At 46.1% G+C, this 57671-nt stretch carries 39 protein-coding genes; 23 read left to right on the plus strand and 16 right to left on the minus strand.

Annotated features, from left to right (window positions below; genetic code table 11):
- Nucleotides 1-198: 198 nt before the first annotated feature.
- From QUA47_RS06895 to QUA47_RS06905, 3 genes are all read right to left on the minus strand, one after another.
- Nucleotides 199-10197 carry a tetratricopeptide repeat protein gene (locus QUA47_RS06895; RefSeq protein WP_333430187.1) on the minus strand — a complete coding sequence of 3333 codons (9999 nt, stop codon included), beginning with the start codon at nt 10195-10197 and terminating at the stop codon, nt 199-201.
- On the minus strand, nt 10182-11177 hold the full coding sequence (locus tag QUA47_RS06900; RefSeq protein ID WP_333430188.1) for a homogentisate phytyltransferase: 996 nt from the start codon (nt 11175-11177) through the stop codon (nt 10182-10184). Before QUA47_RS06900 ends, QUA47_RS06895 begins: the two co-directional genes overlap by 16 nt.
- 103 nt (nt 11178-11280) lie before the next feature.
- The gene (locus tag QUA47_RS06905) at nt 11281-12234 is read right to left on the minus strand and encodes a methyltransferase domain-containing protein (RefSeq protein WP_333430189.1); all 954 of its coding nucleotides are present in this window, start codon (nt 12232-12234) and stop codon (nt 11281-11283) included.
- A gap of 252 nt (nt 12235-12486) precedes the next feature.
- Here QUA47_RS06905 and QUA47_RS06910 point away from each other — a divergent pair, with 252 nt between their 5' ends.
- Both QUA47_RS06910 and QUA47_RS06915 read left to right on the plus strand, forming a co-directional pair.
- The gene (locus QUA47_RS06910; protein WP_333430190.1) at nt 12487-13821 is read left to right on the plus strand and encodes a TrkH family potassium uptake protein; all 1335 of its coding nucleotides are present in this window, start codon (nt 12487-12489) and stop codon (nt 13819-13821) included.
- A 140-nt stretch (nt 13822-13961) separates the two neighbouring features.
- Nucleotides 13962-14657 carry a TrkA family potassium uptake protein gene (locus QUA47_RS06915; RefSeq protein WP_333217090.1) on the plus strand — a complete coding sequence of 232 codons (696 nt, stop codon included), beginning with the start codon at nt 13962-13964 and terminating at the stop codon, nt 14655-14657.
- Nucleotides 14658-14994: 337 nt separating this feature from the next.
- Here the strand turns inward: QUA47_RS06915 and QUA47_RS06920 are convergent, their stop codons facing one another.
- The gene (locus QUA47_RS06920) at nt 14995-15264 is read right to left on the minus strand and encodes a hypothetical protein (protein WP_190658305.1); all 270 of its coding nucleotides are present in this window, start codon (nt 15262-15264) and stop codon (nt 14995-14997) included.
- 405 nt (nt 15265-15669) lie between these two features.
- Between QUA47_RS06920 and QUA47_RS06925 the strand changes: the two genes are divergently transcribed.
- The 3 genes from QUA47_RS06925 (at nt 15670) to QUA47_RS06935 (ending at nt 17934) form a co-directional block, all read left to right on the plus strand.
- A complete protein-coding gene (locus QUA47_RS06925) occupies nt 15670-16269 on the plus strand; it encodes a sulfite oxidase-like oxidoreductase (protein WP_190658307.1) in 600 nt (199 codons plus the stop codon).
- A 626-nt stretch (nt 16270-16895) separates the two neighbouring features.
- Nucleotides 16896-17585, plus strand: a complete 690-nt coding sequence (locus tag QUA47_RS06930; RefSeq protein ID WP_333430191.1) for a PEP-CTERM sorting domain-containing protein — start codon at nt 16896-16898, stop codon at nt 17583-17585.
- A gap of 208 nt (nt 17586-17793) precedes the next feature.
- Nucleotides 17794-17934, plus strand: a complete 141-nt coding sequence (locus QUA47_RS06935; protein WP_190658311.1) for a hypothetical protein — start codon at nt 17794-17796, stop codon at nt 17932-17934.
- A gap of 278 nt (nt 17935-18212) precedes the next feature.
- On the opposite strand, the gene QUA47_RS06940 is transcribed toward QUA47_RS06935, so the two are convergent.
- The gene (locus tag QUA47_RS06940) at nt 18213-18740 is read right to left on the minus strand and encodes a mechanosensitive ion channel domain-containing protein (RefSeq protein ID WP_333430192.1); all 528 of its coding nucleotides are present in this window, start codon (nt 18738-18740) and stop codon (nt 18213-18215) included.
- A 393-nt stretch (nt 18741-19133) separates the two neighbouring features.
- Between QUA47_RS06940 and ahcY the strand changes: the two genes are divergently transcribed.
- From ahcY to QUA47_RS06955, 3 genes are all read left to right on the plus strand, one after another.
- Nucleotides 19134-20411 carry an adenosylhomocysteinase gene (ahcY, locus tag QUA47_RS06945; protein ID WP_006631791.1) on the plus strand — a complete coding sequence of 426 codons (1278 nt, stop codon included), beginning with the start codon at nt 19134-19136 and terminating at the stop codon, nt 20409-20411.
- Between the two features lie 174 nt (nt 20412-20585).
- The gene (locus QUA47_RS06950) at nt 20586-21203 is read left to right on the plus strand and encodes a DedA family protein (RefSeq protein WP_333430193.1); all 618 of its coding nucleotides are present in this window, start codon (nt 20586-20588) and stop codon (nt 21201-21203) included.
- A gap of 444 nt (nt 21204-21647) precedes the next feature.
- Nucleotides 21648-23072, plus strand: coding sequence for an NADP-dependent isocitrate dehydrogenase (locus QUA47_RS06955; protein WP_333430194.1), 1425 nt, complete (start codon nt 21648-21650; stop codon nt 23070-23072).
- 255 nt (nt 23073-23327) lie between these two features.
- Here the strand turns inward: QUA47_RS06955 and QUA47_RS06960 are convergent, their stop codons facing one another.
- Complete coding sequence (locus tag QUA47_RS06960; RefSeq protein WP_333430195.1) at nt 23328-23936, minus strand: glutathione S-transferase N-terminal domain-containing protein; 609 nt, start codon at nt 23934-23936, stop codon at nt 23328-23330.
- 137 nt (nt 23937-24073) lie between these two features.
- Between QUA47_RS06960 and QUA47_RS06965 the strand changes: the two genes are divergently transcribed.
- The gene (locus QUA47_RS06965; RefSeq protein ID WP_333430196.1) at nt 24074-24466 is read left to right on the plus strand and encodes a DUF2358 domain-containing protein; all 393 of its coding nucleotides are present in this window, start codon (nt 24074-24076) and stop codon (nt 24464-24466) included.
- A gap of 432 nt (nt 24467-24898) precedes the next feature.
- Nucleotides 24899-26071 carry a TRC40/GET3/ArsA family transport-energizing ATPase gene (locus tag QUA47_RS06970; protein WP_006631786.1) on the plus strand — a complete coding sequence of 391 codons (1173 nt, stop codon included), beginning with the start codon at nt 24899-24901 and terminating at the stop codon, nt 26069-26071.
- A 361-nt stretch (nt 26072-26432) separates the two neighbouring features.
- Here QUA47_RS06970 and QUA47_RS06975 read toward each other — a convergent pair whose 3' ends face one another.
- Nucleotides 26433-26867, minus strand: coding sequence for a hypothetical protein (locus QUA47_RS06975; RefSeq protein WP_333430197.1), 435 nt, complete (start codon nt 26865-26867; stop codon nt 26433-26435).
- Between the two features lie 116 nt (nt 26868-26983).
- Nucleotides 26984-27745: an iron-containing redox enzyme family protein gene (locus tag QUA47_RS06980; protein WP_333430198.1), complete on the minus strand. Its 762-nt coding sequence runs from the start codon at nt 27743-27745 to the stop codon at nt 26984-26986.
- A 133-nt stretch (nt 27746-27878) separates the two neighbouring features.
- Here QUA47_RS06980 and QUA47_RS06985 point away from each other — a divergent pair, with 133 nt between their 5' ends.
- Nucleotides 27879-28868, plus strand: a complete 990-nt coding sequence (locus tag QUA47_RS06985; RefSeq protein WP_333430199.1) for a LysR family transcriptional regulator — start codon at nt 27879-27881, stop codon at nt 28866-28868.
- A gap of 305 nt (nt 28869-29173) precedes the next feature.
- On the opposite strand, the gene QUA47_RS06990 is transcribed toward QUA47_RS06985, so the two are convergent.
- From QUA47_RS06990 to QUA47_RS07005, 4 genes are all read right to left on the minus strand, one after another.
- Nucleotides 29174-30205 (minus strand): hypothetical protein, encoded by a 1032-nt coding sequence (locus QUA47_RS06990; protein WP_333430200.1) that lies wholly within the window; start codon nt 30203-30205, stop codon nt 29174-29176.
- 126 nt (nt 30206-30331) lie between these two features.
- A complete protein-coding gene (locus tag QUA47_RS06995; protein WP_333430201.1) occupies nt 30332-32629 on the minus strand; it encodes a DNA phosphorothioation-associated putative methyltransferase in 2298 nt (765 codons plus the stop codon).
- Between the two features lie 206 nt (nt 32630-32835).
- Nucleotides 32836-36252 carry a response regulator gene (locus tag QUA47_RS07000; protein ID WP_333403642.1) on the minus strand — a complete coding sequence of 1139 codons (3417 nt, stop codon included), beginning with the start codon at nt 36250-36252 and terminating at the stop codon, nt 32836-32838.
- A 124-nt stretch (nt 36253-36376) separates the two neighbouring features.
- Nucleotides 36377-36808, minus strand: a complete 432-nt coding sequence (locus tag QUA47_RS07005; protein ID WP_190658331.1) for a response regulator — start codon at nt 36806-36808, stop codon at nt 36377-36379.
- A 257-nt stretch (nt 36809-37065) separates the two neighbouring features.
- Between QUA47_RS07005 and purC the strand changes: the two genes are divergently transcribed.
- Both purC and QUA47_RS07015 read left to right on the plus strand, forming a co-directional pair.
- Entirely contained in the window at nt 37066-37794 is a 729-nt protein-coding gene (purC, locus tag QUA47_RS07010) for a phosphoribosylaminoimidazolesuccinocarboxamide synthase (RefSeq protein ID WP_190658532.1), read from the plus strand.
- A gap of 185 nt (nt 37795-37979) precedes the next feature.
- A complete protein-coding gene (locus QUA47_RS07015) occupies nt 37980-40361 on the plus strand; it encodes a BamA/TamA family outer membrane protein (RefSeq protein WP_333430202.1) in 2382 nt (793 codons plus the stop codon).
- 77 nt (nt 40362-40438) lie between these two features.
- Here the strand turns inward: QUA47_RS07015 and QUA47_RS07020 are convergent, their stop codons facing one another.
- Nucleotides 40439-40582: a hypothetical protein gene (locus QUA47_RS07020; RefSeq protein ID WP_333430203.1), complete on the minus strand. Its 144-nt coding sequence runs from the start codon at nt 40580-40582 to the stop codon at nt 40439-40441.
- Between QUA47_RS07020 and lpxC the strand changes: the two genes are divergently transcribed.
- The 8 genes from lpxC (at nt 40574) to QUA47_RS07060 (ending at nt 47816) form a co-directional block, all read left to right on the plus strand.
- Nucleotides 40574-41428 (plus strand): UDP-3-O-acyl-N-acetylglucosamine deacetylase, encoded by an 855-nt coding sequence (gene lpxC / locus QUA47_RS07025; protein WP_333430204.1) that lies wholly within the window; start codon nt 40574-40576, stop codon nt 41426-41428. The genes QUA47_RS07020 and lpxC overlap by 9 nt on opposite strands.
- A 68-nt stretch (nt 41429-41496) precedes the next feature.
- Nucleotides 41497-42018: a 3-hydroxyacyl-ACP dehydratase FabZ gene (fabZ, locus tag QUA47_RS07030; protein WP_333430205.1), complete on the plus strand. Its 522-nt coding sequence runs from the start codon at nt 41497-41499 to the stop codon at nt 42016-42018.
- A 220-nt stretch (nt 42019-42238) separates the two neighbouring features.
- Nucleotides 42239-43033: an acyl-ACP--UDP-N-acetylglucosamine O-acyltransferase gene (gene lpxA, locus QUA47_RS07035; RefSeq protein WP_190658339.1), complete on the plus strand. Its 795-nt coding sequence runs from the start codon at nt 42239-42241 to the stop codon at nt 43031-43033.
- Between the two features lie 41 nt (nt 43034-43074).
- Entirely contained in the window at nt 43075-43677 is a 603-nt protein-coding gene (locus QUA47_RS07040; protein WP_333430206.1) for a Uma2 family endonuclease, read from the plus strand.
- A gap of 9 nt (nt 43678-43686) precedes the next feature.
- On the plus strand, nt 43687-44859 hold the full coding sequence (lpxB, locus tag QUA47_RS07045; protein ID WP_333430207.1) for a lipid-A-disaccharide synthase: 1173 nt from the start codon (nt 43687-43689) through the stop codon (nt 44857-44859).
- A gap of 136 nt (nt 44860-44995) precedes the next feature.
- A complete protein-coding gene (locus QUA47_RS07050) occupies nt 44996-46258 on the plus strand; it encodes a DNA cytosine methyltransferase (protein ID WP_333430208.1) in 1263 nt (420 codons plus the stop codon).
- A gap of 600 nt (nt 46259-46858) precedes the next feature.
- Nucleotides 46859-47203 (plus strand): BON domain-containing protein, encoded by a 345-nt coding sequence (locus QUA47_RS07055; RefSeq protein ID WP_190737264.1) that lies wholly within the window; start codon nt 46859-46861, stop codon nt 47201-47203.
- A 241-nt stretch (nt 47204-47444) separates the two neighbouring features.
- Nucleotides 47445-47816, plus strand: a complete 372-nt coding sequence (locus QUA47_RS07060) for a DUF4278 domain-containing protein (RefSeq protein ID WP_333281195.1) — start codon at nt 47445-47447, stop codon at nt 47814-47816.
- Between the two features lie 110 nt (nt 47817-47926).
- On the opposite strand, the gene QUA47_RS07065 is transcribed toward QUA47_RS07060, so the two are convergent.
- Nucleotides 47927-48229 (minus strand): hypothetical protein, encoded by a 303-nt coding sequence (locus QUA47_RS07065; RefSeq protein ID WP_333430209.1) that lies wholly within the window; start codon nt 48227-48229, stop codon nt 47927-47929.
- 16 nt (nt 48230-48245) lie between these two features.
- Here QUA47_RS07065 and QUA47_RS07070 point away from each other — a divergent pair, with 16 nt between their 5' ends.
- Complete coding sequence (locus tag QUA47_RS07070; protein WP_333430210.1) at nt 48246-52451, plus strand: NACHT C-terminal alpha/beta 1 domain-containing protein; 4206 nt, start codon at nt 48246-48248, stop codon at nt 52449-52451.
- 183 nt (nt 52452-52634) lie between these two features.
- Nucleotides 52635-52796 (plus strand): hypothetical protein, encoded by a 162-nt coding sequence (locus QUA47_RS07075; protein WP_333430211.1) that lies wholly within the window; start codon nt 52635-52637, stop codon nt 52794-52796.
- A gap of 12 nt (nt 52797-52808) precedes the next feature.
- On the opposite strand, the gene QUA47_RS07080 is transcribed toward QUA47_RS07075, so the two are convergent.
- Nucleotides 52809-53990 (minus strand): RtcB family protein, encoded by a 1182-nt coding sequence (locus QUA47_RS07080; protein WP_333430212.1) that lies wholly within the window; start codon nt 53988-53990, stop codon nt 52809-52811.
- 383 nt (nt 53991-54373) lie between these two features.
- The gene (locus QUA47_RS07085) at nt 54374-57595 is read right to left on the minus strand and encodes an efflux RND transporter permease subunit (RefSeq protein ID WP_333430213.1); all 3222 of its coding nucleotides are present in this window, start codon (nt 57593-57595) and stop codon (nt 54374-54376) included.
- Nucleotides 57596-57671: the final 76 nt, after the last annotated feature.

A 57671-nucleotide genomic window follows, 5' to 3' on the forward strand; every position in this document is an offset into this window, starting at 1 on the left:
CTTTGAGATGCACCTTACTTGCTCTCCATTTTTGGACACCATACCTAATTTACCACTATTTGAGCCTTAACTGAACCCTATTGAAGTTAATCTGGATTCTTTATTCTTTAGTTGGCCTGGGCGAAGCCAGCGCGCCAACGCTTAGGCTAACTAAACTTTGTGTAGTAGCGAATTCTATTAACCGGAAAAAGATGATTGTTAAAGCGAATTTGATATAACATCAAGAAAGCGCTTAACTTGTTTTTCCCAAGTCCAATCACGCATAAAGTTAGCCGCAGCTAAACCGCGACGTTTTGATTCTTCGCGATTAGTATAAACTTGTTCCAAAGCCTCGACAACTTCTGCAACCTCAGACTCTCCCCAACCTTCTACACCGGAAAAAGGATCAGTAGGTTTAACTCGTCCTTGACTCCATAAAGGATAGCAAATGTGGCTGTAAATCAAGTCTAAATGACCAGTATTTGCTGATAAAATAGTCGGAATTCCGCAGGCCATACTTTCCATCGCGACTAAATTAGTGCCACCTTCGCAGCGGTTGGTGAAAACAGCGCAGTCGGCTTCTCGCAAAATTTGTCCCGCGAGGTGATTGGGAATTAAGCCGATGTCGATAAAAGAGTCAACTGGCAAACCGTTAGCCACTAACCATTGGGAAATTCCTAAACTTCCGTCGCCGTTGATATTGGGAAGTCCGGCAACGTTCCCGGTTTGTTCGATTCCTAACATATACTGAGGCCAGAAGTTGTGCCATGTTGTTAATAACAAAGCCTCTGGATGTTTGGCGCGAAATCGTTTGAAAGCGGCAATTACAATATCTTGACCTTTGCGATATTCCAGTTTGCCGCCGGAGAAAATGACGAAGCGATCGCCAAATAGATTAGATTTAGGTGCAGGATGGAAAATTGTTGGGTCAATTCCTTGATGTACCATCGCCACATTAGTCAAGCCACAGCTTTTCAAAACATCCGCATTCCAGTTGGAACCTGCGACAATCGCGCTATATTTTTTGGCTGTTTCTAGTGCTTCTGCTGTGATCCGTGTGTCTTCAAAAAATATGACTCCTATTTGACAAGCGCTGGTAATTTGATTGTCAACTCCAGAGGATGCTAAATTATTCCCCAAAGCGTAAAGTACGGGAAAATTACAACTGATTTGTTTGTCGGAATTTGCTGCTACTAATTCCTGAAAAGTTTTGTGTTTTTCAATTACAGGTAATAACAGGGATTTATGCAGCGGATTCATCGCTTCTGAGGTGATGGATGGCGGTGCTAAAAGTGCAACTTCCCAGGCGGGACTTTGCAGCAGTTGTAGTGTTAAATTCACGCCGTAAATTCCCCAACCGCTAGTGATGCTGATCGGCCAACTGATGCCGATTCCTGTAATTTGTGGGGGAGTTTCTGGGGGTTGGATTTGAGGCGGAGCATAAGAATCTGCGTTAGCAGGCTGAGTCTGGGAACGAGTAGATTGTAGGGGCGGTGCCCCCGTGCCCGCCCTCTCTAGCAAGGCTGCTTTTATACGATCGCAAACTCCATCCCAATCACCTGCTTTTTGCTGCCTAAACAACCGCGCAGTGGGATACCAAGGGCTATCTTCGCGTTCCAGCATCCAGCGCCAATCGGGAACAAAAGACAGCAAAATCCACACGGGTTTGCCCAAAGCACCCGCCAAGTGCGCGACAGAAGTATCTACGCAAATTACTAAATCGAGTTGCGAAATAATTGCTGCGGTGTCGGCAAAATCGACGCAATGTTCGCTTAAATCTTCAATTTTGTGTTGCTTTAATAAAGTGCGTGAAGCGCAGCTATCCTGTAGGGAACCGCCCGCTGACAAATCTTTCTGAAGACTGTAAAAACTCACTCCCGGAACATCTACAAATTTCAGAAAATCGCTCAATTTACACGATCGCCGATGATTGTTGCGGTGCAGCGGGCCGCCCGCCCACACAATACCTACTTTTAGTTTATTGTTCGGCTCTAGGGAAAATTTAAAATTCTGTGGCGGAGCTAAATAAGGAATATTCGCCGGTATATTTTCCAAAGTCGTTCCCAGAATTCGCGGCAAACTTAGCAGCGGGGCTTGCACTTGAAAATCTATCAAATCGCTCGGCCTGACTCCTACTCGATCTACTCCTGCAATTCCTTCAAACAAACGCTTCAGCAAGACATGACAAGCCACAATAACTTTGCCGCCTTTTTGCTTAACTAAAGGAGCGTAGCGAATAAACTGTATCGTATCGCCAAAACCTTGTTCGGGGTGCAATAAAATTGTTTTTCCCTGCAAATCCGAGCCGTCCCAAAGTGGTTTCTCAAAAGAGCGCTGATCCAATTGTTGAGTTTGCCAGCGCGATTCGTACTCTGCAAAACCAGCATCAAAATTCCCAGTTAAAAGCAAAGCTAATGCTAGTCTCAAGCGCCAATTTGGCGAGTTGGGACGTAGTTGAATTGCTTTATTGTAGAAGTCGATCGCCTCTGCGACTTTTCCCTGTTCTTCGAGGGCCGAACCCAAGTATAAGTTTGTTTCGCTCAGGTTGGGATTGGTTTCTAGCGCTTGTTTGTAGTGCGAAATAGCCTCGCCTATTTGCCCGTTTTCCTGTTTGAGATAACCTAAATAACTGTGGGCTTCGGCGTGGCTGGGTGAGGCGGCAATTACTTGTTCGTAACGAGCGGCTGCCTCTGCTTTTTTACCTTGTTTTTCTAAGGCATTTGCTATGTGAAATTGTACCTGTGCGGGCGATAAAGAAAATCGAGGCGAAGCTTCGGTATCTCCGTTACCAGCCACAGCTTGAGAACGAGTAGAAATTAGGTTTTTTAAGGCTGTTTTTATGCGATCGAATACTTCCTCCCAATCGCCCGGTGTTTGCTGCCGAAACAGTCGCGCCGTCGGATACCAAGGGCTATCTTCGCGTTCCAACATCCACCGCCAATCCGGCATAAAACACAGCAAAATCCATACGGGTTTACCCAAAGCACCAGCTAAGTGCGCCACAGCAGTATCCACGCAAATTACTAAATCTAGTTGCGATATCACCGCCGCAGTATCGGCAAAATCGTTCAAATTGTCGCTCAAATCTATCACGGGAGTTTGAGTTAACAAACTACGATTGTCAGGCGACATTTCTTTTTGAAGACTGTAAAAACTTACACCGGAAATATCTAACAATTTCAGGAAATAGCTTAAATCGCTCGATCGCTGAAAATCCTTCAAATGTTCTGAACTTCCCGCCCACGCAATCCCAACTTTGAAATTGCGATCGGAAGTTAGGGAAAATTGCCAATTCGGAGGCGCCGCTAAATAAGGAACATTGGCCGGTATATTTTCTAAATTTGTTCCCAGAATATGAGGCAAACTCATCAGCGGTGCTTGTACTTGGAAATCCGGCAATTCATCCATCCGAACCGCCACTTGTGCGATGCCAGGAATCTGCTTAAATAAACGCTTCAGTTCTTGATAGCAAGAAATGATTATTTTACCACCTTTTTGCTGCACAATTGCCGCGTATCGTACAAATTGAATGGCATCGCCCAAACCTTGTTCGGAGCGGAGCAAAATAGTTTGTCCGTTCAAATCTGACCCATCCCAAACTGGTCGGTCAAAATTCAACCGTGGCAATTTTTTCGCCTGTTCTGTTTGCCAGCGCCACTCGTATTCTGCTAAACCGCGTGGCAAGTCCCCAGTCAACAGCAAGGCTAAGCTTAAATTGAAGTGAGCTTTTACACAATTAACATCAATTTTTATTGCTTTTTTATAACACAAAATTGCTCGATTTACGTCTCCTAATTGTTCAACGGCGCTGCCTAAGTTAGTAATAGCTTCTCGATAATTAGGGTTCAAAGATATGGCTCGTTCCAAGCTAGAAATTGCCTGTTCTATTTTTCCCGCCCCCAAGCATAACGTTCCCAGGTGATAGTGTCCTGTAGGATTGTTTGGTTCTACTCCTATTGCACGCTCGTAAAGCCGTTCAGCCTCGTCTAGCTGAGATTGTGTTTCCATCGCCACACCCAAATTTACCAGCGCGGGCACGTAATTGGAATTGACAGAAAGCGCTTGATGAAAACACGCCATCGCACTCTGCAACTCGCCCTGCTGCTGGAGGATCGCGCCGAGATTGTTGAGAGCTTTGACGTAAACCGGATTCAGGGCGATCGCCTTTTGAAAGCAAGATATAGCCGCCATTATATTGCCTTGATCTTGCAGCAAAATACCCAAGTTATTGTGGGATTGAGGGCAGTTTGGATCTATTTCGATCGCGCGCTGATAATAGGTGGCAGCTTCGGCTAAATCGCCTGTTTGGTGCAGCGTCACTGCCAAATTAGTCGTAGCCTCTATCGAATTCGGCTGCAAAACCAAAGCATTTTTAAAATAAGCGATCGCCTCGGCCAATCTTCCTTGCGACTTGAGAATATTTCCCTGATTGAACTGTTTTTGATATAATTCAATATTGGTTTGAGTTTCTCTTGGCGGTATAGCTGGTTTATGGTGGACAATTCTTTCTCTCAGCGCCAAAGCAGCTTCTTCTAAAACTCCTTCCCAATCTCCCGCTGTGGACTGGCGAAACAGTCGCGCCGTGGGATACCAAGGACTATCCTCGCGTTGCAACATCCACCGCCAATCCGGCACAAAACAGAGCAAAATCCACACTGGTTTGCCCAAAGCACCAGCCAAGTGTGCCACACAAGTATCTACAGAAATAACTAAATCCAGAGCGGAGATTGCCGCCGCAGTATCCGCCAAGTCGTGCAAATAAGAGCTTAAATCTGTTACTGGCATTTGCTCTAACAAAGCGCGATCGTCTGCTGTCATTTCCTTTTGCAAACTGTAAAAATCTGCTCCGGGCATATCTAACAGTTTGGTGAACAAATTCAGGGGTAACGATCGCACCTTATTGTGGGTATTTTTAGGATTTCCAGACCACACAATCCCCACTTTCAAATTAGGAGTTTGGCTGAGAGTAAATTCCCAACCGGGCGGCGGAGCTAAATAAGGAACTTTGGCCGGTATAGTTTCTAAAGTTGTTCCCAGAAGGTGTGGCAAACTCATTAGCTGCGCGTGAACCTGAAAATCCGGCGCATCCTCTGGATTAACTATTAACCCATCGATTCCCGAAACTTGTGCAAACAACCGCTCCAAGTGGGGTAAACACCAAACAATTACCCGGCCGCCTTTTTGCTTGACTAAATCTGCGTAGCGGATAAACTGAATTGCATCGCCTAAACCCTGTTCCGGGCAAAGCAAAATAGTTTTTCCCTGCAAATTTTTGCCATCCCAAAGCGGCTGAATAAAGTTGTGGGAGCGGAACTGTTTTTCTTTAACTAGGAGCCGCCATTCGTACTCGTAAAAACCGCGCTGAAAGTCTCCCGCCAGCAGCAACGCTAAACCTAAATTTAGGTGAGATTCAGGATGACCGACATTGAATTTAACTGCTTGGCTGTAGCAGGTGACAGCATCTGCAAATTGGCCGCGATCGTGCAAAGCACTTCCCAAATTGGTGAGGGGATTGATATAACCGGGTTTGAGTTCGATCGCCCGACGGTAACAATCGATCGCCTGTGCCATTTTTCCCGATTCCTCAAAAGCTTTGCCGAGATTGTTCAAAGCTTCAGGAAAGTCGGGTTTCAGGCTCAAAGCTTGCTCATAGCAGCCGATCGCATCTTCAATTTTGCCCTGTTTCTGCAGGACAATTCCTAGATTGCAGCGAGCCTGTGCACTGGCTGGCAATTGCTGAATCGCTTGCTGGCAAACGGCTAGAGCCTCATCTAACTTGTCTTGCTGTTGCAGTGAACTCCCCAAACCGATCAGAGTTTCTGCTAAATCCGGTTGCAGCGCAGTCGATCGCTCGTAGTATGCGATCGCGCGGTCAATTTGGCCCTGTCGGATCGAGGCGTATGCTAAGTTGTGCAAGGCGTCCACATAATTTGGCTCTATCGCGATCGCCCGTTCGTAATTGGCGATCGCCTGTTCGTAATTCGCGCCCGCTTCCTCCCCTTGTGCCTCCAAAGCAATTCCCAAATTCAAATAAGCCACCGCGCAATTAGGATTGACTTGAATCGCTTGCTCGTAGCAGCTTATAGCCTCCGCCACATCCCCTTGCTCTTCCCGCAACAGGCCCAAATTAATCAGCGCTTCCGCGCAATTCGGGTTCAAAGAAAGCGCCCGCTCGTATTCTGCGATCGCCTCTTCAGTCTCCCCTGCTTCTGCGAGCGCGCTGCCCAAATTGCTCGCAGTTTCCGCCAAATTCCCGTCGATTGCTAGCGCTTGTCTGTAGTGCGCGATCGCCTCTGGGAGCCTGCCCGCTTGCTGTTTGACAACGCCTAAATTGCTGTGCGCGGCCGCATAATTTGGATCGATCGCGATCGCTCGCTCATAACATTCGATCGCACCCCCAAAATCGGCTTGCTGCTGCAAATCTACGCCCAACCGAAACTCTGCATCCGCCGCATCCGACGGCACAAATGCAGCAGCAACCGCGCCTAGAGCTTCCGCAACCCGAGCGAAAACGCCCTCCCAGTCGCCCCGCTGATGCTGCCGGAACAGCCGCGCCGTCGGATACCAAGGACTATCTTCGCGTTCCAGCAGCCACCGCCAATCCGGCGAAAACGCCAGCAAAATCCACACCTGTTTGCCCAAAGCGCCCGCCAAATGGGCGACAGCGGTATCGACACTAATGACTAAATCCAGTTTGGCGATCGCAGCCGCAGTATCGGCCAAATCGCCAAAATACGGGCTCAAATCTACGATCGACGTTTGATTCAACAGCGCGCGATCTGCCTCGGAAACCTCTTTCTGCAAGCTGTAAAAACTTACCCCCGAAACCTCCAAAAGCGGCAGAAACTGGCTTAAACTGCACGAACGCTGCTTGTTTTTGCGGTGTTTTGGATTCCCCGCCCAGACAATGCCAACTTTCAAAGTGCGATCGGGTAGAAGCGTAAATTCAGCACCCGCAGGCGGAGATAAATAAGCAGTATTTGCTGGTATTGTTTCCAGCTTTGTACCGATAATATAGGGCAAACTCAACATCGGCGCTTGCACGTCAAATTCCGGCAGTGGCTCGCCTTTAACTATTAGTAAATCAATGCCGTCAACCGTTGCAAATAAACGGTGTAATTGCGGGTAACAGCCCACAATGATCCTACCGCCTTTATTTTTGACGATCGCAGCGTAGCGAATAAACTGAAGCGAATCGCCTAAACCTTGTTCGGCGTGCAGCAAAATAGTCTTTCCCACCAAATCAGAACCGTCCCACAGCGGTCGGTATTCTCTCGCCGAAACAGTATTATCCGGCCCCGTCAAAAAACAGGAATGACCAGTGTGAAATTCTTTAATTTGCCAGCGCCACTCGTATTCGGCGAGACCATTTTCCAAATCTCCCACCAACAGCAAAGCCAAGGATAAATTCAGGTGAGCGCTAGCGTGATTTGGACTTAAATGAATCGCTCGTCTGTAGCAGGATATCGCATCTTCTACCGCGCCTTTTTCCAGAAACGTCCTGCCTAAATTGTTGATAGCTTCCACAAAATCCGGCAGCAATTCTAGAGCTTTGTGATAATACTCCAGCGCATCTTCTAAATTGCCCTGTTCTTGCAACACTGTTGCCAGATTGTTGTAAGCTTCCCAGCTATGTGGATTAATTTCCAGCGCTCGCCGGTACAGCTCGATCGCCCTTACAAGTTCGCCTTTTTCTTGCCGCGCCACCGCTAAATTAATCAGGGCGGGTACGAAATCCGGTTGAGCTACAAGAGCTTGCTCGTAATGTGCGATCGCCTCTTCCACTTGACCTTGTTCCTCAAAAATCTTTGCCAGGTTGTAAGCTGTTTGAGGAATATTTGGATCGATGGCTAAAGCTTCTCGATAATGGGGGATAGCGGCTTCCAATTCACCATTTTCTTGCTTGAGAAAACCAAAATTAATCCGCGCTTGAACGCAATTTGGCTCAATAGATATAATCTGTTCGTAAAGGGCGAGCGCCTCTTCCTTCTCACCTGTTTCCATTAACTGTTCTGCTTGCCGCAATAAATCCTCTAAAACAGCTAAATCCTCGCCAGCCGTTCCGCTCGCAATCGATGTCTCAATTCCCTGCGATTGCTTAGCTGCGGAGCCTTCTGCTAACCCTTCGCTCGCCATCACAAATATTTGTTTACTCTCTTTAACCACGCTTGCACCTGTCATTTTGAGAGCCACAGAATCGAGGTCAGGCGTATTATTTGCAGTCATTGCGAGGGAAACGAAGTCAAGCTGAGCGTGGGCAGAATCCTCGGAATAACTAGCAGTATTGGCGATCGCAAATAAACTCAAAGCCGCCTGTACTTCCTCAAACAATTCTTGCCAACTTTCCGGCTGACTTTGGCGGAAAAGCCTCGCAGTTGGATACCAAGGATTATCTTCACGATCCAGCAGCCAACGCCAGTCAGGAGCAAAAGAAAGCAGCACCCAAACCGGTTTTCCTAAAGCACCGGCTAAGTGCGCCACAGCCGTATCGACACTAATGACTAAATCCAGTTGAGATATAGCCGAAGCGGTATCAGCAAAGTCGTTTAAATGCGGAGTTAAATCCGGCACTAAGTGTTGGTTCAACAAAGTGCGATCGCTCTCGTACAAGTTTTTTTGTAAACTATAAAAAGCAATTCCCGGAACATCCAAAAATCGAATAAAATCGCTCAAACTGCAAGAACGCTGGTTGTCTTTCCGGCGCTGCGGACTCCCCGCCCAAACAATCCCTACCTTCAATTTGGCATCAGAAGAAAGTGCAAATTTGCACTCAGCAGGCGGAGCTAAATAAGGAACATTTGCCGGTATTGTTTCAAGAGTTGTCCCCACAATTCGCGGCAAACTCATCAGAGGTGCGTGAACGTCAAATTCTGGCAAACCTTCCAGACTAACTGATAAATATTCAATACCAGGAACTGTCGCAAACAACCGCATCAGTTCTGGATAGCAAGCCACCATCACTTTAGCGCCTCGGCTCCGAAGAATTGGGGCGTAGCGAATAAACTGAATAGAATCGCCAAAGCCTTGCTCGACGTGGAGTAAAATAGTTTTCCCCTGCAAATCCGAACCATCCCAAACCGGCTGTTTAAATTGCCTCGGTTGTAGTTGCGGAGTACGCCACCGCCACTCGTATTCAGCAAAACCGCGCTGAAAATCTCCGAACAATAGCAAAGTTAAACTTAATTCCAGGTGGGCGGTGGCGTTGTCTGGCTGCAATTCCAAAGCTCGACTGTGACAAGAAAAAGCCTCTTGAAACTCTCCTAAATCGACCAAAGCGTGTCCGAGATTGTTAATTGCTTCCACGAAGTCTGGCTTTAATTTTAATGCTTGTCTGTAGTAGGATATTGCGGCTTTTACATTACCTTGTTCGTGGTAAAAGGCTCCTACATTGTTGTGAGCTTCGGGATTGTTGGGGTCAAGTTTTACCGCTTGCTGGTAGCAGTTGAAAGCTTCGGCTAATTTCCCCTGCTGTTGCAAAACTGTTGCCAAACCCATCAGAGAATATGTCAAGTTGGGATTGATTTTTAAAGCGTGGAGGTAACAAGCTATCGCCTCGTTTAATTGATTTTTTTGTTTAAATAAATGTCCTAAATTGTGCGCTGTTTCGTGCAGGTTTGGGTCGAGTTGCAGCGCTGTTTGGTAATATAAAATAGCCGCGTCTATTTCGCCTAATTGCTGTTTTGCCCACCCCAAATTATTGTAGGCGAGTGCGGAATTGGGCTGGATTTTGATTACTTCTTCGTAACTGGCGATCGCCCTTTGATATTCCCCTACATCCAGCAAAACATTAGCCTTATTTAAATGTGCTTCTACAAAATCGCGGTTTTGGGCGATCGCTTGTTCGTAAAAGTCGATCGCTTCGGCAATTTTTCCCTGCTGTCTCGCCGCGATTCCCAACAAACACAGCACGTTTGCTGATTCCGGCTGCACTTCTATTATTTGCCGGTACAAATTTTCAGCTTCTAACAAACGGCCCGCTTGGTGATGTTCCCAAGCTAATTTCAAAGAGTCTTCGGTACCCAGTTTACAGGCAGATTTCCGATTTTTTTTTTGAGAAGCCATAGTTGTGTTTGTTGTTTGGGAGTTCGCTAACTGGTAATTGCCAAATTGTTCTAACTTGTTAACTCTTCCTTCCTTCTTCCTTCTTCCCCCTTCCCCCTTCCTTCTTCCTTCTTCCTTCTTCCTTCTTCCTTCTCCCCCTTCTACCCCAACAAACAAGCTGCCGGAAAAATCAGATATTCTAAGAAAAACAACTTCCAGATAAACTGATAAAATGCAGCAATTTCTATTTTATCGTCCAAATCAACTTTCGCGCTCCAAAACCACATCAAACCCAAAGCCGCCAAATGAGAAACTGTCAGAAACACTAAATTAACATTAGACAATACGATCGCTCCCGCCAAAGTCGCGCCCAAATAACAAACCGTCAACACCCAGCGAGATAAATTAAAGACGGCAGGCTTGCCCAGCTCAATCGTAAACGTAGTAATATTGTATTGCTTGTCCCCTTCCATGTCGGGGATATCTTTAAAAATGGCGATCGCAAACGTAAACACCACAACAAAAACCGTCAGCACCCAAACTTCCGCAGGAATCCCAAAAGACATACTCTCCAAATTCCAGCCAGAAAAAGCGCTTTTCGCCATTCCCAAATCCAACACCCAATTAAAGTGCAAAAATAACCCTAAATTTACGATCGCGCCACGCACCGTAAAAATGCACAGCGCCGCCCAAAAAGGAAACCGTTTCAGCCGAATTGGTGGCAGAGAATAAGCAGTCCCGATCGCCAAACTAACGCCAACGGTAGCCAGCAAAAACGGGCCTTGCAAAACCGCAGTCAAAATTGCTATAATTCCCGTTGCAATTACAATTAATTCCCCGGTTTTCCGAGAAAAAACTCCCGAGGCGATCGGCAAATACGGCTTATTTATTTTATCAATTTCAACATCTTCTAACTGGTTCAATCCCACAATATAAATATTGCCGCAAATGCAAGCCAACCAGGCACAAGCTAGGGGCCCAAATACAGGATTCACAAACAGCCGCGCACTTTGGGCGATCGCGTACAACGCCAATAAACTCAAGCTAGTACCCACAATTGTGTGCGGCCGAGAAAACTCCCAAAATGCCCTCAGCCAGCTTTGCTGAGCCGAGCCATTTTTATCAATCCAAGACTTTCCAATCGAATCATTGCCCATAAATCTCACACCCGCACCACACAAATAATATTTTTTTTCTAAGGTGTGCAATGCACACCTTACTCATCAATTCAACACTCAAAACTTCTTTGATATATGCCTGCTATTTTACAGCACAAATCATCCCAAAACGAATCAACCCGCTCTGATATCCACGGCTCATCAATCCGAGAGCAAGTGCTGCTTGAATAGTCGTCCAACCGCTCGTTAGCAAACCCCAAATCGCGCTCGGAGTCAAAGCAGAATCGATCACCACATCCCAAAAAGGAGCAACAGCTTTTGACCAATCAGCGGTGCGAATACTTGTCAAAGGCAAACTGCGAACAATTTCCTCGTATTCCGGCAAAGAAATCACATAAGGCAAAGCATAAACCCGGTAAATTTCTGCCAATTCCTTTCTCTCTTCATCAGTTAATTCTCCCGCCGTTTCTCCCACCGGGCGGTGACACCAAGTTGCCAAAATCAAAGTTCCTCCCGGCTTGAGTACGCGGCAGCATTCCTGCAAAAACTTAATTTTGTCGGGCATATGTTCGCCACTTTCGAGCGACCAAACCAAGTCGAAGGACTCGTCCGGAAAAGGCATATTCAAAGCATCGGCCACCAAAAAGTTCACATTGCTTTCTAGCCCAGCAATTTTAGCGCGTTCGGTCGCTCTGTTGGCCTGTACCGGACTCAGAGTAATCCCGGTCGCTGTAACGCTAGGGCCCGTTTTATTTTGTTCGGGCGATCGGCTATAATCTTGATCCGCCCCGCCATCCAACTTTAAATTATTTTTAGGGAGAGAACTAAACTTTTCGGTCAAATACAGCGTGCTGCCGCCGATCCCGCAACCGACATCGAGAATGCGGTAAGGTTCACAGAGTGCCTTCTCTGACGGCACTCCAGCCCAAGCCAGCAGTTCTTCTATCAAATCTATCTGAGCCTGTCGGCGCTCTTTTTTCAAATTGCCATCCGGGCCGTAGTAACCGTGGTGCATATGTTCGCCCCACACCTGCTCCCACAAACCGCTAGAAGCGTCGTAAAGTTGCTGAATTTGCTGGTAAAGTGTTGATGTCATCGCCGGATCGCAAGTTATTAAAGGAATTCTACCGTTATTTTCCCGCTGTTGTCATAGAATTTGGTCATTTAGTTCGATCGGTCTCCGGCATTCGCCAGACAGAGATATCCTTATTTGAAGCCCGAGGATCGATTTGTGGGCTTCCTCTAAAACCTCAAATCTAAAATCGATTTGTGGGTTCCCTCTAAAACCTCAAATCTAAAATCGATTTGTGGTTCCCTCTCAAATCTAAAATCTAAAACCTAAAATCGAATGACTGTCTCGCGAACCATTGCTTTGGGCTTTTTCGCTGTCATCCTCATAGGTGCTCTATTACTGATGATGCCCTTTTCCACAATTGATGGAACTTGGAGCGATCCAATAACAGCACTGTTTACCTCTACTTCCTCTGTGTGCGTCACGGGCTTGTCGGTTGTGGATGTCGGAAAATATTACTCTTTTTGGGGGCAACTGTGCCTAGTTTTACTGGTGCAAATAGGAGGCTTGGGCTACATGACAGCCACGACTTTCTTGCTGCTGTTATTGGGCCGCCGCTTTGGCTTGAAAGACAAAGTTGCCCTGCAACAATCTCTCGACAAACCCGGGCTAGCCGGTGTAGTACAACTCATTCAGTCAATTCTAGCAACAACGCTTTTGTTTGAATTAACAGGAGTGTTTTTGCTGATGACGGTTTTCGTCCCCCAATACGGATTTAAAGAGGGTGTGTGGTCTGCTATATTTCACAGCGTTAATTCCTTTAACAACGCGGGTTTTAGCATCTATTCAGATAATTTGATCGGCTACATCACTTCGCCTATGGTTAACTTCACAGTCAGCGGTTTAATCATATTTGGGGGAATCGGCTATCAAGTAATTATGGAAATTTACCTGTGGCTGCGCGATCGCTTCAACAAAAGCCCTATCTGCACAGTTTTTTCCCTGAACTTCAAAGTTGTTACTACTACAACGGCTGTCCTTTTAATTTTAGGAACGCTAGCCTTTTTGGTGCTGGAATACGACAACCCAGACACTTTCGGCTCTCTAACTTTTCCTCAAAAACTGATGGCAGCTTGGTTTCAATCTGTTACTCCCCGCACGGCGGGGTTCAATACAATTAGCATTGGCCAAATGACCGAAGCCTCGCTATTTCTGACCATCGCGCTGATGTTTATCGGCGCCAGTCCTGGCAGCACCGGCGGCGGAATCAAAACCACAACTTTTAGGCTATTGTTTTGCTGTACCACAGCAGTTATCGAAGGCCAGGAAGATGTGGAGTGCTATCAGCGTCAAATCCCGCCACCAATGATTCTGAAAACCATTAGCGTAGTCTTCGGTTCCCTGTTGGTCGCGTTCACATCTGCAATTTTAATCGAGCTGACCAATCCCCAAGTAGAATTTATCGCAGCGCTGTATGAAGCAGTTTCAGCTTTTGGCACGGTCGGTCTTTCCACTGGGATTACACCCACGCTTTCACCGATCGGTAAGTTGATTTTGATTGCTACAATGTACATAGGTCGGGTTGGGGTGCTGCTGCTGGTGAGTGCTGCATTCGGCGACCCAAAACCCAGGTCTTTTAAGTATGCTGAGGAAAGTTTGTTAGTGGGATAAAAAAATCCTGCCTACTTGCTGATAATCTAAACAATGGGTGACAACCCAAATCAACTTTTACGACTTACCTAAAAACCAAAAGGAGGCGGCGCTGTCTCTGCTAAAATTTAAACAGCAAGACGCTCAGCGCTGGATATTCAGTGAACCTGTCATCTTTAAATTTTTTTCGGACTTTGCGCGCCGACAACAAGCAGTTTGCAGTTATTGGTTTGGGACGCTTCGGCAAAGCTGTGTGTTCGACTCTGCACGGCTTGGGTTACGAAGTCTTGGGAGTTGACACCGATGAAAAAAAAGTAACTCAAGCTTTGACCGAGCGCATTGCTGCTCACGTTGTGCAGTTAGATTCTACTGAGCCTAGCGCTCTTGCGGAAGCAGGTATATTTGAATTTGAAACAGTGATTGTGGCGATCGGCAATTACCTAGCAGAAAGCATTACCACCACCCTAAATCTTAAGGAAGGCGGGGTAAGTCACGTAATAGCCAAAGCTTCTTCGGAAACTCACTTAAAACTGTTGAAAAAAGTCGGTGCAGATCATGTAGTTTTTCCAGAACGAGAAATGGGCTGCTCTGTGGCCCGCCTTCTTACAAAACCCAGCATTTTAGAACGCTTTGACCTCGACCCAGATCACAGCATCGTTGAGTTGCTCGTTCCTGAAAAGTTTGACGGTAAAACCATCTCCGAATTGGAGCTCCGGCGCAAGTATGGTTTGAACTTGCTAGCAGTCGGGCGCGCCGAAAAGTTCGAGATTAATCCGGAGCCAAGCGAACGCTTGAGAAAGGGCGACGCGATGGTAGTAATTGGTTCTAATAAAGATATCAATCGCTTGCCAATTTAACAGCTTGCCATTTTACGCACATACAGCAACACTCCTGGACTCAGAAACCCGGTTTCTTGGGTTCCGAGTGTCTAAGTCCTCAGCAAGTGGTGCGGGATGTGTCAAAATTTCAGGCCCTCAGAAACCCGGTCGATCTTAGATCGACCGGGTTTCTCTGTCGATTTTTATGTTCTAATTTTTAACCGAAATATCTAAATTGAATTTCACCAATTCTAGGGTTGGTTCCGCCTTTGCGACCCCCTCTGAGAACCTAGCCAGACAAATCGCAAAAAATTTTAACAAAGTAGCAGCACTCGATCGCGCTCCCGCAAATCATAGGAGCGCTAGCCCTAAAAATTCAGCCGACTTTCAAGATTTTTTGCAAATAAGCTTTGCCGAAAACCACCACCGCCAAGACTAGAGCGAGTTCAACAGGCCAAGGACACGCCGCCACAAACCAAATTAACGAACACACTCCAATAATTGCAGCTATGGGAGCCGGAATTCCGTCTAGCGTTCTACTGTCGGTCCCGGCAGTCACCCACCCAGCAATCAAGCACAACGTCAACGGAATTAAGCAACTTGCGATCATGATTTTTACCCCATCAATTTTTTTTACATATGGCATCTGAGCATATTGTAACAATACATCAAAAATTGGGAAATGCACCATGAATTGCGATAAAATGTAAGATTAGATACTTAATAAGTATATAGGCGGAATTAAACTCAGCTATATAACAGTATGTAAACAGGGCTGACTTAGCCACGCTTAGGGCATTTGGATACTTTACAATCGTTTACATAATTGCGTTTGACAGCGCCGAGCTACTTACGCTGGAATCATAATAGTTGGTAATTTTTAGCTTCGGCTATCTCCGAAGGCAGAATTAGGTTGGCATCAGGTAGAATTTAGGGATTTTTTTTATTTCTACAGAAGTGCTTTTGCTTTCTACCTGGAGATGAATTGCGATGCGCCCATCTCTGCAAGTTATACTCAGGATTGCAGTCAGTTACTGTAGAGCGTCAATCAATGCTGGGCAAATTTTTTCGCAAGCCAGAATTAGAAAATAGCGATCGCGTCCCCCCGGGTCAATACCTCGCCAACGGGTTTCCCGTGCTGACCTACGGCGATACACCCTCCGTCAGTATTGAGAGTTGGGAATTTAAAGTCTGGGGATTAGCAAAACCAAAAACCTTCACTTGGTCGGACTTCCAGGCGATGCCCCAAAGTAACTTTACTGCGGATTTTCACTGCGTCACCCGGTGGTCAAAACTCGACGTGCAGTGGACGGGAGTCAAAGTCACAGATTTTATGAACTACATAGAAGTCGATCCGAAAGCTCTGCACGTCCTAGAACACTGCTACGGCGGCTACACTACTAACATTGCGATCGCCGACTTCCTCCGAGAAGAAAACTTTTTCGCCCACACCGTCTTCGGCGAACCTCTATCCGCAGACCACGGCGGCCCAATGCGGCTCGTAGTTCCCCACTTGTACGCTTGGAAAAGCGCTAAATGGATTAACGGCCTGGAGTTTACAGAAACCGAAGAACTCGGTTTTTGGGAACGCAACGGCTATCACCAGCGGGGCGAACCTTGGGCAGAGGAACGCTACAGCGGTCTGTTTTGATGCGGTCGATCGGGAGCAAGGACTCGGCCACAGCTTCTCTATACAATCTTTGTTGAGGCGCAATCCGCTCTTTTAGCGCTTCAGTCTGTGGAAATTGCATCTCCTCGATCGCATCTTTGGGATATCTCACGCCACGGGATCTATTTAATTCAACCAAAATACGTAGACCCAACGATCGCATTTTGTAGGTAATTTACCCGATAGATAAACTACTTTAACTCCCCTATACAAGTCCCAAAAAACAAATATTCCCAGTTTCTGGTTAATAGAAAACTCCTTTAACTATCAGTACACACGAATATTACCGTATTTATACTTAAGTGTTGGCTGTTGAGGATTTAGACTTCAGAATATAATAAAAAATTAGCAGAAGCCCGCTCTAAATCACTTGGGCTTACCCGCGCTCCCATGCCCGCACCTGCAAGGTTTCAAGCCACAATTTTTATAATTATTGGGTGTGTATTTTTAGGGAGCGATCGCCCGCGAGCCGAGGCGAGAGACAGAATTTGTGAAGGTTATGTAAAGGCTTGATAAAGAATGTGTCAAACTTTACCTAAAGTGCCCCAAATACAAAAAAAGTATCGCATAATGAAATTATTAAGACCCTCGCACAAAAGGAACAGGTTATGAATACCAAACTATTATCCGCCTTAACAGCTACCGCAGCCGCCACAGCTCTGTTTGGCGCAGCAGTTCCTGCTCAAGCCGCCTCCTTTGGTGCCAACAGCATCGAATTCGGCCAAGATACAACTATCAAGTTTAACTTCAAAGAATCTCACGGTATGTACCAATCCTCTTTGGGAATATACAGTGTGGAGAACTCGGCGGTCTCTCTAGTTAAGACCCTGTTTTCGGAAACTAAATCCTCAGACAACCAGTGGGAAAATGAATGGAAAGGAACTCTGGGCAATACTGTCTTGGGTGGCTCGGAAGTATTCACATTCCTGGCAAATAAAATTTATACTTTGGGACTCGACAGCGACTGGGGTGGCCGTGTCTACTCGACCTCAAGCTTGAACAGCGGCAGCCAGCAAGCGGTGTTTGGCGGGCACTCGCAACTGTGGAGCGCGCTCGACAAAGAAACAACTTCCACATTCCAAGCAGCCGGAGAATTCACAAACGGATTGGGTTCTCTGTTTAACGGAGGCACGCTAATTGGCTTCGACGATCGCGGTAACAGCAAGGACTCAGACTTCCAAGACTTCACAGTGAGCGCAGAAGCAGTTCCAGAACCCATGACAATGACTGGTTTGGCTCTCGGTTTGGGTGGCTTGGTTGCAGCCCGCCGCCGCCGCGCTAGCAAGACGACTTCATGATATTTTTCAACCCGAACAATCTGCTGAATTAGGTTTGACAAAATAAAATTATATTAGGAGGCGCGCTAATGAGAAATCGGCTCGCCTTTTGCTTGATTTGAAAAGTCAGAAGGGAGAAGTCATATCAATTCTGGTTGCACTCCTCATGACTGTTGACTGTTGACTGTTGACTGTTGACGGGCGGGTCGCCAAACTGAATAATGGTTGAGTGTTGGATATTGACTCGATTTTACGCCCGACGATGAAGCGCGGATTTGATATCAGGGTGAAGTTCGGGAACGCGCAGTGTACGGGATTTAACGGATGGGTGTTGAGGGAAGAAGTCAAGCCTGAAGAAGTCAAGCGTTAAGCAAGAGGATTTTTCCCACTCTCCCACTCTCTCCCTCTCCCAACTAAAAATTCAAAACTCAGTCACGGTAAAGTGTTCGATCGTACAAAGTCACGGATACCGGTTGAAGAATTTGGCGTTGCATAATAGCGGGATGATTTTGATTGTTTTGTGGGATGGGCCCATGAGCCCGAAGGCGTGTATTTTCACAGCAGGCGGGACGCCTAACCCCTACTCCCCACAATAATCATCCTCAAATTGTGCAACGCCAAGAATTTTAATGTCTGCCCGGACGCACGCTACTTTAATCGCCACCCCACGGTTTTTGTCCGTCGCACCTGTGCTTGTTCCCGCAGCTTCCAATAGGGGACAATAAGATGCAAAAAACCTTGGTTAATGCCTGAAGTATCAACCTTTTGGAGTTGTTTGGGACAAAACGCCTTCGACTTCGGAAATAGCTTTAACCAAGGTTTCAATTGCTCAGGAAGGCCGGTCTCGTAGGCTAAAATTAAACGCAGGTTGGTTCGCCTGTGTGGAATGGTTGTTAGTACCCGCACTGAATTGGTAAATACGATCGCCTTCGGCACGATAACTCGCTCTCCCCGATCGCTAATAATTTGAGTTGAACGCCGCAAAATCTTTTCAACAGTACCTTCAAAGCCTTCTACAATCATCCGATCGCCTGCTTGAAACGGTTCGTGCAACAGCAACAATATTTCCCCTAAAAAGTATTTGAAGATTTCTTGGAACGCGAAACTAATCGCTACTGAACCAAGTCCTAACCAACTGATGATATCAGCAGGCCGCCAAGCTGGGAACGCAATCACGCAGGCGCTCAAACTGCCAGCAGCCCAAGTGATATCAAATCCGTTAGCATCGGAATAGTAAATTCGAGTTCACTGTTGACTGTTGACTGTTGACAGTGAACAGTCAACAGTCAACAGTCAACATCATTCCGGTGTAACCGGAAATGATATGAGAGTGTCAAATAATTCCAGAACGCCACGCTAACACAAAAGATTGAGCTCGATCGGCAGACAGGGATGTTTGACTCTCACTGTGGGGGTGACTCCATCGACTCGTTCGCTAATCATTAAAACACAATCAAAATTTAAGATTAGCAGCGCCGACCCCGATCGAGTAAAATCACAGCACTTGCCCGCCGATGACTTAATCTGCTAAAACTAACAAAGTTTGATGATTTCTGAGAAATAACATACATGGTTGCTACATCCGTCAAGATTAAACACGAAGTCAAAGACTTGTCCCTCGCCCCCTTGGGAAAGCAACGCATCGAGTGGGCCGGCCGGGAAATGCCCGTTTTGCGGCAAATTCAAGAACGCTTCGCTAAAGAAAAGCCTTTCGCTGGCATTCGCTTGGCTGCTTGCTGCCACGTAACCACAGAAACCGCTCATTTGGCGATCGCCATCAAACTCGGCGGTGGCGACGCCGTACTGATCGCCAGCAACCCCTTGAGCACTCAAGATGACGTAGCGGCTTGCTTAGTTGAAGACTACGGCATTTCCGTCTTCGCCCTCAAAGGAGAAGACGCGGCTACATACGAACGTCACGTCTACACAGCCCTAGACCACCGCCCCAATATTATCATCGACGACGGCAGCGACGTGGTAGCCGCACTGATCCAGCACCGCCCGAACCAAATTTCCGACTTAATCGGAACTACCGAAGAAACTACCACAGGCATCGTGCGCCTGCGGGCCATGTTGAAAGACGGCGTGCTGACTTTCCCCGCAATGAACGTCAACGACGCCGACACCAAGCACTTCTTTGACAACCGCTACGGCACCGGTCAATCTACGCTAGACGGCATTATCCGCGCTACCAATATTTTGTTAGCCGGTAAAAATATTGTGGTTGCAGGTTACGGTTGGTGCGGCAAAGGCACGGCACTGCGCGCCCGCGGTATGGGTGCTAACGTAATTGTCACCGAAATCGATCCGATTCGGGCGATCGAAGCAGTGATGGACGGTTTCCGCGTCATGCCGATGGACGAAGCAGCAACAGTCGGAGATATATTCATTACTGTTACCGGCAACAAACACGTCATTCGTGCCGAACATTTCGAGACAATGAAAGACGGCGCAATTGTTTGCAATTCCGGTCACTTCGACATTGAGATTGACCTCAAATCCCTCGGCGCCAAAAGCACCGACGTGAAAACAGTCCGGTCTTTCACTCAAGAATATCACCTCAATAATGGCAAGTCGGTTATTGTATTGGGCGAAGGTCGTTTGATCAACTTGGCAGCAGCCGAAGGACACCCCAGCGCCGTGATGGATATGAGCTTTGCTAACCAAGCTTTAGCCTGCGAATATCTGGTTACGAACAAAGGCAAACTAGAGCCTGGTATTCACTCAATCCCCGTGGAAGTTGACAAAGAAATTGCCCGTCTCAAATTGGAAGCAATGGGTATTCACATTGATACCTTGACGGCCGAACAAATTGAGTACACAAACTCTTGGACTTCGGGCACTTAATCATCGTTTATCGTTTCCACGCTGTGCCGGGGAATGAATACAAGGAGGCTCTGCCTCCCTCATGGGGAGTCGAGGCAGAGCCTCTAGATATGCGTTCCCAAGCACAGTCTAGGAACGAGCGATGACTAATGACTAATGACTACTGACTTCTTCTTACCAAATTATTAAATCAAAATGGTTGAATGGATAACTAACACAATGCAATCGATGGGCTATCTCGGAATTGGCCTGTTGATGTTTTTAGAAAATCTTTTCCCGCCTATACCCTCAGAATTGATTATGCCGCTGGCAGGATTCACGGCATCAAAGGGTGATGATATGCAGTTAGCGCCGGCGATCGCAGCAGGAGTAATCGGTACAATTCTGGGGGCGCTTCCCTGGTACTATGCGGGTAAGTTATTGAGCGAAGAACGCTTGAGGAATTTAGCCGACAAATACGGTAAGTGGATCACAGTATCGGGCGCCGATATTGACAAAGCAAATAGATGGTTTAACAGACACGGCAACAAAGCCGTGTTTTTGTGTCGCCTCGTACCGGGAGTTCGCACCCTGATTTCCCTGCCCGCTGGCATCAACAATATGCCTTTAATTCCTTTTTTACTCTACTCAACAGCCGGCACTCTTTTATGGGTGAGTTTGCTGACTTTTGCCGGATACAAACTAGGGGAAAATTATACAATTGTAGAGGATTATCTGGGTCCGGTTTCCAAAATTGTTGTAGTGATTATTGTCATTTGGTTTATTTTGTGGGTGGTAAAAAAGAATATGCAGAAGGAAAAATATCGCAAATAAATGCAAATTTTGTGAAAATAATCTGCGTTTATTTGCGTTCATCGGCGGCTACAATTACCCTTTTGACCCCGCCCAAAAACCGATACAACTTTCCGACAGGAGTCGCGATCAGCCCAAAATTTTAGACGAAGGTTCAACCTCCCAGATTCATCTGTGGAGTAAATCTAAAATCTTAAATCTTAAATCTTAAATCCACTGACTTGCTTCCAGCATATTCCCAACCGTAGCGCTGAAAGATAGAGAGGCATATTTGATAGAAACTTCTGCTATCTTTGCTACTTTTTTAAAGTTACTTTTAAATTTACGATCGCCCAAAAGTCACAGTGACGGCCAGCCGGTCGCCCCAAAATCCAACTTAAATTTATACAAATATTTAGGATTGGTTGAGGTTTAGGCAGATAATCGTGGCAAAATAGGGAACATTGCTATCCGCGCTGTTAAGATATGTACGAAAAGATTGTAGCCCCGACAACTGGTTCTAAAATTACTTTCAAAGACGGTTTGCCGATCGTCCCCAATGACCCGATTATTCCCTTCATTCGCGGCGACGGTACCGGCGTTGACTTGTGGCCTGCATCCCAGAAAGTCATGGATGCTGCGGTAGAAAAGGCTTACGGTGGCGAGCGAAAAATCAACTGGTTTAAAATCTATGTAGGCGACGAAGCCTGCGATGTCTACGGTACTTACCAATATCTGCCCCAGGATTCCTTAAACGCCATCAAAGAATACGGAGTCGCCATCAAAGGGCCGCTGACAACGCCGGTAGGGGGCGGCATTCGATCGCTAAACGTAGCTTTGCGGCAAATCTTCGACCTTTACGCCTGCGTGCGGCCCTGCAAATATTATGCTGGAACACCATCGCTACACAAAACTCCTGAACTCCTAGATGTAATTATTTACCGGGAAAATACAGAAGATATTTACCTCGGAATTGAATGGGCCAAAGGCAGCGAAATCGGCAAAAAATTGATTGAATTCCTCAATAATGAGTTAATTCCAGCAACACCAGAACATGGCAAAAAACAAATTCGCCTCGATTCTGGAATCGGCATTAAACCCATTAGCAAAACAGGTTCTCAGCGTTTAGTACGGCGTGCCATTACGCACGCTTTACGGTTGCCAAAAGATAAGCAGCAAGTGACTTTGGTGCACAAAGGCAACATCATGAAATATACTGAAGGAGCTTTCCGAGATTGGGGTTATGAATTAGCAACCACCGAATTTCGAGAACTGTGCGTAACGGAAAGAGAGTCTTGGATTCTGGGCAACAAAGAAAAAAATCCAGACATTACCTTAGAAGATAATGCTCGGCAAATAGACCCGGGATACGATGCTTTGACCCCAGAAAAACAAGCCAAAATTCGTCAAGAAGTAGCCGACGTTCTGTTTGCAATTTGGGAGAGTCACGGCAGCGGTCAGTGGAAAGAAAAAATCATGGTCAACGACCGAATTGCTGACAGTATTTTCCAACAAATTCAAACCAGACCCGCCGAGTATTCGATTTTGGCGACAATGAATCTGAACGGGGATTATTTATCCGATGCGGCCGCCGCCATTGTGGGTGGATTGGGTATGGGCCCTGGGGCGAATATTGGTGATGAATGTGCAGTTTTTGAGGCGACTCACGGCACTGCACCGAAACACGCTGGTTTGGATAAAGTCAATCCCGGTTCCCTGATTTTGTCCGGGGTGATGATGTTAGAATACATGGGATGGCAGGAAGCAGCAGACTTGATTAAGAAGGGTTTGGGAGCGGCAATTTCTAATGGTGAAGTTACTTACGATTTGGCGAGGTTGATGGAGCCGCCGGTGCCTGAGTTGAAGTGTTCGGAGTTTGCTGAGGCGATTATTAAGCATTTCGCGGATTGAGTTTGAGGGCTTTTTTTGAACGGGCTAGAAGCCCGTTCCACAACCAGTAAACTTGCTTTGTGGGGTGGGCTTCTAGCCCGCCCGCTGTTTATTAAGAACAGGCTAGAAGCCCGTTCCACAAAAGTCCACTTGCTTGTGGAGTGGGCTTCTAGCCCGCCCGCTGTTTATTAAGAACGGGCTAGAAGCCCGTTCCACAAAAGTCAACTTGCTTGTGGGGTGTCCCGCCCTCCCGAAAATACAATTTAGATGGGGGGTTTATAATGATGGAACAGCCATTCCGCGCTCAACTGCGGGACGCTTCTGCAAGGTTTCTACCCAACGTTTGAGGTGGGGATGATTGTCGAGGCTTAATCCTTGAAATTCGTAAATAGCAACCCAGGGATAGGTAGCAATGTCGGCGATCGAATAGTCGCCGCAGATATATTCATATTTTGCTAGTTGAGTGTCTAATACTCCGTAGAGGCGCAAGGTTTCTTTTTGGTAGCGCCCAATCGCATAGGGAATTTGTTCGGGTGCAAAGCGTTTGAAGTGGTTTAGCTGACCAAACATCGGGCCGACGCTGGCCATTTGAAACATCAGCCACTCTATAACTTGAAAGTATTTTTGTTTGTCTGTGGGCAGAAATCTGCCGCTTTTTTCGGCAAGATAGATTAGAATAGCGCCGGACTCGAAGACGGTGATGCCGTTATCTCGATCGACTATGGCCGGAATTTTGCTGTTGGGGTTGATTGCGATGAACTCTGGGCTAAATTGGTCGTTTTTTGTGATGTCGATGACGTGCACGTTGTAGGGTAAACCTATTTCTTCGAGCATGATCGAGACTTTGCGACCGTTCGGGGTGGTAAAAGTGTAGAGGTCAATCATAGTTGTGATGTTAAGTTGAAAGTTGGTAAGGCAGGAAATAACCCTATATATTATCACAACTTGGACGAGAATTGCGGATTATCGCTTTCTTGTGTTAAAATTATATTCTAATAATATAAGAATAACGATCGCTCGAAATGGACATTATTGAAATTCTCAAAGACGATTATCAAAGATTTCCCGATAATCAGACTTACAGCATCTATGCAAAAGATGTTTATTTTGAAGATCCGGTGAATCGATTTACAGGAGTCGATCGCTACCGCAAAATGATCGGGTTTATGGGGACTTTTTTTCAGGATGTAAATCTCGATTTGCACGGGATTTCGCAGTCGGGAGATACTATAGAAACTCGCTGGACTCTGAGCTGGATCGCACCGTTACCTTGGAAACCGAAAATGGCGATCGCGGGTAGGAGCGAACTGAAAGTCAACAGCGACGGTTTAATTGTTTCTCACATAGATTACTGGGACTGTTCGCGGTTGGATGTGCTCAAACAGCTTGTATTTTCTCTGAAAACTAATGTTTGAGAATTAGAATTTTTCGGAGGTTTTTTAGCCATAAAAAATAGTGTTTCAAGAGCGAGAGCCCTTTTTTAACCGCAGATACAGCATATTCCATGTAGATGTAGATCGCGATCAACCGGGTTTCGAGCAACAGAATCAGTAATGATGCGAGAACTGTAAAGAAACCCGGTTTCTGGGGTGTACTTCATAAAGCTGGAATACGCTGTATTAGCAGATAAACACAGATGAACGCTGATGGATTTTTAGGCGCCGCAATTGATATTTGAAATAAATAATTTTAACTGAGCTTGACATGGCAGTAATTTCGTGAATGACCGAAAATGTGCTGTGTCCGGCGGCTGCTTGTCGCCCAAATTAATTCCCCCACTAAATTAATCTCTGTTACAGAACGTTACAATAAAGAAGTAAAGAATTTTCAGGCGAGCTAAACAATCAATGCGTTTAATATTAATGACCGGAAAAGGCGGCGTCGGCAAAACCTCTGTAGCCGCTGCGACTGGGCTGCGCTGTGCCGAATTGGGATACAAAACCCTAGTGCTGAGCACAGATCCCGCTCACTCCTTAGCCGACAGCTTTGACATGGAACTCGGACACGATTCGCGGCTGGTGAAACCGAATTTGTGGGGAGCAGAATTAGACGCTCTCAGGGAATTAGAAGGCAATTGGGGAGCAGTTAAGCGCTACATTACTCAAGTCTTGCGAGCACAGGGACTCGAAGGGGTGCAAGCTGAAGAATTAGCCATCTTGCCAGGAATGGATGAAATCTTCGGTTTAGTGCGAATGAAGCGGCATTACGACGAAGGCGAATTTGATGTTTTAATTATCGATTCGGCTCCGACGGGCACAGCATTGAGACTGCTAAGTTTGCCGGAAGTTGGCGGCTGGTACATGAGAAAATTTTACAAACCGCTGCAAGGTATATCAGCCGCCCTTCGACCTTTAGTTGAACCTATTTTTAGACCACTTGCAGGTTTTTCTTTACCAGACAAAGAGGTGATGGATGCACCTTACGAATTTTACGAACAAATCGAAGCTTTGGAAAAGGTTTTAACTGACAATACTGTCACTTCGGTAAGGTTAGTTACCAATCCCGAAAAAATGGTAATTAAAGAGTCTCTGCGCGCTCATGCCTATTTGAGTTTGTACAATGTAGCCACAGATTTAGTAGTAGCTAACCGGATTATTCCCGCAGAAGTAACTGACCCATTTTTTAAACGGTGGAAAGAAAGCCAAGAGCAGTACCGTCAGGAAATTCACTCGGATTTCATGCCACTGCCAGTTAAGGAAGTGCCACTTTATTCTGAAGAAATGTGCGGTTTGGCAGCTTTAGAACGGTTGAAAGAAACGCTTTACAAAGACGAAGACCCCAGTCAAGTTTATTACAAAGAAAATACGATTAAGATCGTGCAGGAAAACAATCAATATAGTCTTGAGCTGTATTTGCCCGGAATTGCTAAGGATCAAATTCAGTTGAGCAAAACGGGAGATGAGTTGAATGTTCGGATTGGGAATCACCGCCGTAATTTGGTGTTGCCACAAGCTTTAGCGGCGCTGCAACCTTCGGGGGCGAAGATGGAGGATGATTATTTGAAAATTAAGTTTGCTTAACAAGACTTACGCAGGCACGCTATATGTAGTGCGCCTGCGTAACTCCTGTATTTTTAGCTTAACTGAAGTTATCTCTGTTTTGTCCGCTCTAATGACGTGTTATACTGCGATTCCTTAACAATTATTTATGCTAGGGCGATCGCCGATCCACTTTCGGTACTTACAAACGAAGCCGATCACTTTTGCTTGCCAAATCTTGGCTGAAAACAGATAAATTTAACGGACTTTTACTGTTGGTATAACGGCAAAATTGAGCGGTGGCTAATAGAACTGAAACGAATCTTGCCCGTTCGCTCCACTGCGTTGTTAGCTTGCTGTACGTAAGATATACGATACTGTCATAAATCAAATTTAAGCTACTTCACAAGCCATCAAAAATTATTGGTTCTCCAACCTTGCCTGTGATGTCCCCAAATTCCCAATTACTTGCTGTCTTGCGATAAGTTCCACAACATTTAATAGCTGTTTTTGTCGTGTCCTCAAGGACGATAATTATCACATCAAGTAAGTCATCATTCTGCGCCATCTGAATTTTTCCAGCGAAACAGGTGGCAGCAGCAATAAGCTTCCCTTGCCCTGCAAAATTCTTGAGTGCTTGAATTGCAAAACTCAATGCCTGTACAGGATCTGGATTTTCTATTCCAGCTACAATATACTCTCCGTCTGCTGATACTCCAATACCGAAAGGGAAAAAGTAACCATTCCGTTTCACAATCTCGTCAACTACGTGTTTATGAGTGGTCAGAAATAGTTCTTGGGTTGACTCAAGTAGTTTTTGTATGTGTTGTTTATTCATACTCGGTTGGTGAAAAATGTTGGCATTCTCGAAGTCATTGGAGAGCCGCATTGGTGCAACCTGGTATTTTGTTCACACCTATAGTTCATCATTACTTTTTTATGATTTTCCTAGAACTACCGGGATTCGTATTCATGCAGCAGCTCCTCGAAATATTGCAAATGTCGATCTATCCCCTGCTCGACTGCCTTCATAAGATCGGCAATCTTCGCTGAATCCCCACCATAACGGATCAGCACCGGACGAATGGCATCATGAAAATGATCGACCTCCAATTCCGCGTGCAATGCTAGCCAGGTTGGGTGCTTCATGCTGCGGGCATCGAAATAATACTGGAGAATTCTCACATTGCGTACTGCCACGCATAGCTCTCGCCCGCTGAGCGCTGCCAGTGCTTCGTAGAAGTTATTCGTTCCATAGCCGAAGTCGTCAAAGAATGAGCGCTCATACGATACTGTAGCCGCGCTCCGACAAGATGCCTTGATTTCAGCATCACTCAGTCCAAGATTGTGGAGAAATTCCAAATACATCTCACTATGATCATCCTGCAAATCTGTGAATGTGTGATCGGCTAGGGACATGATTGCTGCTTTCTGATCCGGATCAGTGCAACTTCCTGCTTTGACGATGCATAATCCAAACCACTGATGCAGACGATCCCGCCAAAGTTGGTACTGTAAGAAGGCATATTGCATGATGGACGGGGTGATTTCTCCGTCTTTAAGCAGGCTGAAAAATCGGCTGCGATCGAGCGATTTGTTACAATAGGCGATCGTTCTTTCACTGATTGCCTGCTTTTGCACTTCGACTTCAGGTGGTAATTCAATTTCCCGATTTAGACGACTGGATGTAGTGGCAATCGTTGAATTGACCTTCATAAAATTCTCCTTTAGAGTAGGCGTTGTCTTGCCACAGAGGTCAAAGGTACAGCACTTGAGGTGCGTATCTGTGCCCGATCGGCCAGTCCAGCAAGTCTTTATATGCTATGAGATAAGAAGTGCATAACAAAATATGCTTGAAAATATAGTAAGGATGGGTATGGAGTTCCAGCATCTGGGCCAGTTTGAGCTTCGACAGATTTGCTACTTCATCGCAGTGGTGCAGGCTGACAACAACTTCAGCGAGGCAGCAAAGCGTTTAGGAATTAAGCAACCTCCCCTCAGTCAGAGAATTCAGGCGCTTGAAGAATTGTTGAGTACCCATCAGAAAACGTTGGCAGTAAAGCTGTTCGATCGCAGCAAACGTCCGATTCAGTTAACTGAAGCGGGTCAAGCTTTCCTGGTAGAAGCGCAGCAAGCGTTAATTCATCTCAATCGAGCGGTTTCTTATGCACGACAGGCCAGTCAGGGTGAAATAGGGCGTTTAATCATCGGCATGAACAATTCCATTGCAAACACGATTCTGCCTGAGGTAGTGCAAGAGTTTCAGCAACGGTTTCCAAAGGTGGAGCTAGAACTGCACGAAGTCACGATTCAGCAGGAGATTCAGATGCTCAAGAACCATCAATTAGACGTGATATTTCAACGCTCTCCCAGCTTTGAGCAGAACGATCCAGCCTTGAGTTTTCAACCCATTCTTGAAGAGTATTTCGTTGTCGCGTTACCAACCACACACGCCCTTGCTGACCAAAGTAAAATTTCTCTGAAAGCACTAGCAGACGATGCGATCATCTTACCTTCCCTTGATGTATTGCCCTTCTATGAAAAAGTTGTCACTCTTTGCCGGGAGGCTGGCTTTGAACCGAAAATCAATCAAACTGTCACAGTAACTGGAGTTGTCACACTGCTCAGTTTAGTTGCAGCAGGCGTTGGCGTGTCCATCTTACCCAACCATGTTCAAACGCTGCACCGTGAGGGAGTCGTTTATCGATCGCTCCAAAATGCAGCCCTAAACCGGCAGATTGCTGTTGTTTGGCGACAGGAAGATTCGTCCATTGTTTTACGTCAATTTCTCAAAGTCATTCAGGAGGTAATGAACCTGTCCCTTCTGGATTCTTGGTGAACACAGTTTAGAAATTCTGTTATAAGAAATAACGAAAGCGACCTAACGGCTTAATTCAGCCACTTTTACTAATTTACTCAGTCTTGGACTCAACTGGTATATATAGTAAGGCACTCTACTAGCCCGAAACCATCGATCATCGTTTAATAACGGAGTCTGACGCACCCTACGAGTTGATTGAATTGTGACTAAAAAACCCGGTTTCTAGGAAAAATCGTGGATGAACCCTTGAGATATTCACGCAGAAACCGGGTTTTTGGGCCGCGTGCAGGTCTTGAGCTATTCAGCACACTTACGCCACCATTTTATGATTCTTGGAAACCAATAAATTTCCGCAAATCCTCCAGAATGCCGGGAATTTTTTCCTTATCTCGCAGTTCCCAATTGCTGACTCGAAACACTTGCCAATTTTCTGTGCTTAGCTTTCTATCCTCTTTTAATCGCTTTGAATAGGATTCTTCGTCTGCGCGCCATATTGATTCCTCGTTTACTCCATAGTGGCTGATATCATCTACTAGAATTGCGTATCTCTTACTATTCCAAAATGCTACAAAATCAACTCTATATATGTCATCTACATATGTTCCGACAGAACGAAGATTTCTTTTAGGTTGAGAGTGCCATTGAATCCACGCTTGAGGAATTAATACAGGTACATTCTTCTTTGCCATATCAAATCTCTTTGCATATTCTATAAAAAAGTCTTTTTCATATGGAGTTTGATTCATCGCTATGAGTGCTTTCTTTAATTCTACATTCGTGGAATTATCAAGACCGTAAAATATCTCTAGCATTCTAAAGCTAAAGTTTGGGTATACCTTTCCTTTCAATAATCCCAGTCCATCCTGTAGCACATATTTTAATGTTTGTCTTCCGCTTTCAGCAGTAATGGAAAAGTCTGGCTTCTTCTTTCCGAAAGGCATTCCAGCAGGAAATTGATATGTAAACAAGTCTTCACCAGAAAATAAGCCTATACAGGTAATTTTATTATCTTCTACCACGAATCCAAGTTCTTCACAAAAAGATGAAAGAAGGCTCTTTGATTCAGGCGATAGGTAGTGCAGTTGTAGAACATATTCAAGCAATTTCAAGAAATTTTGAACTGTGTCTACATTCGGCCAATCACCTGAATTATAGAGTTCATCAACTAATCCACGACGTGTTTCACTTGAAACGGTACTCTCATGATTTACAGTAAAACCGAAGCTTGAAAAAATACCTTTAATCTGAGGGATAGTCAAGTAATCTACACAGAAATATTTGAATTGAATTTTGAGAGCTTTTAATAAAACATTGGGATTTTCCACCATCGGCAAGTCTGTCTGTTGGGAAATCATAGAAATTTTAGCAAGATAAAATTCTCACACTATTGTAGCATATTTTTGCGAGCGCAACAGGCCTATCTACTCAATTTAATATATCTGAGCATCTTCGCTACGCTTCCCATTTATTTCTGTTCGCTCTTATTTCCCATCCTCTGCGCCATCTGCGCCCTCTCCGGTTTCTTCAATCTTTCCTGCATTCAACTCAATCTTTTTCGACTGGCGTTCCGACGCTGCTTTTTGCAGCATTTTCAACTTTTCTGGGTCAGCATTCGATCGCCAAAACAACTTATGATCCTTAATTTTAACGCAGTTTTCCTCCAAACACTTAACCCATTCCCGATGCTTCTTAACTACGCCACTATCGAGAATCCCTAACTTTTCTTCTTGGCGGGTGAGTTTCGCAAACTTTTCGTAATGGGGATAATTAGGACTAACAAAAGCTTCTTTTCTCACTAAAATTGGCGGATTGTACAAATCAGAATAGTCTTGATAGCTGACAGAAAGGTCGCGCAAATGTATGTGCATAGCCGTGTGGAGGGCTGGATGCGGGTTAGTGTCAAAATCGGGATAAAATAAATAGGAAATCTGAGGTTTGCGAGCGTAAAACTTGATGATTGTCGCGCCGTCAAGCCTGCCAATTGTGCGGTTAGCGCAGCCTTCGTACAGACGCAGCAAAGGGTCAAGTTCTTCTAATGCAGAGACGTGAACTGAAAGGGAACCGGGCTGTTTGTAGCCGATCGCACTATCTTCGCAACAGTCGGCCACAATATCAGGTTTTCCCAAGCTATATAGCATTAAATCTGCCAAAGTGCAAGCTTTTTGATAATTGTCAAACAAACCTTTGATGTCATTGCGGATTTGAGCCGGGAGTTGGCGCATCGAAGGCCGATCGCCCAAACCGTTGAGAGCGAGATATACCAGCAAATCTTGGCGGCGCTTGTCGGCGATTGTCTCCCAATCATCCGCATCCGTTGCTTGCAAAATCACCCTCCAAGCGCGATTAAAACTGTGGAATTCCCCCTTAATTACCGATTCTTCAGCTAATTCGCCTTTAACAGGAAGGCGGCCCCGATCGCTCACAAAAGCCATCAAAGGAGCCAACATTTCCGCATAATCCTCAAACCGCTTAACTTGCGATCGCACCCTGGGAGTCGATAAGTGCGATCGAAACCGAGAAGCACGAAAACCTTCACCCTCCGCTGCATCCCGAAACACAAAATAAATTCCCAAAGCCACAGGAATTGCATCAACATTCAAAACTTGGTCGATATAAATCTTCAACTCTTCCTGTTCGTAATACTTCTGAAAAGTATTCCGAGAAGTAATCACCCCATCCCCATAAGCAATTTGGCCTCGCTGGCTATCATCAATCAAAACTTGAGCCGCTACAACTAATAAATTCTTAGTTAATTCCCAAGCACTCAGCAAAGCTTCTCGGCGTTCCGCCAAAGATTCAATTACATTAATCACATAACCAATATTCACAATATCCGCACAAGTTCGCGGAGTATCCGGCTGATAGTATGGGTCCCAACCAGAAATAGCATAACCCTCTTGTGCAATATATTTAATATCCCCGCCGTAACCGCAACCGTAGTCAAAAAAAGTCGCCCCGTCCCTCACTAAATCAGCTTCTAAAACCAGACGCAGGGGTTTAGAAAGAGAGTGGCGCACCATTGCAGCTTTGTGCCGCTCGATCTTAGGAATTGATAGCTCACTATTCTCCTGTTTCAAACGCTCGACAACAGTATGATCTTGGATTTCTACACCGCAATATCCCAAATATTTGAGCCAACCCTCGCGAGTGCCGATAACGCTAGTATTGTCAAGCAGTCCCCACTTTTCTTCGCAGCGAGTCAGCCACGCAAATTTTTCGTAATTGGGATAATCCGCAGCTACAAAAGTTTCCTTACGGTGCAAAACAGGGGGATTTTCGCTGTTGCTGTAATCAAAATATTTAACTTCCCCTGTTGCTAGATTAATCTGGATGCTGGTTTGCAAAGCAGGATGAGCATCTGTATCGAAATCAGGGTAAAAAAGATAAGATATTTTAGGTTGATGGAGTGCAATTTTAACTAAAGTTGCTTCATCAATATTTTCGAGATTGCGTCTGGCACAATTTTCGTAGATTCCGAGGACAGGGTTGAGTGTCTGCAAAGCCGAAACGTGAACGTAAAAAGCCGTCGGTAATTTTTTTCCCACCTTGCTTTCCCGACAGCAGCGAGCCACTTTTGCTATGATATTGTCAACACATAAATTAGTTATTTCATCGAGCGGGGACGGCACAGCATTTACAGCAGAATCTTGCTCAGAGATAGCCTCATTTTCATACAATAAAACTTCCCGAGCAAAAATCATCAAAGGCGTTAGCCGTTTTTCATCATTTTCTAATGAATCGCTATCGAAAATAGTGTTTGTACTGGTATCGTAATTCATAGCTAAATTAATTATTTTTTTAATTAACCGCAGAGAACGCAGAGGAAACGGAGTAAAGAAACAAACAATATTTTCCTATAATTTCTATATGTAGGATGCACACTCCGTACCGTACCGCTTTATTTATTAGTCTTTTAGAGAGGAACTTCGTTTTTGTAATGGCGATTTTAATCGCCGACTAATATCGACTACGAGCGAGTAAGATATTAACCCAACATTCGAGTTTCCACAAATTCTTGAACCCGGGCTAAATGACTGGACAAACTCACTAATATGTTCTCAACCCTCTCAATATTTAACAATTCCCCCCCTGGTGGTTCAGATTGAAAGCCTCGCGCTTGATGCTCCAATTGTGCGGCCAAATCCGACATCAGAGCAACTCCCACATTAGCCGAAGTTCCCTTGAGACGGTGTGCTTGATATTCCACAGCTTGCCAATCTTTAGCTTCTACAGCTATTTTGGCAGCAGCCATATCAGCTTGGGCGTCTGCCACAAAAGCTTGCAAAAGCCGCTCGGGCAATTTAATATTAACTCGTCCGAGTTGCTCCAATCTGCTCTTGTCGAACAGTCCGTCGTAGTCTCTATGTTCCCAAGTTTGAAGTGCGATCGCCCTCGGTGCCTGTCCAGCCCCAACCTGCGCTTTTTCCACAACTTCTGTATAATTTGTTGCTAATTGAGATTTATTTTCCGAATTAATACTTTTAACTCCATACTTATTTTCACCCTGAACATTTAGGGCTTCATACTTTTTCAGGGCCGCCGCCAAAGCATCTAAATCTACAGGTTTGCTGAGATAATCATCCATCCCCGCCGCCAGACACTTTTCTCGTTCCCCCGGCATAGCATGAGCAGTTAAAGCCATCACAAAAGTATGCCGCTCGCTTCCTTCGATTTGCCTCAACTTTTGCGCCGTTTTGTAACCATCAAGTACCGGCATTTGACAGTCCATCAGCACTAAATCATAGCTTTTTTTTGCGAGCAACTCCAGCGCTTCTTGACCGTTGACCACGCAGTCAGCCTGATAGCCTAAAACTGCCAACTGTTCGACAAGAACTTGTTGATTGATCGGGTGGTCTTCCGCCACCAAAATTCTCAGCGATGACGGCGAATCGGAAGTAACATATTGAGTATTAACTGGTGGCAACTTGCAAGTATTAGCAGCCTCCACTCTCCCAAAATCTCCCGTTCCCTTCACCGGCGCCAGCATTGCCTCAAGCAGGTGGCTTGGCCGCACCGGCTCGATCAAATATCTGTTAAAGCCCTGACGGCAAAGCGATTCAGCCTTCGGCTGTTCTCGCAAAGCAGTCATGGCGATTAACGAACCAACTATAGAGGTCGATCGCACTTTCCTAGCAAATTCCTCCGCATCCAACTCCGGCATTTGCAAGTCCACAAGCACCACATCCCAGCTTTTTTCCCCCTGCCCTGAATGCTGAGAAATCCCGCCCTGGGCATTTTTAAACCAACTCCAAGCCTCAGCAACAGTTTCTGCCTCATCGCAGCGGGCCCCCCAACTTTGAGCGAGCGATCGCACCGCTGCCCTCCTCAAAGCGCTTCCAGAGACTACTAACAGCTTCTTGCCCGCAAGTTCGGGATCGTGAGGCTCAACTGGCAACTGTTTTTCCAAAGGTACAGTAAACCAAAAAGTCGCACCGCTGCCTAGCAAACTGCGAACTCCAATGTCCCCTCCCATCATCTCCACTAACTGCTTACAAATAGCCAAACCCAAACCCGTCCCGCCGTAAGGTCTAGTAGGAGAATCGTCTACCTGAGAAAAAGATTGGAACAGCTTTGTTTGCCCTTCTGCCGAAATTCCAATGCCAGTATCCCGCACCGAAAATAGCAATCTTGCTTCTTGTCTACCGTCTGCCAGTCGGTTGCCCTGTTTCACAGTTACGTGAACGAGAACTTGACCGCTATCGGTAAATTTTATGGCATTCCCCGTCAAATTCAGCAAAACTTGCTTCAATCTGCCCGAGTCCCCCACCAACTTCCTCGGCACCGAGCTGTCAACTAAAATATTCAATTCAATACCTTTTTCTTCGGCCAAATGCGCTACCATTTCTATCACCGACTCAACGCAGCTATCCAAATCAAAATTACCCTTTTCCAGCCGCATTTCTCCAGCTTCAATCTTAGAGAAATCGAGGATATCATTAATAACGTTCAGCAAATGTTCAGCACTGCGGTAAATAGTCTGAGCGCAATCCCGCTGTTTCGGTTCCAGTGGAGCGCGCAGCAGCAATTGAGCCATTGCCAAAACACCATTCATCGGAGTGCGAATTTCGTGACTCATGTTTGCCAAGAATTGCGACTTCACCCGGCTCGCTTCTAAGGCAGTTTCCCGCCCTTCCACCAACTCATTAATCTTGTCGGCAACCATCACAATTCCCCCGACTTTCTCGTCTGGATCGTACCAAGGGTGAGCAGCCCACCGCAGGTACAGAACAGATCCGTCTGCTCGTTCCCAGGCATCTTCGCTCACAGAAACTACCTTGCCTTGGAGCGCTTCTTGGTGCATTACTTTCCAGCGATTCGGCGTATCTGGAAACAATTCGTAATGGCTGAGATTATTCAGGGACGGCAAGTCCAAATTAAATTGACTAACCCATTTTTTAGAGTTAGCCATATAGCGCATTTGTGTATCGAACATCGCCATTGCTACAGGCACGCAAGTAATAATTTGTCTCAGTTGCTGCCGTTCCCTTTCCAGAGCATCTTCCGCCTGTTTGCGCTCAGTAATGTCGCTAATCATACCGGCCATCCGCAGCGGTTTTCCTTGGGAATTCCGTTGAGCTTTTCCCTGAGAAGTACAGTAGCGGTAAAGACCGTTCGAGTGCAGCAGCCGAAATTCTACATTGTAGTCTATTTCTTGTTCCAAGTGAGCGGCGATAGCCCCGACGATTCCCTCCTTGTCATCGGGGTGCAGGCGGTTGTATAGAGCGTCCATAGTCCTGCCAAATTGCTTTCGCGACAAACCGATAATTTCCAAAAGGCGATCGTTCCAATAAACCTCATTTTTACTTAAATCCCAATCCCAAATTCCGTCGTTCACTCCCTCTAAAACTAACCTGTATCGTTCCTCACTTTCCTTGAGTTTTTGACTGGTATGAAACGCCTGAGATTCGGCGCGATAAACGCGCATAGCATTGTACAAACTGCGAGACAAACTATCGGGAGAAAGCTTATTTTTAGCAATATAATCAGAAGCTCCAGCCTTCATTAATTCCACAGCAATTTGTTCGTCGCCTTGACCGGTGAGCACAATTAAGGGAACTTTCAGTCCCGCTTCTCGTAGATTTTTTACCAAACTCAGTCCGTCTCCGTCCGGCAATCCGTAGTCGAGCAATACGCAGTCAAATTTGCACTCAAATATTTGATTTAATAGCAGCCCCTTTTCTGTCTCCTCAACCTCCCTAAAAGGTTGAGATTTATTGTGTTTGGAGAGTTTTGCCGTAGCCGGGGTATAATTTTTGCTGACCGAGAGTTGGCTCAGGGCATCCGCGCAGTCTTCTGCCTCCGTAACTTCTGCCGAAACACCAGCGGACTTGAGCGAGCGTTTGATCGCCATTCGATCGACTGCATCGTCATCAACTATCAGAATTGTGAGAATTTTGTCCATAACAACCGAATTGTGGATTACTCCGAAAAAGCTGCAGTCTGGAAAAAAGAATTAAAACAACTGCATTCCTGAAAAATCACCAAGCCACATTAAAAAATAATTTTTTTATTAAATTTCCCCTATTTTAGGGAATTTCACTCAGCATCCAGTATCTGTTTAGGGTAGCCATCACTTCCACAAAGTTAGAAAAAGTAACAGGTTTAAGAATATAGCCAGCTACATTCAAATTATAAGCTTTTACTTTATCTCTATCTTCATTAGAAGTCGTGAGGACGATTACCGGAATCGACCTCAAACATTCATCCAGTCGCAATTCTTGCAAAAACTCGATCCCGCTCATTCTCGGCATATTCAAGTCCAGCAAAATCAACCGGCGCGCTTGAGGCATTGGAGGATCTATTTTTCCTTCTCCACGCAATATAGAGAGAGCTTCTAATCCATTGGCAGCAATGTAGAGGGGGTTGACGATGTTATTTTTTTTGAATGCTCGCCGGACGTTCATCACATCAACCTCATCATCTTCTACCAAGAGAATATGAATTTTTTTGTCTTCCATAAATGAGCCACTTTGCAGATGTTTTTTAAGCGCCAGTCTCGTTGGCGAGGTTTAGCCCGCACGGATCGCGAACCCAGCAGGTTTAATCTCTATTGTCCTTTGTCAAGAATCATTTATGCCTGGGCCGCTCGCGGGATCTACCTGCAGGTGTACTCGCCCCTCATGCTCTGAGGGGCGCAGCCGAAATCCAAAAACTCGCCAATAATGCCCGATCGAGCTACGGTAAAATCTACAACTCATCTACATTATTAATCGCCATGTCAGCCGATCGCAAACTCTACGAAGGCAAAGCCAAAATCCTCTACTCCACCGAAGACAGCGAAATTTTGCTGACCCACTTCAAAGACGACGCTACAGCCTTTAACGCCCAGAAACGCGGCAGCATCGTCGGCAAAGGCGAAATCAACTGCGCCGTATCCGCCCACCTGTTTCGGATGCTAGAAGCCAAAGGCATCCCCACCCACTTCATCGACACGCCGGCCCCCAACCAAATGCGAGTCTGTCGCGTCCAAATCTTGCCGTTGGAAGTCGTAGTCAGAAACATTGCCGCTGGCAGCCTTTGCAAGCAAACCGGACTCGCCCTCGGCACAATTATCAATCCGCCGCTGGTGGAGTTTTATTACAAAAACGACGATTTGGGAGACCCGCTGCTGACCCGCGACAGGCTGCTGCTAATGCAGCTAGCCACCCCCCAACAAGTAGACCAACTAGAAATCGCCGCCCGCGAAATTAACGAAATACTCAAAGAATTTTTCAGCCAGTGCGGCATCACCCTGGTAGACTTCAAACTAGAATTCGGTATCGACCAACATCAAAATCTGATCCTCGCCGACGAAATCAGTCCCGACACCTGCCGCCTCTGGGACAACGCAGAAGCCGACCCCGACGCCCGTGTTATGGACAAAGACCGATTCCGCCGCGACTTAGGATCGGTAGAAACCGCTTACCAACAAGTTCTCCAACGCGTTCTCGCTCAGAAAGTCTAGAGGCCTTGGTAATGCGCTAGAATTGCACAGTTTGTCACCCTTCTGCTTTCGATGTCAGCAATCAGCGGTCAACAGTCATCAATTAGCGGTCAGCGCGAAATTCAACCGACTTATATAACTAATGACTAATGACTAATGAATAATGACTAATGTGGTGTGTGGATTGCCCAAAAAAGTGAACAAAAATGCGTTTATCTGCTGTATTGGTGGCAGTTTTTACTGCCTCAGCAACATTCGGGTTATCAAATTCGGCAAGTGGCCAAACATCCTACTCTGAATCAGCAGAGGAAGCTTTGGCTGCAGTTCCGCCTGCCCCGTCGATCGAATTACCCGATCGCCCCATTCCAGAATTAACCCAAAATCCTCCTCAAAACCGCAAAGCCGCTAAAACCGGCAAAGCCGAAGCCCTAAAAATAGCGGAGGCCCCTGCCAGAGGAGAGGACGACCGCAAACCCCCAGAGCGATTCACAGACACGCCCTCCCCGGTTTCGCCTTCCTTGCTTCAACTCAAACCCGAGCTAGCAGCCAACCCCTCCCCCGCCTCTAGCAGCCAAAACGCCCTGCCAGAGGCGCCGCTGGGCAGCCCGCTCCCCCCCGAGCCATCGGCTGTAACGCCCGCCTGGATCGCAGCAGAGCTAGGGAAACCAGAGGAATCAGGGGCGATCGCTCAAAACGCCCAAGTTACCCCCAGACCGGCCCCGACGGGACCGCCGGCTAACACCGTTCCCCCATTACCCCCTGGCCCAGCACCGCAGCCCAGACAAACCCCCGCACCCGCCGGGGCGGCAGAACCGCAAGTGCTAGTTGCAGAAGTTACAGTCACCGGGGCGACGGACGACCTGGAAAGCGAAATTTACCGAGTCATCAGCACCCAACCGGGACGCACGACCAACCGCAGCCAACTGCAACAAGACATCAACGCCATTTTTGCCACAGGCTTTTTCAGAAACGTGCGGGCAGTACCGGAAGACACCCCGTTGGGCGTCCGGGTGACTTTTATTGTGCAGCCAAATCCGGTACTGCGGGGAGTGACAATCACCGGTCAGCAAGTGCTGCCCCAAAGCGTAATTGACGAAAGCTTCCGCGATCAATACGGCAAAATTCTCAACCTCCGCCGCTTTGAGGAGGGAGTGAAAAAAATTAATGCGTGGTATCAAGAGAACGGCTATGTTTTGGGCCAAATCACTGATGCCCCGCAAGTAGGAGACGACGGCACAGTAACCCTGGTAGTGGCAGAAGGCCAGATCGAATCGGTTGATGTCCGCTTCCTGAACAAGGAGGGAGAGGCAACAGATGCCACGGGTCAGCCGATCGGAGGCAACACCCGTCGCTTTGTCGTCACCCGCGAAGTAGAACTCAAGCCCGGAGACATCTTTAACCGCACCAAGGCGGAAAGAGATTTGAGACGGGTGTTTGGTTTGGGAATTTTTGAAGACGTGCGACTTGCCTTGGAACCGGGAACGACTGACCCCCGCAAGGCAAGGGTAATTGTCAACGTCATCGAGAAAAATACCGGTTCTCTGGCGGCTGGTGCGGGTTTGAGTTCCGCGACGGGTTTGTTCGGTACCCTGAGTTACCAGCAGCAAAACTTGGGCGGTAGGAACCAGAAGTTGGGCGCTGAAGTACAAATCGGGGAACGCCAAAATCTGTTTGACCTGAGTTTTACTGACCCCTGGATTGCAGGCGATCCTTACCGGACTTCTTTCACCGCTAATGTTTTTAGAAGACGATCGATCAGCGTGATTTTTGACGGCGGCGAACGGGAAGTCAGATTGCCCAACGAGGATCGACCCCGCATCAATCGCACCGGTGCCGGCATCAATTTCACCCGTCCGCTGTCGCGCAATCCTTTTGCCGATGCTGAGTGGACTGCTTCAGTCGGCTTGCAGTACCAGCGGGTCTCAATTACCGATCGCAAAGGCAGGCGCGAATCCCGGGACGAACTCGGCAACCTGTTAAGTTTTAGCAATTCCGGCTCCGACGACTTGACAACACTGCAAGCAGGTGTTGTGCGCGATCGGCGCAACGACCCCCTCCGCCCCACTAGCGGTTCTCTGCTCAGGTTTGGGGTGGAACAATCGATTCCTGTAGGTTCCGGCAGCATCCTGTTAAACCGCCTGCGGGCCAGCTACAGCTTGTACCTACCAGTCAAGTACACTAACTTTACCCCCGGCCCTCAAACCCTGGCATTCAGTTTTAGAGGCGGCACCATATTCGGAGATTTGCCTCCCTACGAAGCCTTCGCCTTAGGCGGCGCCAACTCGGTGCGCGGATACGACGAAGGCGACCTCGGAGCAGGTCGCAGTTTCCTAGAAGCCAGCGTTGAGTACCGTTTCCCGATTATTTCGTTTATCGGCGGAGCGCTATTTTTGGATGCTGGCACTGACTTGGGTACGGGCGAAGATGTCCCGGGCGACCCTGCCGGTATCCGCGGAAAGCCGGGTAGCGGTTACGGTTACGGCCTCGGCGTGCGGATTCAATCTCCTTTAGGGCCGATCCGGATCGATTACGGTATCAACGACACGGGCGACAATCAAATTCACTTTGGGATTGGTGAGCGATTCTAATTAACGAAGAGTCAGTAGTCAGCAGTCATTAGTTAGGAGTAATTGGTAATTGCTAATTGCTAATTGCTAATTGCTAATTAGTAAGCTACGCCTCGGCGCACCCTACAAATCATGTCTAAGGTGCGCGACCAGGCGCACCCTACTGTTAACTTCCCTCTTCCCTCTTCCTTCTTCCCTCTTCCCTCTTCCTTCTTCCTTCTTCCTTCTCCCAAATGACTCAACGTACCTTAAAATCTGAATTTGAACTGTCGGGAATCGGTTTGCACAGCGGCGAACAAACTCGCGTCCGAGTTTTGCCTGCTGCGGTTGGGGAAGGCCGCTATTTTGTCAGAATTGACTTGCCTGGTGCTCCGATAATTCCTGCAAAAATTGAGGCGGTTTGCCAGACTGCACTTTCAACTGAACTGGCAGGTATCGATGCTCAAATTCGCACTGTAGAGCATTTATTAGCCGCTTTGGCGGGGATGGGAGCGGATAATGCTCGAATAGAGGTTGATGGGCCGGAAGTGCCTCTGCTGGACGGTTCGGCTGTGGTTTGGGTAGAGGCGATCGCCCATACCGGCTTAGTTCCTCAAGAATCGAAGCAAGACCCCACTTCCTCCTTCGTCCTAGAACAGCCAATTTGGGTGCGCCACGGGGATGCTTTTGCAGCGGCTTTACCGTCAGCGGAAACTCGATTTAGTTACGGAATTGATTTTGAGGAACAGGCGATCGGCAATCAATGGTACAGTTGGTCGCCAGAGGCAGAAAGTTTTGCTAGCGCGATCGCCCCAGCCCGCACTTTTGGACTTGCTCGCCAAGTTGACCAATTGCGACAAGCAGGTTTGATCAAAGGTGGTACCCTAGAGAACGCCCTAGTTTGCCATCGATCCGGGTGGCTCAACCCGCCTTTGAGATTTACAAACGAACCGGTGCGCCATAAAATCCTAGACTTAGTAGGCGACCTCAGTCTGCTCGGAACTTGGCCAAAAGCTCACTACTTGGCTTACAAAGCCAGTCACAATCTGCACGTCCAACTCGCCCAAGCCCTGAAATCGGAAGCTCTAGCTACGCTAGATAAAAGTTAGGAAAAAACACGTGCTCTGTTAAGATTGCATATTCCTTCTGCCATACTACACTCAAAAGTCTTCAAGCAATGTCCACGCTGACTGAAGTTAACACCCTCAATACTGCGAATTCTGAATCCGTTCCCACTGAAAACGGTGAGGATTCTCCAGCGGTTAAATCTACTTTTACTCTCGAAGAAATTCAGAAATTCTTGCCTCATCGCTATCCTTTTGCACTGGTTGACAAGATTGTTGATTACGTGCCGTCGAAGAAGGCTATAGGAATTAAAAATGTGACTTTCAACGAACCACATTTTCAAGGGCATTTTCCCGGACGGCCAATTATGCCTGGGGTATTAATTGTTGAAGCTATGGCTCAAGTTGGCGGTATTGTTCTCGCTCAGTTGCCCGACATCAAGCAAGGATTGTGGATGTTTACCGGAATCGATCAAGTGAAGTTCCGTCGTCAGGTTGTACCGGGCGATCAGTTGCGGATGACTGTAGAATTGCTGTGGGTAAAACGCCGCCGCTTCGCAAAAATGCAGGCTCTGGCTGAAGTAGACGGACAAAAAGTTTGTGAAGGAGAATTGACGTTTTCGATGGTAGATTAAATTGGGGAAGTGGTGAGGGCTTGCGGGTAATTGTGACTTGTGAGTTTTGAATTTAAATTAAAACTGCTAAGTGTTCGTCGGAACGACGCCATCTTAAAATTTCTAAAATTCCCTCTTCCTTCTTCCGTCTTCTGTCAACATCCATCCGTTAAATCCGTTCAATCCCTTACACTGCACTTAGCCGAACTTCCTTCCCACTTACCAGCAAAAAAATTGACAAATGCTTACTTTGATTCACCCAACTGCTGTGATTCATCCCGGCGCTGAACTTCACCCGACTGTACAAGTGGGAGCTTATGCTGTAATTGGGGAAAGAGTGAAAATCGGGCCGGATACTAAGATTGGCGCTCATGCAATTATCGACGGGCTAACAGAAATAGGCGCTCGCAATCAAATTTTCCCCGGTGCGGCGATTGGTTTGGAACCTCAAGATTTGAAATACGAGGGTTCTCCGACTAGGGTGAAAATTGGCGACAGCAATCAGATTCGGGAATACGTGACAATTAACCGCGCTACTGGAGCGGGGGAAAGCACGACAATTGGCAATCATAATCTATTGATGGCTTATGTTCATGTCGGACACAATTGCGCGATCGCCGATCGAGTAATTATCGCCAATGCTGTAGCCTTAGCCGGACACGTTAAAATCGAGTCTCAAGCCCGCTTGAGCGGTGTTTTGGGCGTTCATCAGTTTGTCCACATCGGCCGCTTGTCGATGGTGGGGGGCTTGAGCAGAATCGATCGAGACGTACCTCCTTATATGCTAGTCGAGGGCAATCCTTCGAGGGTGCGAGCAATCAACAAAGTCGGTCTGCAACGCGCTGGTTTGACAGAAGAAGATTTGCTAGTTTTGAAGAAAACTTTTCGTATTTTATACCATTCTGGCTACACTCTCAATCAAGCTTTGGAACAGTTGGATTTGTTACCAGAAAACGCCCACTTGCAGCACCTGCGGAGATTTGTGCAGCAGTCTATAACCAAAGGGCGGCGCGGTTTGATTCCTGGCAAAAAGTAAATGAGGTAGAATAAACCTATGAACTAACCGACTGTTGCCCTATGAATGTATATACTTCAGTCAAATCTACATCCCCTGAAACAGAACAAGATGGCTGGATTAGGTTCTCAGATGTTAGTTGGCAGCAATTTGAAGCGATAGAAGCAGCTTTTAAAGATGTCAGAGGTGTGAAATTTTTCTATCTCGATAAAATACTGCAAATTATGACTGTCTCGCCCGAACACGAAATAATCAAGAAAACTCTCTGTATGCTCCTAGAGGCATATATGAGAGCAAATGGGATTCGATTTTACGGCAAGGGCGGGCCGACTCTAGGTGACAGAGAATTAGGCGGTAGAAAAGAGCCGGATGATTCCTATGATATAGGAACCCAAAAAATAGTCCCAGATATTGCTATTGAAGTCGTAATTACCAGTGGCGGGATAAATACTCTAGAGTTCTACAAAAGATTGGGCGTTCGGGAAGTCTGGTTTTGGCAAAATAGTCAGTTATCTCTCTATTACTTAACAGGCGAAAATTATGAGCAGGTGGCTCGCAGTACATTCCTTCCCGATCTAGACTTAGAATTACTCCTACGCTGTGCTAATATGCCCGATCAATATGATGCTGTTACCGAATTATTAGCAAACACCTCACCTGTTTAAAGTCAGAATATGAAAATTTTTATCAGCACTGGTGAGGTTTCTGGCGATTTGCAAGGAGCTTTGTTAGTTGCCGCTTTAAAACGTCACGCTGTCGCCGCTGGTTTTGAGCTAGAAATAACAGGATTGGGCGGTCCTCGTATGGCAGAAGCTGGGGCTACTATTTTAGGCGATACTGTGGGCATTGGTTCTATGGGTCTGATAGAATCAGTGCCGTATATTTGGCCAACGATCAAAGTTCAGCAAAAAGCTAAACAATATCTCAAAAACTTCCGCCCCGATGCTGTTGTATTGATTGATTATTTGACTCCCAATCTCGGTATTGGCAGCTATATCCGCCGCTGTTTGCCGGATTTGCCGGTGGTTTGGTACATCGCACCTCAAGAATGGGTTTGGTCGATTTCTCGTCGCAATACCGATCTGATTGTCAATATTTGCGACCAACTTTTGGCAATTTTCCCTGAAGAAGCTTGTTATTATCAAAAAAAAGGAGCCCAAGTGAGTTGGGTTGGTCATCCTTTGGTCGATAGAATGCAGTCTGCGCCCAGCCGGGAAGTTGCCCGCAAAACTTTGGGAATTGGGCCGGAACAGGTGTCGATCGCCCTAATTCCCGCTTCCAGACACCAAGAACTCAAGTACCTGATGCCGGTTATATTTGAGGCCGCTCAAATTATTCAAGCTAAATTGCCGGAAGTTCATTTTTTGATTCCGCTTGCTAACAAAGCTTTCCGCAGCAAAATCGAAAAAGCGATCGAGAATTACGGTTTGCGGGCTACTTTGTTAGAAAATCAAACTCTGGAAATCTTGGCTGCTGCCGATCTGGCGATCGCTAAATCTGGTACTGTTAATCTGGAGCTAGCTTTGCTCGACGTTCCGCAAGTTGTCGTCTACCGCGTCAGTCCGATTACGGCGATTATTGCTCGCCACGTCCTGAAATTTTCGATTCCTTTTATGTCTCCGCCCAATTTGGTGCAAATGAAGCCGATCGTCCCGGAGTTGCTGCAATACGAGGCGACTGCGGAAAATATAGTGAACCACGCACTGGAATTGCTGCAAAATGCCGATCGACGCCAGCAAATCAAAGCGGGTTATCGGGAAATGCGCGAAAGTCTCGGAGATGTGGGTGTGTGCGATCGGGCCGCTGCGGAAATAATGAAAAACGTCAAATTAAATACAGCTTCTTAAAGCAATTTTGGTATTGAAAGGTTATGTATAAACCCGGTTTCTTTGTAGATGGCTCCTTGACAAACCCCAGATTTATTGCCAGAAACGCGGTTAATTTCCTTAATTTCTATTAAAGCAACTTTGTTATTGAAATGTTATGCCAAGCAATCGGAAAAAGCGACCGATCGCTGTTGATTTATTTGCAGGCGCGGGCGGCATGACCCTGGGCTTTGAACAAGCAGGTTTTGATGTACTTGCCTCAGTCGAAATTGACCCAATTCACTGCGCCACACACCAGTTTAATTTCCCGCTGTGTTCTATTCTGTGCAAAGATGTCGCACAGCTTACGGGTTCGGAAATTAGGAAAAAATCGGCGATCGGGCGGCGCGAGATAGACGTAGTAATCAGCGGTTCGCCCTGTCAAGGATTCTCGATGATGGGAAAGCGCGATGTGGACGACCCGCGAAATTCTCTAATTTTTCACTTTAAACGCTTAGTTTTGGAGCTAAAACCCAAGTTTTTCGTAATGGAAAATGTTCCGGGAATTGCATCAGGAGAACACAAAGAACTCCTGAATATTTTAATTAGCTCTTTTCTGGAAGCAGGCTATCAAGTAGAAGAAAACTATCAAGTTCTCAACGCGGTTCACTACGGAGTCCCGCAAGCTCGCAAACGCTTGTTTTTGATTGGCTGCAAAAAAGATTATGAGCTGCCAAAATACCCTCAGCCAACTACTATACTGCCGAAAGTTAAAATTCCTAAACGCTATAAAAAAGTTAATTTACCTGCTGTCCCGACAGTTTGGGATGCGATTGGAGATTTGCCGGAAGTGGAAAAGTACAGCGAGTTGCTGCACCGAGATTGGGTGATGGCGGAGTACGGAAAGTGCAGCCCTTATGCGAGTATAATGCGCGGAATTGATGGTTTGGATGATGATTATTCCTACGATCGCGAGTACGATCGGCAAATTCTCTCTTGCAGTTTGCGAACTCAACACTCTCTGGAATGTAGAGAAAGGTTTCATGCTGCTAAACACGGCGAAAAAGAGCCGATCAGCCGTTTTTATAAGCTTCATCCCCAGGGAGTTTGCAACACTCTCAGGGCTGGAACCGACCGGGCTAGGGGGGCTTATACTTCGCCGAGACCGATTCACCCGATCGCGCCTCGGTGCATTACTGTCAGGGAAGCTGCGCGACTGCATTCCTATCCTGACTGGTTTAGATTTCACGTTACAAAATGGCACGGTTTTCGCCAAGTCGGAAATTCTGTACCGCCGCTATTGGCGAAAGCTGTAGCAGCGCAGATTATTAGCGCTTTGGGCGTGACAGCAATTAAGCCGAGTCTCAAACTGACCTGGGGAAATGATTCGTTGCTTAAACTGAATTGGTCGGAAGCAGAACAATATTATCTAAAAAGTTAAGAGTTAGATTTAATTATCTCTAACGGGGAATTGGTGAGTAGTAATTGGTAATTGCTAATTGGTAAACAAGTAGTGGTTTTTGCCTGTCATCTCCTTCTACAGACGGGGTTGATCAAATTGCATAATTACTTATAGCAATCCTCGCATCATTTGTGAATTTCTTACTCCGGAGCGAGGGGATTCGGGGAGGGTTGGGGTGGGGTAAAAAATTTACGACTCCTGCAAGGATTGCTATATGCAGGACTACCCTTAATTAAGCGCGGGCTACCGTCCCCTGTATCAGTGGACACAGATCGATGACCCGCAGGAGATGTCCCGGGTAGTTAAACAAACCGAGAATGTATTCTGGCGCGTTGTGCAGTTTTTTTAAGGTGACAGTGGGGGAACTGCTTCGACTATGCCTCTGCTATCCAAGGCGGAGCGATCGTCCTATACATCAAATAGCAACATCAATATCTAGATACCATTTAAGATTTTAGATTGTGAAAGTCTCCCGATAAAACATTTTGATAAATTTCGCTGAGTTTTGCAACAATTACGAGTCTTTTGGAATTCTAGAGCTATCGTGTAAAAAGTGTATTTTCAGGAGACTCAACTAATATGGGTTGGTTTAAAAGACTGTTCGGACTCGAAAAGCCTGAAGCCCCGGCTGAACCGATGGCACAAGTAGTACAGCAAGCAGCGCAAGCGCAATCCATCGCTCCTGCTAAAGTCGGCCCAGACGGAAATTTTGACGACAGCGGCCTCGCGAAGCGGGTCGCTTTAGCTTTTGACGGCGATCCAGAAGTTGCTGATATCGAGACTGTTTATGTAGCTCAGCTCAGCAGCACGGTTGTTCTCAAAGGTCAAGTTCCCAGTCAGGAAATTCTCGACAAGTTGGTGGCGATCGCCTCTGCTGAAGAAGGCGCCACAGACGTGCAAACCGATCAGGTGACAGTTGGCTAGTTCTCCGGAACCGAAGCAGTTTCGCTCCGGATGCTGCTCGAATTAGTCAAAAACTCGATTAAACCCGCTGCGGCGGGTTTTTTCTTGCCCTCTGCCCCTCAAAATATTAATTTTTGTAAATTTAACCGATTTATCTTAAAAAACAGTATAATTGAATACAGAAACTAAAAAAGTTTTAGCAAAGAAAACCCAAGCTGGCCTGACTGCCCTTTTTATCTCCATACATATAAGGATCAAAAATATGAAACTCACTTATCGCGGCGTCAACTACGAGTACGACATTCCGACAGTCGATATGATCGAAGGCGAAGTAGCGGGCAAATACCGGGGCCAAGACTGGAACTATCGGTATCCGAGACACATTCCCGGCCCAAATAAATACGGCGGCACAAACTATACTACAAAGCGAGATTCTCAAGGTGGCGATCGGGATAGCGCAGCAGTTCGCACCCCAGGGACGGTTGAATCTTACCCAACTGTTGTAGAAGTGGCGCAAATCCACCAAGCGAATATTTGCAATATTCTCGATCGTAGAAAGCAAGCAGCCAAAGCCAATGGCGATGAAAGACTGCTGCGCTTGCTAGAAATTGAGTCGAGACAGATGGTGTGTTAGAGAAAAGCTTCAGAAAACAAAGCGTTTGTCCAGAGGGGGAAGTTGAGTTAAGCTCAATTTCCCCCTCTTGATGCTGTTTGTGCGATCGATCTTGCACCCTCGAAGCGATATCAATCGTCGGGATTTTGGGCGATGCGATCTTTTTTAATGCGATCGATCTCCTCCACACTCTTTTGGGTGCGATAGGTTTTGACGATTAACTGTATAGCTTGAGTAATCATCGACGGGATAACATCGAGGACGGGTTTACCTGAAAGCACATCGAGATTTCCGTTGATGCCGATAATGATGGCTTGTGTGACAAATGCGATCTCTATAACTCGCCCCACAAACTTGTGAGCAGCTTTATGTTGCTGATTCTTCTGGGTAGACATTTGAGCGGCTTTATGTTGCTGATTCTTCTGGGTAGACATTGAACTGACCTTGTTTTTGGCTGACAAGATCAATTGTTTTTTTGGGTTTTCCAACAAACAACTTCCCCAAGCAACCCTCGGAATGCTTGTAGAATGGGGATTAGTAGCTTGGGGGTGCTGGCTGGTTTGGGCAAGTCAAAACTTGTTTAGGTTTTTTTATCGTTGTGGTATGGAAAGAAATATTGGCTGGGGAGAACCAGAGCAGAAAAATAGCTTAAACCTGGTAGAAGCTTTACTGTCTCATGCAGATGAAGAACTGGAGTTAGACGACACACTCAAAACCGCAGTTAAGGTTGAGTGGGTTTCTGCTAGCCAGTTGCGCGTGACGGGGAAAGAACAGCAAAAAAGAGGGAATCGAATTGTTGAAGTTGGCACACGGAAGGAACATTTAGTTGCACTGATTAAGAAAACTGGCAAACGCTTGGAACTTGGCAAGCGGCGAGGAAGCCAGCAAGAGAAGGAATTGGATGCAATTCAAACAGTCATTGACTGCTTGAGACAGTTGGGAGTGTTGAAGGAAGATCCCAATACGAAAAAAAATCAAGGCTACTGGAAATTCACGCTGGAGCTGCAACAGCAAACGGCATCTAGGGATAAGAATCTGGCTGTAGTGAAGCAGAAATGGCAGGAAAAAACAGCTTCAAATGTACCGGAATCATCACCGATAATCGAGAAAAATATTGACTGGCGCGATGTCTGCAACAAAGTTATAGCAACTCAACAACTCCGCCGCCAAGCAACAGCACAACAATATGAATTAAATATTTACGTTCCCTTGGGATTAATGGAACGTCCCAAAACACCAAACCCCATACCAAACCCCACAGGCGAAGAGTCACGCCAGAAAGAACCAGAACTGCAAATCGTTCAAACTTATAAAGATGATGCTTTTTTCCAGAAAGTGATTGCCGAAAATCGCACCGAAAAAGGCAAGCATATCGCGATCATTGGCGAACCGGGCGCGGGGAAAACTACCCTGTTAGGAGAATTGGCGGAACGGTTGCCGAAAAATTCCCCGGATTTTCCGATTTGTATTCGACTGGCAGATTTACGGGAGAGCACCATTGAAGATTATTTACTGGATAATTGGCTGAAAAAAGCGCTATATTTTATCGATGCTGATGCGGAAAATGTAACGCCAGAAATCAGAAAAGCTCTCAAACAACTGTTCTGTCAAGGTAAAGTGTGGTTGCTGCTTGATGCCGTGGATGAAAGGGCGGCGGAATCCCCCGTGCAGGCGTTGGCGAAAATTCGGGAACAACTGACAGACTGGGTGGGTAAGGCGCGGGTGGTGCTAACTTGCCGTTTGAATGTTTGGGATGCGGCGATTAGCAATACCCTGACAAATTTTGATACTTATAAAACCTTGGAATTTGAACCCGATGATGTGGATAAGTTTATTCATCAGTGGTTTGAGCAAGCAAGTCAGGATGAGAAACGGCGCAATTCTGGTAAGGAAAGTTTTTGGCAGAAACAGGGAAAACAGTTACAGCAACAGTTAAAAGCATCGGGAAAAGAGCGAATTCGGGAACTGGTACGCAATCCCCTGCGGTTGTCGATGTTGTGTCAGTCTTGGTGCGTAGCTGAACGGGATTTGCCGTCAACGAAGGCGGCACTTTACGAGCAGTTTACTACTTATTTTTTTGAGTGGAAACAAGAGGAATTTCAGAAAAAGCACCGAGTATTAAAGGAAACGGATAAAAAACAGATTCAACAAGCTTTGGAAAAGTTGGCTTTAGCGGCAATGGAAAGCGCCAATCGGTTTCGGATTGAGCAAGAATTTGCCATTGAGCAGATGGAGGAAGAGTGGTTTAATTTAGCTGGTGAATTGGGATGGTTGGTTTTAGTTGACAAGGATACTCGCACGAAAAAGCCTATTTATTCGTTTTTACATTCTAGTTTTCAGGAATATTTTGCCGCGTTAGCTGTTGATGATTGGGATTATTTCTTACCCCGCGAACACAAAGATAGACCTGTTCAAGATAAAGATAATCCAAAGCAATATAAGCCATACCGCATTTTCGAGCCGCAGTGGAAAGAGGTAATTTTGCTGTGGTTGGGGCGTGATGACGAAATAATAAATAACCAGAAAGAAGAGTTTATCACGGCATTGGTAGAGTTTAATGATGGAATTAGATACAGATTCTATTCTTATAGGTCTGATTTTCTAGCTGTAGCTGCTATCGCAGAGTTTCGTGAATATTTTTTTACAGATAAAGCGATCGATTCAATTATTAAGCTAAGCTTTGGTTATTATGATACTCAAACACAAAAGTGGGTAAGATACCATAACCTGATTCAAGATAAAGCTAGAACTATACTTCTAGAGACAGTTCGAGACAAGGTAATTAAGGGGCTGATTAAACTGATAGATACTTGTCAGTATAGCTTTGTTGTTTGGCAAGCTGCTTATACTTTAGGTCTAATTGATATTGGTAATCAAATAGCTGTTTGTAAATTGGTCAACGTTATGAAAACCACCGATTGTGAAAATACTCGGTGGCAATCTGTCCAGTTTTTAGGGCAGATTGGAATAGCTAACGAAATAGCGATTACTGCCCTAGTACAATTTATAGATAGCTCCGAGCATTTATCTATTCGGAACGAAGCTGCCCGCAGTTTAGGTCAAATTACTGACAAGGATGAAGTAAGCATTTCTACGGCAATTAAACTTTTAAATAATCTTGAAAACAACCACGAGCAAAAACAACAAATAGAAGTTAGTTTTATTTTAAAATCAATATTTGAGTCGATTAAAAATGGTAATATAAAAGCGATTGAAAACTTGTTGCGACTGCTAACAACAACTAAATATGCATACCTTAAAAGAACTTTTGCTGAAAGTTTAGGAAAAATCGATCCAGGAAATAAAGTAGCTATTACTCATTTTTCCAAGGTAATAGTGACCTCTGAAAATGAAAATGATTGGTTGAACGCTGCTTATTATTTAGGAAAAATTGATCCAGGTAATGAGACAGCAATTAACACTTTTATCAAAATTATGGAAAATACTAAATCCAAATTTACCAGACATATAGCTGCTCAATATTTAGGTGAACTCGATCCAGGTAATGAAAGAGCAGCCATTGAGATAGTTAGCCTTATAGAATCTACTGATTACAGCATGACTTTATGTATGGAACTCGGACAAATTGGCAATACAAGTGAAAAGGTGATTTCTACTTTAGTAAAAATTTTAGAAACGACTAAGGATGATTTGATTCAGTGTGCTGCAACTTGGAGTTTAGGAAAAGTTGGTACGAAAAATGAAATAGCGATCGCTGCCTTAGTCAGACTTATAGAAACTACAGAGAATAAGCGGAATCGTTGGCAAGCTGCTATAAGTTTAGGGGAAATTGGTACAGAAAGTTCAGTAACAATAACTACCTTGCTCGAACTTTTAGAACCCACCGAGGATGAGGCTACCTCTAGGGAAGCTGTTAAGAGTTTAGGGAAAATCGGAATAGGTAATAAAGTAGTAATTGCTGCCTTAATCAAGCTTCTGCAAACTACTCAATCAGAGGGCATTCGTAGGGAAGCTGCTAGTAGCTTGAAACAAGTCCTGACGACAAACGATCAATATTATAGCGTAGTCTTAATTTTCAAAGCTTACCTCACTGATGAAGTTTACAAAAACAAATTTGACCGATTCGATGAATTCTACACAGTCATTTGGCATTGCGCCCAAAATCTTCCCTACCCCGACTTCTATCAAGCTTGGCACCAAGACACCCTTACCAACACCGCAACAGCAAGCCTCAACTTAGCAAACTTACCCCAAATCCTTGCCGAAGCCATTAACAATCAACCCGATTTATGCAGCAAAATAAAACTAATTTGCATCGACACTCACCAATTCATCGACCCGGATAACCCCGCCCAAGAAATTTACGATGAGATGCTAAATCAGAATTGTCCAGAGTGGCAAAATGGGTATCCCGATACAATGCAAAAACTCAAACTCTATTGGAATTCCCTGCGCCGCCAAAGCGAAATTACCCTGTTTTTCATCTGCTACGATTCCACCGCACTCTCAGCCACACCCACAGGATTTAGCGATTCATTTCTGAAAGCTTTAAGCAAATTCGATCGCGCGATTTGCATAGTATGCGAAACAGAGGATATTCCACTGCAAACTTTTTCACCCAGCCAACCTGATTTAGTCCCTGCTGTTGTAGCATGGATTCGGCGAAGTATACTAGAAAATAGACATCCTATTTAAGAGCCGATCGACAAAGCAGGAACCATGACACTTACAAAGACCGAGTATAAATATATAGAACTCAACGAAGACAATGTTCCCATCATAGCCGGAACTACGATGAAAGCCGTTGAATTACTCGAACCTTAGATAGCTTATGGTTGGAGTCCAGCAGAATTACACCTCAATCATCGCTACTTAACTATGAGCCAAATTCTTTCTGCCTTAGCTTATTATTGGGCTCGCCAACAAGAACTCGATGCAGAAATCAAGCGACGAGAAGAGTATGTTAAACAGGCCGAAATTGAAGCTGGCGAATCTCCTTTTGCTGCTAGACTACGTGCTCAAGGGCTATTGCCTTTGTAGCTTCCCTTACATTCACCCCTTGACACAAACCACCTGCTTCAAAGTCGCCACAATTTCCACCAAATCCGACTGCTGACTCATCACCTCATCAATTGGCTTATAAGCCCCCGGAATTTCATCTAAAAATTCCTTATCTTTGCGGCACTCAACCCCCTCAGTCTGCCGCACAAAATCATCGAGAGTAAATACATTCTTCGCTTGATTTCGAGACATCAAACGCCCCGCGCCGTGACTGCAACTACAGTAACTCTCAGCATTTCCCTTCCCTTTAACAATAAAAGATTTCGCCCCCATCGAACCCGGAATAATTCCGTAATCCTCTACATCCGCGCGCACAGCACCTTTGCGAGTCACATACACATCTTCGCCAAAATGCACCTCTTTTTCCGCGTAATTATGGTGGCAATTCACCTCTAATAACGGCTTAACAGATTTGCCGCCCGCGACGTGCTTTTCCACAATTCGCTTAAACCGATTCATCATCACATCGCGATTAAAACGAGCATAATCTTGCGCCCACTGCAAATCGTGCCAGTAAGCGGCAAACTCCCGCGTACCCGCTACAAAATAAGCCAAATCTTGATCGGCGAGACTCATTTCTGCCAGTTTAGCTAAATGTTTAGCAGTCTCGATGTGCTGCTGTGCGAGCAAGTTTCCAATGCCGCGAGAACCGGAATGCAGCATCAGCCAAACAAAGTTTTCACTATCAACGCAAACCTCAATAAAATGATTGCCGCCCCCGAGGGAACCCATTTGTTTTAAGGCTTTATTGTTTTGGTGCTGCACGCCTTGATGAAGTTTCTTAAACTCGCCCCATCCCTGCCAGTTGGTGACAGTTTTTTCTACTTCCTTGTTTTCCGCAAATCCCACGGGAATTGCGGCTTCGATATCGAGGCGAATTTGTTTGAGTTTGCCTTCTAATTTGTTAGCTGTGAAAGGCATTTTAATAGCAGCCATCCCGCAACCAATATCAACCCCCACAGCAGCCGGAATAATCGCTTCTTTTGTGGCAATTACGGAACCGACTAAAGCACCTTTTCCTAAATGTACGTCGGGCATTAGTGCGACGTGTTTGAATACAAAGGGCAAAGATGCTACGTTGGCGGTCATCTTGGTTTCTTTTTCGCCCAGGGCGTGATTGGCCCAAGATAATACTGGTTTTGGGGCTGATATGTCTAATTTTTCGTAGGGCATTTTTGTTTAAGTTGGTTTTGCCAGTTTGTTATGTAGTATAGTTGTAACATAAAGAATTTAAGATGTCAAACACACTAATTCTCGTAGGGTGCGTCAGTCGGGAATTTCTTTTGGGAGTCATAGAATGTTTACTGACGCACCTTACCCACTAATTCTTGCGGCGTCAACTGAACATCAAATGCAGTAGCGGTATTGTTTGTAAATCCGACATTCCGACAGGGAATGAATTCCCTGTCTCATAGCTAAAGTCCTCTGAAAGAGGACTGAAATCGATCGCACTTCCCGTCAAAATCTACAGTCGGTTTTAACCGACTTGAGCTTTGAGGCAGGGGTTTAAACCTCTGCCGGATTGCGGGAAAGTGCGTATTTGCTGACGCTATATTTTACAAATTCGGAGTCTTTCTCCCCGCTTTCTGCACAGGAATAGCAACTGTCTGCGGCTTCTTCGCTGCAAAAATCCCAAAGAAGTCGTGCAGCAAAATATAGAAACACGGAATAATAAACAGCGTCAGCAGCGTCGCCAGCGACAAACCGGAAAACACCACCACACCCAGCGGTTGCAAGAATTCCGAACCTTCTCCAATCCCCAAAGCTAGGGGAAATAAACCCAAAACTGTGGTAATAGTTGTCATCAAAATCGGCCGTAAGCGCTGAGGTGCTGCCCTGAGAATTGCTGTCGTGCGATCGACCTTTTCCTCTTCCAGAATTTGGTTCGCCAACTCGATCATAATGATGCCGTTATTCACCACAATTCCCACGAGCAAAATTGCACCGATCATCACCGTCGCACCGATCGCAGTTTTGGTCACATAAAGCCCGAATACTCCCGCCGCCAACGCCAGAGGCACTGTCAGCAAAATCACCAGCGGGTCAACCAGGGAATTGTACTGCACCGCCATGGCTACAAACACTAGAAAAGTCGCCAATCCCCCCAAAAGCTTGAGAGAAGTTTGCAATTGCTCATTAGTTTCAGCAGCCGAACTCGGCAGAATTCTTACTCCTCGCGGCAACTTCAGTTCTGATAAAACTGCATCGACTTGCTGGACAGCATCGCCGAGACTTGCACCCTTATTCAAGTTTCCGACAACTAAGAAAACTTGCCGTTGATTGAGACGCTGAATTTCTGCAGGCGCTTTGCCGATCGTAATATTAGCCACGTCGCTTAAACGGATGATGCTATTATTACCAGATAACGGAATTTGTCCGAGTTGAGCAATAGATTTTACCGAAGTGCGATCGAACTGCACCCGCACATCTATTAATCGGTTTCCCCGCTGCAACTGAGTGGGAACAGCACCTTCAATTGCTGTCTGAATTGTCTCCCCAATATCTTGGGCTGTCAGCCCGTACACAGCGGCCCTTTCCCAATCGGGACGAATTTGTACCTCTGACTGCGGCGCGTCTGCCTCCGGCCGAAACCGGGCTAATTTTACCTTCTCATCTAATTCTTTTAATATCTGACGGCCGGCTTCCTGCAATGATTGTTCAGTTTCCCCCTGAACCACGACATCAATTTCGCCACCCCGCACGGGAGAATTAGTTAAAACTAAACCCCTAATCGATTCTGGAACTAGCCGCAGACGAGTTCCTTTAGGAAGGTCAAGTTTTTTAAATTCATCAGTCATTTTTTCCGTAAAATCGGTGGTATTCGTACCTGGTTTTAGCGTAATTGTGCTGCTTCCCCTGAGCAAATTTTCCACCGTATTGTTGCCGAAAAGCAGCCCCCCTGCTGTAGTTAAAGTGTAGTCTGTTTCTGGCTGTGCGAGCAGAAGTTTATCGGCTGCAGCAATCACTTTTTGATTGGTTTCCAAGTTAGTCCCCGGAGGAAACGAAGCAAATAATCTGGCTTGACTTGTATTAACTCTCGGCAAAATTTCTTGGGGAATTTGACCCGCCATCACCCAAGTCCCACCGCCTAAAATCACAAAAGCAACTGCAATGATAATTAACCGCAAACTCAGAACTTTTGACAGCATCGAACCGTAAGCCCGCGTACCGTTCTCAAAGCCGCGGTTGAAATGTTTTATCGGCCCGAACTGACTGATACCGCTGGAATAAGACATTCCCATCAGGCGAGAAGTCAGCATCGGCACTACCGTTAAAGCTACTAGCAGAGATGCTGCTACTGCAAAGCTAATTGTCAAAATTAATTCGTTAAATAGCAGAGAAAAGAAGCCGCCGATCAGCAAAAATGGAAGCACTGATACTAAGTTGGCTGCTGTGGAAGCAACCATTGCTGATTCTACTTCTTCACTCCGCAATACCGACTCTTCTATTGTGCGTTCTTTTCGATCTTTGATTCTGCCTTTTTTCAGATGAGGGTTGCTGTCTAGACCGACTACAATATTTTCTAAAATAACTACGCTGGTGTCGATCGCCTGACCGATACCTAATGCTAAACCGCCTAAACTAAACAAGTTCAGCGACAAGCCGAACAGCCGCATTAAAATAATGGCTGCTAGAGTACACAGGGGAATAGTCAGAGAAATAATCAGCGTTTGTCTGAGAGAACCTAAAAAGAACAAAACTGCGACCGCAGCCAACACTGCACCTGAAACTCCCGCATTCGCCACATCCGCTAAGGAATTGCGGATAAATCGGGATTCGTCTAAGGTAGTAACTACGGTCATGTCTGCAGAAATTAAGCCGGACTCCTGCATTTCTTTGATGCGATTTTTCACTCCGTCAACAACAGTAATTGTGTTGGCGTCCGGCTGTTTCAAGATGCTAATTTTAACTGCAGGTTTTTGATTGAGGAAAACTTTGACTCGCTGTTCTTCCGTGCCGTCATTGACTTGGGCAAAATCGCGCAGGTAAACTCGTTTTGGGGGGTTGGAACCGGATACTTGAAAGGAAAGATTGGCGATTTCAGAGGCTGTTCTAAAGCGACCGATTGTGCGCGTCAGCGGTTCGTTAGATTCTTGCCGCAGGCGACCACCGGAAGTGTCTAAATTGCGCTCGCGCAAAGCATTAAAAACGTCATTAAGATTAACTCCTAAACTTTGCAGCCGGTTCAGGTCAATATTAACTTGAATTTCTTCCTGAACGCCACCGGAAACGTCAACCGAAGCTACTCCTGGAATAACGTTAATTTCCCGGGCTAATTCGTCATCGGCAAATACCCGCAAATCTACCCCTTGTCGCGAGTCTGAAGTCAGGGCAAATTCGTACACCGGCTGTTGAGAAGGGTCAAATTTAAACAGACTGGGCGATTCAACTGTATCGGGAAGTCGGTTGCGAATTCGGTTGACGGAGGCTGTAGCGTCGTTGAGGGCTTGGTTGATGTCGCCCCCTGGCCTGAAAAATAAATCGACGCTGACTTGTCCTTCGCGGGTGCGGGAAAAAACTTGCGTGACTCCTTCTGTCGCTGAAAGCCCTTGTTCGAGGGGGCGGGTAATTTCGTCAACTGCAACTTCTGGCGAGACTCCGGGGGCGTCTAAGCGCACGCTGATGCGGGGATAGGTGATGGAGGGCAGCAAGTCAACCGGCAGTTGGGTGATGTAGAAAATGCCCACGACTATAATCGCAAGTGTCAGCATGAGGGTGCCGATGTGGCGGCGAATCGCGGTCGCGCTAATGCTGAATCCGGGTTTATCGGCGGTCATTTGATTTTAGATTTTAGATTTTAGGTTAAAAAATTGAAAAGTTTACCCAGTCAGCCTGCAAAGGAATGAATCGCAG

Origin of the sequence: Microcoleus sp. MON2_D5 (genome assembly GCF_036701905.1) — a bacterium.
Lineage (GTDB): Bacteria > Cyanobacteriota > Cyanobacteriia > Cyanobacteriales > Microcoleaceae > Microcoleus.

Bases quoted from the DNA above. Each gene is read 5' to 3' on its own strand.
- QUA47_RS06900 (WP_333430188.1), bottom strand. From the start codon at position 11,177: ATGGGCAATGATTCGATTGGAAAGTCTTGGATTGATAAAAATGGCTCG.
- QUA47_RS06905 (WP_333430189.1), bottom strand. From the start codon at position 12,234: ATGACATCAACACTTTACCAGCAAATTCAGCAACTTTACGACGCTTCT.
- QUA47_RS06910 (WP_333430190.1), top strand. From the start codon at position 12,487: ATGACTGTCTCGCGAACCATTGCTTTGGGCTTTTTCGCTGTCATCCTC.
- QUA47_RS06920 (WP_190658305.1), bottom strand. From the start codon at position 15,264: ATGCCATATGTAAAAAAAATTGATGGGGTAAAAATCATGATCGCAAGT.
- QUA47_RS06925 (WP_190658307.1), top strand. From the start codon at position 15,670: ATGCTGGGCAAATTTTTTCGCAAGCCAGAATTAGAAAATAGCGATCGC.
- QUA47_RS06930 (WP_333430191.1), top strand. From the start codon at position 16,896: ATGAATACCAAACTATTATCCGCCTTAACAGCTACCGCAGCCGCCACA.
- ahcY (WP_006631791.1), top strand. From the start codon at position 19,134: ATGGTTGCTACATCCGTCAAGATTAAACACGAAGTCAAAGACTTGTCC.
- QUA47_RS06950 (WP_333430193.1), top strand. From the start codon at position 20,586: ATGGTTGAATGGATAACTAACACAATGCAATCGATGGGCTATCTCGGA.
- QUA47_RS06955 (WP_333430194.1), top strand. From the start codon at position 21,648: ATGTACGAAAAGATTGTAGCCCCGACAACTGGTTCTAAAATTACTTTC.
- QUA47_RS06960 (WP_333430195.1), bottom strand. From the start codon at position 23,936: ATGATTGACCTCTACACTTTTACCACCCCGAACGGTCGCAAAGTCTCG.
- QUA47_RS06965 (WP_333430196.1), top strand. From the start codon at position 24,074: ATGGACATTATTGAAATTCTCAAAGACGATTATCAAAGATTTCCCGAT.
- QUA47_RS06970 (WP_006631786.1), top strand. From the start codon at position 24,899: ATGCGTTTAATATTAATGACCGGAAAAGGCGGCGTCGGCAAAACCTCT.
- QUA47_RS06975 (WP_333430197.1), bottom strand. From the start codon at position 26,867: ATGAATAAACAACACATACAAAAACTACTTGAGTCAACCCAAGAACTA.
- QUA47_RS06980 (WP_333430198.1), bottom strand. From the start codon at position 27,745: ATGAAGGTCAATTCAACGATTGCCACTACATCCAGTCGTCTAAATCGG.
- QUA47_RS06985 (WP_333430199.1), top strand. From the start codon at position 27,879: ATGCTTGAAAATATAGTAAGGATGGGTATGGAGTTCCAGCATCTGGGC.
- QUA47_RS06990 (WP_333430200.1), bottom strand. From the start codon at position 30,205: ATGATTTCCCAACAGACAGACTTGCCGATGGTGGAAAATCCCAATGTT.
- QUA47_RS06995 (WP_333430201.1), bottom strand. From the start codon at position 32,629: ATGAATTACGATACCAGTACAAACACTATTTTCGATAGCGATTCATTA.
- QUA47_RS07000 (WP_333403642.1), bottom strand. From the start codon at position 36,252: ATGGACAAAATTCTCACAATTCTGATAGTTGATGACGATGCAGTCGAT.
- QUA47_RS07005 (WP_190658331.1), bottom strand. From the start codon at position 36,808: ATGGAAGACAAAAAAATTCATATTCTCTTGGTAGAAGATGATGAGGTT.
- purC (WP_190658532.1), top strand. From the start codon at position 37,066: ATGTCAGCCGATCGCAAACTCTACGAAGGCAAAGCCAAAATCCTCTAC.
- QUA47_RS07015 (WP_333430202.1), top strand. From the start codon at position 37,980: ATGCGTTTATCTGCTGTATTGGTGGCAGTTTTTACTGCCTCAGCAACA.
- lpxC (WP_333430204.1), top strand. From the start codon at position 40,574: ATGACTCAACGTACCTTAAAATCTGAATTTGAACTGTCGGGAATCGGT.
- fabZ (WP_333430205.1), top strand. From the start codon at position 41,497: ATGTCCACGCTGACTGAAGTTAACACCCTCAATACTGCGAATTCTGAA.
- lpxA (WP_190658339.1), top strand. From the start codon at position 42,239: ATGCTTACTTTGATTCACCCAACTGCTGTGATTCATCCCGGCGCTGAA.
- QUA47_RS07040 (WP_333430206.1), top strand. From the start codon at position 43,075: ATGAATGTATATACTTCAGTCAAATCTACATCCCCTGAAACAGAACAA.
- lpxB (WP_333430207.1), top strand. From the start codon at position 43,687: ATGAAAATTTTTATCAGCACTGGTGAGGTTTCTGGCGATTTGCAAGGA.
- QUA47_RS07050 (WP_333430208.1), top strand. From the start codon at position 44,996: ATGCCAAGCAATCGGAAAAAGCGACCGATCGCTGTTGATTTATTTGCA.
- QUA47_RS07055 (WP_190737264.1), top strand. From the start codon at position 46,859: ATGGGTTGGTTTAAAAGACTGTTCGGACTCGAAAAGCCTGAAGCCCCG.
- QUA47_RS07060 (WP_333281195.1), top strand. From the start codon at position 47,445: ATGAAACTCACTTATCGCGGCGTCAACTACGAGTACGACATTCCGACA.
- QUA47_RS07065 (WP_333430209.1), bottom strand. From the start codon at position 48,229: ATGTCTACCCAGAAGAATCAGCAACATAAAGCCGCTCAAATGTCTACC.
- QUA47_RS07075 (WP_333430211.1), top strand. From the start codon at position 52,635: ATGAGCCAAATTCTTTCTGCCTTAGCTTATTATTGGGCTCGCCAACAA.
- QUA47_RS07080 (WP_333430212.1), bottom strand. From the start codon at position 53,990: ATGCCCTACGAAAAATTAGACATATCAGCCCCAAAACCAGTATTATCT.
- QUA47_RS07085 (WP_333430213.1), bottom strand. From the start codon at position 57,595: ATGACCGCCGATAAACCCGGATTCAGCATTAGCGCGACCGCGATTCGC.